Source organism: Sphaerisporangium aureirubrum, from assembly GCF_042658925.1.
GTDB lineage: Bacteria > Actinomycetota > Actinomycetes > Streptosporangiales > Streptosporangiaceae > Sphaerisporangium > Sphaerisporangium aureirubrum.
In genome coordinates, this window is sequence record NZ_JBHSRF010000057.1 from 1 (window position 1) to 55,785 (window position 55,785).

At 72.3% G+C, this 55,785-nt stretch carries 53 protein-coding genes (1 of these 53 only partly in view); 21 read left to right on the forward strand and 32 right to left on the reverse strand.

The genetic code is table 11. The annotated features are described in order from the left end of the window. The first annotated feature begins 58 nt into the window (after positions 1-58). From ACFP1K_RS28725 to ACFP1K_RS28745, 5 genes are all read left to right on the forward strand, one after another. Positions 59-406, forward strand: a complete 348-nt coding sequence (locus ACFP1K_RS28725; protein ID WP_380759035.1) for a YbaB/EbfC family nucleoid-associated protein — start codon at positions 59-61, stop codon at positions 404-406. Positions 407-411: 5 nt separating this feature from the next. Continuing rightward, a complete protein-coding gene (recR, locus tag ACFP1K_RS28730) occupies positions 412-1,011 on the forward strand; it encodes a recombination mediator RecR (RefSeq protein ID WP_380759037.1) in 600 nt (199 codons plus the stop codon). After that, complete coding sequence (locus ACFP1K_RS28735; protein ID WP_380759039.1) at positions 1,004-1,534, forward strand: DUF5063 domain-containing protein; 531 nt, start codon at positions 1,004-1,006, stop codon at positions 1,532-1,534. The genes recR and ACFP1K_RS28735 overlap by 8 nt, the downstream gene beginning before the upstream one ends. Before the next feature lie 90 nt (positions 1,535-1,624). Continuing rightward, positions 1,625-2,902 (forward strand): aspartate kinase, encoded by a 1,278-nt coding sequence (locus ACFP1K_RS28740; protein ID WP_380759042.1) that lies wholly within the window; start codon positions 1,625-1,627, stop codon positions 2,900-2,902. After that, entirely contained in the window at positions 2,899-3,972 is a 1,074-nt protein-coding gene (locus tag ACFP1K_RS28745) for an aspartate-semialdehyde dehydrogenase (RefSeq protein ID WP_380759044.1), read from the forward strand. The genes ACFP1K_RS28740 and ACFP1K_RS28745 overlap by 4 nt, the downstream gene beginning before the upstream one ends. A 3-nt stretch (positions 3,973-3,975) precedes the next feature. Here ACFP1K_RS28745 and ACFP1K_RS28750 read toward each other — a convergent pair whose 3' ends face one another. Beyond that, positions 3,976-4,869, reverse strand: coding sequence for a hypothetical protein (locus ACFP1K_RS28750; RefSeq protein WP_380759046.1), 894 nt, complete (start codon positions 4,867-4,869; stop codon positions 3,976-3,978). A gap of 214 nt (positions 4,870-5,083) precedes the next feature. On the opposite strand from ACFP1K_RS28750, the gene ACFP1K_RS28755 reads away from it, so the two are divergent. The 3 genes from ACFP1K_RS28755 (at position 5,084) to ACFP1K_RS28765 (ending at position 7,292) form a co-directional block, all read left to right on the forward strand. Continuing rightward, positions 5,084-5,761: a TetR/AcrR family transcriptional regulator gene (locus ACFP1K_RS28755; RefSeq protein WP_380759048.1), complete on the forward strand. Its 678-nt coding sequence runs from the start codon at positions 5,084-5,086 to the stop codon at positions 5,759-5,761. A 48-nt stretch (positions 5,762-5,809) separates the two neighbouring features. After that, positions 5,810-6,793: an LLM class F420-dependent oxidoreductase gene (locus tag ACFP1K_RS28760; RefSeq protein ID WP_380759050.1), complete on the forward strand. Its 984-nt coding sequence runs from the start codon at positions 5,810-5,812 to the stop codon at positions 6,791-6,793. Positions 6,794-6,914: 121 nt separating this feature from the next. Beyond that, on the forward strand, positions 6,915-7,292 hold the full coding sequence (locus tag ACFP1K_RS28765; protein WP_380759052.1) for a YkvA family protein: 378 nt from the start codon (positions 6,915-6,917) through the stop codon (positions 7,290-7,292). Between the two features lie 79 nt (positions 7,293-7,371). Here ACFP1K_RS28765 and ACFP1K_RS28770 read toward each other — a convergent pair whose 3' ends face one another. Further along, complete coding sequence (locus tag ACFP1K_RS28770; protein WP_380759054.1) at positions 7,372-8,568, reverse strand: amidohydrolase family protein; 1,197 nt, start codon at positions 8,566-8,568, stop codon at positions 7,372-7,374. Between the two features lie 174 nt (positions 8,569-8,742). Continuing rightward, a complete protein-coding gene (locus tag ACFP1K_RS28775; RefSeq protein ID WP_380759056.1) occupies positions 8,743-9,573 on the reverse strand; it encodes an SURF1 family cytochrome oxidase biogenesis protein in 831 nt (276 codons plus the stop codon). 175 nt (positions 9,574-9,748) lie between these two features. Here ACFP1K_RS28775 and ACFP1K_RS28780 point away from each other — a divergent pair, with 175 nt between their 5' ends. Next, the gene (locus tag ACFP1K_RS28780) at positions 9,749-10,420 is read left to right on the forward strand and encodes a VC0807 family protein (RefSeq protein WP_380759058.1); all 672 of its coding nucleotides are present in this window, start codon (positions 9,749-9,751) and stop codon (positions 10,418-10,420) included. Here the strand turns inward: ACFP1K_RS28780 and ACFP1K_RS28785 are convergent. Beyond that, complete coding sequence (locus tag ACFP1K_RS28785; RefSeq protein WP_380759061.1) at positions 10,417-10,911, reverse strand: winged helix-turn-helix transcriptional regulator; 495 nt, start codon at positions 10,909-10,911, stop codon at positions 10,417-10,419. The two genes, ACFP1K_RS28780 and ACFP1K_RS28785, sit on opposite strands and share 4 nt — an antisense overlap. A gap of 66 nt (positions 10,912-10,977) precedes the next feature. Between ACFP1K_RS28785 and ACFP1K_RS28790 the strand changes: the two genes are divergently transcribed. Both ACFP1K_RS28790 and ACFP1K_RS28795 read left to right on the forward strand, forming a co-directional pair. After that, positions 10,978-11,499 carry a GNAT family N-acetyltransferase gene (locus ACFP1K_RS28790; RefSeq protein WP_380759063.1) on the forward strand — a complete coding sequence of 174 codons (522 nt, stop codon included), beginning with the start codon at positions 10,978-10,980 and terminating at the stop codon, positions 11,497-11,499. A 116-nt stretch (positions 11,500-11,615) separates the two neighbouring features. Next, entirely contained in the window at positions 11,616-12,206 is a 591-nt protein-coding gene (locus ACFP1K_RS28795) for a TetR/AcrR family transcriptional regulator (protein ID WP_380759065.1), read from the forward strand. 12 nt (positions 12,207-12,218) lie between these two features. Here the strand turns inward: ACFP1K_RS28795 and ACFP1K_RS28800 are convergent, their stop codons facing one another. Further along, positions 12,219-12,545 carry a hypothetical protein gene (locus ACFP1K_RS28800; protein ID WP_380759066.1) on the reverse strand — a complete coding sequence of 109 codons (327 nt, stop codon included), beginning with the start codon at positions 12,543-12,545 and terminating at the stop codon, positions 12,219-12,221. A gap of 434 nt (positions 12,546-12,979) precedes the next feature. Further along, on the reverse strand, positions 12,980-16,060 hold the full coding sequence (locus tag ACFP1K_RS28805) for an AfsR/SARP family transcriptional regulator (RefSeq protein WP_380759068.1): 3,081 nt from the start codon (positions 16,058-16,060) through the stop codon (positions 12,980-12,982). A 363-nt stretch (positions 16,061-16,423) separates the two neighbouring features. On the opposite strand from ACFP1K_RS28805, the gene ACFP1K_RS28810 reads away from it, so the two are divergent. After that, on the forward strand, positions 16,424-16,906 hold the full coding sequence (locus ACFP1K_RS28810) for a hypothetical protein (RefSeq protein WP_380759070.1): 483 nt from the start codon (positions 16,424-16,426) through the stop codon (positions 16,904-16,906). A gap of 282 nt (positions 16,907-17,188) precedes the next feature. On the opposite strand, the gene ACFP1K_RS28815 is transcribed toward ACFP1K_RS28810, so the two are convergent. The 13 genes from ACFP1K_RS28815 to ACFP1K_RS28875 form a co-directional block, all read right to left on the reverse strand. Further along, a complete protein-coding gene (locus tag ACFP1K_RS28815; RefSeq protein WP_380759072.1) occupies positions 17,189-17,833 on the reverse strand; it encodes a GNAT family N-acetyltransferase in 645 nt (214 codons plus the stop codon). A 234-nt stretch (positions 17,834-18,067) separates the two neighbouring features. After that, positions 18,068-18,454 (reverse strand): SCO5389 family protein, encoded by a 387-nt coding sequence (locus ACFP1K_RS28820; RefSeq protein WP_380759074.1) that lies wholly within the window; start codon positions 18,452-18,454, stop codon positions 18,068-18,070. A gap of 131 nt (positions 18,455-18,585) precedes the next feature. Continuing rightward, the gene (locus tag ACFP1K_RS28825; RefSeq protein WP_380759076.1) at positions 18,586-19,539 is read right to left on the reverse strand and encodes an ATP-binding protein; all 954 of its coding nucleotides are present in this window, start codon (positions 19,537-19,539) and stop codon (positions 18,586-18,588) included. A 116-nt stretch (positions 19,540-19,655) separates the two neighbouring features. Beyond that, positions 19,656-21,134: a serine/threonine-protein kinase gene (locus ACFP1K_RS28830; protein ID WP_380759078.1), complete on the reverse strand. Its 1,479-nt coding sequence runs from the start codon at positions 21,132-21,134 to the stop codon at positions 19,656-19,658. Between the two features lie 141 nt (positions 21,135-21,275). After that, positions 21,276-23,666: a glycoside hydrolase family 95 protein gene (locus ACFP1K_RS28835; protein WP_380759080.1), complete on the reverse strand. Its 2,391-nt coding sequence runs from the start codon at positions 23,664-23,666 to the stop codon at positions 21,276-21,278. A 91-nt stretch (positions 23,667-23,757) separates the two neighbouring features. Then, entirely contained in the window at positions 23,758-24,933 is a 1,176-nt protein-coding gene (locus ACFP1K_RS28840) for a cytochrome P450 (protein ID WP_380759082.1), read from the reverse strand. Between the two features lie 123 nt (positions 24,934-25,056). Then, entirely contained in the window at positions 25,057-25,980 is a 924-nt protein-coding gene (locus ACFP1K_RS28845; protein WP_380759084.1) for an NAD-dependent epimerase/dehydratase family protein, read from the reverse strand. Then, the gene (locus ACFP1K_RS28850) at positions 25,977-27,548 is read right to left on the reverse strand and encodes a class I adenylate-forming enzyme family protein (protein WP_380759086.1); all 1,572 of its coding nucleotides are present in this window, start codon (positions 27,546-27,548) and stop codon (positions 25,977-25,979) included. The genes ACFP1K_RS28845 and ACFP1K_RS28850 overlap by 4 nt, the downstream gene beginning before the upstream one ends. Continuing rightward, the gene (locus ACFP1K_RS28855) at positions 27,545-28,699 is read right to left on the reverse strand and encodes a cytochrome P450 (protein WP_380759088.1); all 1,155 of its coding nucleotides are present in this window, start codon (positions 28,697-28,699) and stop codon (positions 27,545-27,547) included. The genes ACFP1K_RS28850 and ACFP1K_RS28855 overlap by 4 nt, the downstream gene beginning before the upstream one ends. Before the next feature lie 71 nt (positions 28,700-28,770). After that, a complete protein-coding gene (locus ACFP1K_RS28860) occupies positions 28,771-29,520 on the reverse strand; it encodes a glycosyltransferase (protein WP_380759090.1) in 750 nt (249 codons plus the stop codon). An 11-nt stretch (positions 29,521-29,531) separates the two neighbouring features. Then, complete coding sequence (locus ACFP1K_RS28865) at positions 29,532-30,491, reverse strand: 3-oxoacyl-ACP synthase III family protein (RefSeq protein ID WP_380759093.1); 960 nt, start codon at positions 30,489-30,491, stop codon at positions 29,532-29,534. A gap of 85 nt (positions 30,492-30,576) precedes the next feature. Continuing rightward, entirely contained in the window at positions 30,577-31,413 is an 837-nt protein-coding gene (locus tag ACFP1K_RS28870) for an undecaprenyl-diphosphate phosphatase (RefSeq protein WP_380759096.1), read from the reverse strand. A 69-nt stretch (positions 31,414-31,482) separates the two neighbouring features. Next, complete coding sequence (locus ACFP1K_RS28875) at positions 31,483-32,727, reverse strand: helix-turn-helix domain-containing protein (protein ID WP_380759099.1); 1,245 nt, start codon at positions 32,725-32,727, stop codon at positions 31,483-31,485. Between the two features lie 185 nt (positions 32,728-32,912). On the opposite strand from ACFP1K_RS28875, the gene ACFP1K_RS28880 reads away from it, so the two are divergent. Continuing rightward, positions 32,913-33,191, forward strand: coding sequence for a hypothetical protein (locus ACFP1K_RS28880; RefSeq protein ID WP_380759101.1), 279 nt, complete (start codon positions 32,913-32,915; stop codon positions 33,189-33,191). Between the two features lie 24 nt (positions 33,192-33,215). Here ACFP1K_RS28880 and gndA read toward each other — a convergent pair whose 3' ends face one another. The 6 genes from gndA to ACFP1K_RS28910 form a co-directional block, all read right to left on the reverse strand. Beyond that, positions 33,216-34,649 carry an NADP-dependent phosphogluconate dehydrogenase gene (gene gndA / locus ACFP1K_RS28885; RefSeq protein ID WP_380759103.1) on the reverse strand — a complete coding sequence of 478 codons (1,434 nt, stop codon included), beginning with the start codon at positions 34,647-34,649 and terminating at the stop codon, positions 33,216-33,218. A 96-nt stretch (positions 34,650-34,745) separates the two neighbouring features. Beyond that, positions 34,746-35,414 carry an HAD family hydrolase gene (locus tag ACFP1K_RS28890; protein WP_380759105.1) on the reverse strand — a complete coding sequence of 223 codons (669 nt, stop codon included), beginning with the start codon at positions 35,412-35,414 and terminating at the stop codon, positions 34,746-34,748. Between the two features lie 54 nt (positions 35,415-35,468). Next, a complete protein-coding gene (locus ACFP1K_RS28895; protein WP_380759107.1) occupies positions 35,469-36,902 on the reverse strand; it encodes an LCP family protein in 1,434 nt (477 codons plus the stop codon). Between the two features lie 88 nt (positions 36,903-36,990). Next, positions 36,991-38,340: an acyltransferase family protein gene (locus ACFP1K_RS28900; protein ID WP_380759109.1), complete on the reverse strand. Its 1,350-nt coding sequence runs from the start codon at positions 38,338-38,340 to the stop codon at positions 36,991-36,993. A 128-nt stretch (positions 38,341-38,468) separates the two neighbouring features. Next, complete coding sequence (locus ACFP1K_RS28905; RefSeq protein WP_380759112.1) at positions 38,469-39,491, reverse strand: hemolysin family protein; 1,023 nt, start codon at positions 39,489-39,491, stop codon at positions 38,469-38,471. Between the two features lie 124 nt (positions 39,492-39,615). Next, positions 39,616-40,941 carry a hemolysin family protein gene (locus tag ACFP1K_RS28910; RefSeq protein WP_380759114.1) on the reverse strand — a complete coding sequence of 442 codons (1,326 nt, stop codon included), beginning with the start codon at positions 40,939-40,941 and terminating at the stop codon, positions 39,616-39,618. Positions 40,942-41,404: 463 nt separating this feature from the next. On the opposite strand from ACFP1K_RS28910, the gene ACFP1K_RS28915 reads away from it, so the two are divergent. Continuing rightward, positions 41,405-42,034, forward strand: a complete 630-nt coding sequence (locus tag ACFP1K_RS28915) for an RraA family protein (RefSeq protein ID WP_380759116.1) — start codon at positions 41,405-41,407, stop codon at positions 42,032-42,034. Positions 42,035-42,086: 52 nt separating this feature from the next. Here ACFP1K_RS28915 and ACFP1K_RS28920 read toward each other — a convergent pair whose 3' ends face one another. Continuing rightward, positions 42,087-42,281 carry a CsbD family protein gene (locus ACFP1K_RS28920; protein ID WP_380759118.1) on the reverse strand — a complete coding sequence of 65 codons (195 nt, stop codon included), beginning with the start codon at positions 42,279-42,281 and terminating at the stop codon, positions 42,087-42,089. Positions 42,282-42,543: 262 nt separating this feature from the next. On the opposite strand from ACFP1K_RS28920, the gene ACFP1K_RS28925 reads away from it, so the two are divergent. Both ACFP1K_RS28925 and ACFP1K_RS28930 read left to right on the forward strand, forming a co-directional pair. Further along, positions 42,544-44,415 (forward strand): cytochrome c oxidase assembly protein, encoded by a 1,872-nt coding sequence (locus tag ACFP1K_RS28925; protein ID WP_380759120.1) that lies wholly within the window; start codon positions 42,544-42,546, stop codon positions 44,413-44,415. 69 nt (positions 44,416-44,484) lie between these two features. After that, positions 44,485-45,768, forward strand: a complete 1,284-nt coding sequence (locus ACFP1K_RS28930; RefSeq protein ID WP_380759122.1) for an APC family permease — start codon at positions 44,485-44,487, stop codon at positions 45,766-45,768. Between the two features lie 24 nt (positions 45,769-45,792). Here the strand turns inward: ACFP1K_RS28930 and ACFP1K_RS28935 are convergent, their stop codons facing one another. After that, the gene (locus ACFP1K_RS28935; RefSeq protein WP_380759124.1) at positions 45,793-46,647 is read right to left on the reverse strand and encodes a hypothetical protein; all 855 of its coding nucleotides are present in this window, start codon (positions 46,645-46,647) and stop codon (positions 45,793-45,795) included. A 406-nt stretch (positions 46,648-47,053) separates the two neighbouring features. Here ACFP1K_RS28935 and ACFP1K_RS28940 point away from each other — a divergent pair, with 406 nt between their 5' ends. Both ACFP1K_RS28940 and ACFP1K_RS28945 read left to right on the forward strand, forming a co-directional pair. Next, positions 47,054-47,623 carry an Rv1733c family protein gene (locus tag ACFP1K_RS28940; protein WP_380759126.1) on the forward strand — a complete coding sequence of 190 codons (570 nt, stop codon included), beginning with the start codon at positions 47,054-47,056 and terminating at the stop codon, positions 47,621-47,623. Positions 47,624-47,660: 37 nt separating this feature from the next. After that, a complete protein-coding gene (locus tag ACFP1K_RS28945) occupies positions 47,661-48,536 on the forward strand; it encodes a universal stress protein (RefSeq protein WP_380759128.1) in 876 nt (291 codons plus the stop codon). A 46-nt stretch (positions 48,537-48,582) separates the two neighbouring features. Here ACFP1K_RS28945 and ACFP1K_RS28950 read toward each other — a convergent pair whose 3' ends face one another. Then, positions 48,583-49,641 carry a PP2C family protein-serine/threonine phosphatase gene (locus ACFP1K_RS28950; RefSeq protein WP_380759130.1) on the reverse strand — a complete coding sequence of 353 codons (1,059 nt, stop codon included), beginning with the start codon at positions 49,639-49,641 and terminating at the stop codon, positions 48,583-48,585. Positions 49,642-50,257: 616 nt separating this feature from the next. After that, a complete protein-coding gene (locus tag ACFP1K_RS28955) occupies positions 50,258-50,482 on the reverse strand; it encodes a DUF2277 domain-containing protein (protein ID WP_380759132.1) in 225 nt (74 codons plus the stop codon). Positions 50,483-50,578: 96 nt separating this feature from the next. On the opposite strand from ACFP1K_RS28955, the gene ACFP1K_RS28960 reads away from it, so the two are divergent. From ACFP1K_RS28960 to ACFP1K_RS28970, 3 genes are all read left to right on the forward strand, one after another. Continuing rightward, positions 50,579-50,857, forward strand: coding sequence for a hypothetical protein (locus ACFP1K_RS28960; protein ID WP_380759134.1), 279 nt, complete (start codon positions 50,579-50,581; stop codon positions 50,855-50,857). Between the two features lie 15 nt (positions 50,858-50,872). Then, entirely contained in the window at positions 50,873-51,355 is a 483-nt protein-coding gene (locus ACFP1K_RS28965; RefSeq protein ID WP_380759136.1) for a hypothetical protein, read from the forward strand. Between the two features lie 85 nt (positions 51,356-51,440). Then, the gene (locus tag ACFP1K_RS28970) at positions 51,441-52,655 is read left to right on the forward strand and encodes a hypothetical protein (RefSeq protein ID WP_380759138.1); all 1,215 of its coding nucleotides are present in this window, start codon (positions 51,441-51,443) and stop codon (positions 52,653-52,655) included. A 90-nt stretch (positions 52,656-52,745) separates the two neighbouring features. On the opposite strand, the gene ACFP1K_RS28975 is transcribed toward ACFP1K_RS28970, so the two are convergent. From ACFP1K_RS28975 to ACFP1K_RS28985, 3 genes are all read right to left on the reverse strand, one after another. Further along, complete coding sequence (locus tag ACFP1K_RS28975; RefSeq protein ID WP_380759140.1) at positions 52,746-53,396, reverse strand: hemerythrin domain-containing protein; 651 nt, start codon at positions 53,394-53,396, stop codon at positions 52,746-52,748. Between the two features lie 107 nt (positions 53,397-53,503). Beyond that, positions 53,504-55,420 carry a cellulase family glycosylhydrolase gene (locus ACFP1K_RS28980; protein WP_380759142.1) on the reverse strand — a complete coding sequence of 639 codons (1,917 nt, stop codon included), beginning with the start codon at positions 55,418-55,420 and terminating at the stop codon, positions 53,504-53,506. Positions 55,421-55,722: 302 nt separating this feature from the next. Beyond that, on the reverse strand, positions 55,723-55,785 hold the final stretch of the coding sequence (locus tag ACFP1K_RS28985) for an MFS transporter (protein ID WP_380759144.1). Its footprint extends 1,188 nt past the window's final position; 63 of the gene's 1,251 nt are visible here — the last part of the coding sequence; the start codon falls outside the window, past its right edge — the gene reads right to left on this strand; it ends in the stop codon at positions 55,723-55,725.

The window sequence follows — 55,785 nt, forward strand, 5'->3', positions numbered from 1 at the left end:
GGTGGGGGGGACGCCGTAGGCTCGGGGGACACGCGGAAGTCATGAGGAGCGCACGATCGTGAATCCAGGTGATGTCAACCTCCAGCAGTTGCTGGAGCAGGCGCAGCTCATGCAGCAGCAGCTCGCTACGGCTCAGCAGGAGCTCAATGACGCCCAGGTCGAGGGGTCGGCGGGGGGCGGGCTGGTGGTCGCCACGGTGAACGGCGGGGGGGAACTGCTGGAGCTGAAGATCAGCCCGGCGGTGGTGGATCCGGGTGATCCGCAGGAGACGGCGGACACGATCGCCGATCTGGTGATCGCCGCGGTGCGGGACGCGGTACGGGCGGCGGGCGACCTCCAGCAGGAGAAGCTCGGTCCGCTCGCGCAGGGACTCGGCGGGGGCGGCCTCCAACTGCCGGGGTTCTAGCCGCCATGTATGAAGGTGTGGTCCAGAACCTGATCGACGAGCTCGGGCTGCTGCCCGGCGTCGGTCCGAAGAGCGCGCAGCGGATCGCGTTCCACCTGCTGTCCGCAGATCCGGCCGACGTCAAACGACTCGCGCACGCGCTGCTCGAAGTGAAGGAGAAGGTCCGCTTCTGCCGCGTCTGCGGGAACGTCGCGGCCGAGGAGGAGTGCCGGATCTGCCGGGACGCCCGCCGCGACCCGCACGTCATCTGTGTGGTGGAGGAGTCCAAGGACGTCGTCGCCATCGAGAAGACCAGGGAGTTCCGCGGGCGCTACCACGTGCTCGGCGGGGCGATCAGCCCGATCGAAGGCGTCGGACCTGACGATCTGCGCATCCGCGAGCTGATGATCCGGCTGGCGGACGGCGAGATCACCGAGCTGATCATCGCCACCGACCCCAACCTGGAGGGCGAGGCGACGGCCACCTATCTGGCCAGGCTTGTTAAGCCGATGGGTTTGAAAGTGACACGATTGGCCAGCGGTCTGCCCGTGGGCGGCGATCTCGAGTATGCCGACGAGGTCACTTTGGGCCGCGCTTTCGAAGGACGGAGGCTGCTGGATGTTTGACGAGTGGAGTGCGCTCGCCGATCGGGTCGCGGCACACGCGCAGAACTATCTCGACGGTTTGACCCGGCTGGCGAGCGGCGAGGGTGGTGACGCCATCCTCCCCATGCTGCTCGTCGAGGTGTCCCAGGTCAGTCTGGCCGGCGCGCAGCTCGGCGCGGCCCAGGACGTGATCTTGCAGGGCAACTTCGAGCCGGCCACCGGCCCGGACCCCGATCTCGACGGCGTCCGCACGGCGCTCGCCACCCGCCTCGGCGAGGTGGACGACTACGCCGAGGTGTTCGACCCCTACAAGGACACGGTCGTCACGCCGTACCGCCTGTCGGACGACCTGGCGGCCGTCGCCGCCGATCTTGTGCACGGCCTCGGCCACTACCGCGCCGGGCGTCCGCTCGAAGCCCTGTGGTGGTGGCAGTTCTCCTATTTCAACACCTGGGGCAACCACGCCGGCGCGGCCATGCGGGCCCTGCAGGCGCTGGTCGCGCACACCCGTCTTGACGTGGTGGAGGAGTCCACGATCGCCTGAATCCGTCCACATGGTGGTTATTCGATTCGGCCCTTTCAGCGGCGTCGATAGACTGTGAGCTCCGCAGACTGAACCTTTGGGAGACATCCCGTGGCGCTCGTTGTCCAGAAGTACGGTGGTTCCTCCGTCGCCGACGCCGCCCGCATCAAGCGGGTCGCCCAGCGGATCGTCGCGACGAAAAAAGCCGGCAACGATGTCGTGGTGATCGTTTCGGCGATGGGCGACACGACGGACGAACTGCTCGACCTGGCCCAGCAGGTGACGCCGCTGCCTCCGGGCCGCGAGCTGGACATGCTGCTGACGGCGGGTGAGCGCATCTCCATGGCGCTGCTGGCCATGGCCATCGCCAACCTGGGGCACCAGGCGCGGTCGTTCACCGGTTCCCAGGCCGGTGTGATCACCGACTCCACCCACGGCAAGGCCCGCATCATCGACGTGACGCCGGGGCGCATCGCCGAGTCGGTCCACGACGGGCAGATCGCGATCGTCGCCGGCTTCCAGGGCGTCTCGCAGGACACCAAGGACATCACCACGCTCGGCCGGGGCGGTTCGGACACCACGGCGGTCGCGCTGGCGGCGGCGCTCGGCGCCGACGTCTGCGAGATATACACCGACGTGGACGGCATCTTCACCGCCGATCCGCGCATCGTCGCCGCCGCCCGCCAGATCCCGCGCATCTCCTACGAGGAGGCGATGGAGATGGCCGCGTGCGGCGCCAAGATCCTCCACCTGCGGTGCGTGGAGTACGCGCGGCGCTTCGACCTGCCGATCCATGTCCGCAGCTCGTTCAGCAACAAGGAAGGGACGTGGGTCGTCTCCTCCGATCCCAACACTGAAGGAATCGAGATGGAACAGCCGATCATCTCCGGTGTCGCGCACGACCGGAGCGAGGCGAAGATCACAGTGGTCGGCGTCCCCGACAAGGTGGGAGAGGCCGCGGCCATCTTCCGCACCCTGGCCGATGTCGAGATCAACATCGACATGATCGTGCAGAACATCTCGGCGGCGGCCACCGCCCGCACCGACATCTCGTTCACGCTGCCGTCCGCCGACGGCTCGGTCGCCGTCACGGCGCTCAAGCGCATCCAGGACCAGATCGGGTTCGAGAAGATCCTGTTCGACGACCAGATCGGCAAGGTGTCCCTGGTGGGCGCGGGCATGCGCTCGCACCCCGGGGTCACCGCGAAGTTCTTCGGCGCGCTGGCCGACGCCGGGGTCAACATCGAGATGATCTCCACCTCGGAGATCCGCATCTCGGTCATCGTCGGCCAGAACGAGGTGGACGCCGCGGTCACCGCCGCGCACGCCGCGTTCGACCTCGACGCCGACCAGGTCGAGGCCGTGGTGTACGGGGGGACCGGCCGATGAGCGAGCAGCGTGAGGGCCGTCCCACCCTGGCCGTCGTCGGCGCCACCGGCGCGGTCGGCACGGTGATGCTCGACATCCTGTCCGGCCGTCCCGACGTGTGGGGCGAGATCCGGCTCATCGCCTCGGCCCGTTCGGCGGGCAAGCTGCTGCGGGTGCGGGGCCGTGAGGTCGCCGTGGTCGCGCTGTCCCCCGAGGCGTTCGACGGCGTGGACGTCGCGATGTTCGACGTGCCGGACGAGGTGTCCGCCGAGTGGGCGCCGATCGCCGCGTCCCGGGGCGCGGTGGTCGTGGACAACTCCGGGGCGTTCCGCATGGACCCCGACGTGCCGCTGGTGGTGCCCGAGTGCAACGCCGAGCAGGTGCGCGCGCGGCCGAAGGGCATCATCGCCAACCCCAACTGCACCACGCTGTCGATGATGGCCGCCCTCGGCGCGCTGCACCGGGCGTACGGCCTGCGCGAGCTGGTCGTGGCCTCCTACCAGGCGGTGTCCGGCGCGGGTGTGGTCGGCCCGGCGCGGCTGTACGACGAGATCGAGGCGGTCGCGGGCAACCGCTCGCTCGGCACCGTCGCCGGCGACGTGCGCAAGACCGTGCCCGACCTGCTGGACTCGCCGTTCCCCGCGCCGCTGGCGCTGAACGTCGTGCCCGCGGCCGGGTCGTACAAGGGGGACGGCTGGTTCTCCGAGGAGCTGAAGGTCCGCAACGAGTCCCGCAAGATCCTCGGCATCCCGGACCTCAAGGTGTCGGCGACCTGCGTGCGGGTGCCCGTCGTCACGACGCACTCGCTGGCGGTGCATGCGACCTTCGCCGGGCCGGTGACGGCGGCGGACGCCCGTGCGGTGCTGGAGGCGGCGCCCACCGTGGTCGTGCTGGACGACCCGGAGAACGGCGTGTTCCCGACTCCGGCCGACGTGGTCGGCACCGACCCGACCTACGTCGGCCGCATCCGGCAGGCGCTGGACTTCCCCAACACGCTCGACATGTTCGTCTGCGGCGACAACCTGCGCAAGGGCGCGGCGCTGAACACCGCGGAGATCGCCGAGCTGCTGGCGCCGGAGTTCACGTCCTAGCCGTCAGGTGAACGCGATGTCCCAATGGCTCGGCTCGTTGGCGTACACCGTGTGACCGCTCGGCCGGTACTCGTGGTAGAGCCCGGCGCCGTCCCCCCGGACGGCGCCGGAGCGCTTTCCGCGGATGAACCGGTCGACGCACCTGTTGTGCTCGATGTCGATCTTGTAGCCGCTGCCGTGGCTGCGCGGGCCGTGCGCGTGACCGGTCTCGGTCCCGCCGGTGACCACGATGGGGCAGCCGCTGCGGCGTTTCAGGTCGACGATCCCCCACAGCGTGCCGAGCCGTACCTGATCCAGTGATGTGCATGTGGACCGGTGCCGGTTGACGCAGCGCCCGGAGGAGCGCCATCGGAGACCTGCGTGCCTGAGCCTGTTGGCGGCTTCCTGGTGGGGGAGCCGCAGGTTCTGAAAGAGCGCGTGCTGCCTCCAGAGCACCGGACTGACCCGCCCGGTCACCAGGCCCGCTTTCAGCCTCTCCACGGCCTTCACAGCTCTTGCGGCCGACGTCAAGGATTTAGCTGCTTTCGTAGCCTTGGTCGCTTTCGCTGCCTCGACCTTGGTGGCCTTTCCGGACTTGATGGTTTTGGTGCCCTTAGCCGCTTTGACGGCTTTCAAGGCATTGGTGGTCCCCTTCCTCGGCGTCTTCGCGACGTTCAGCGCAGCCTGTGGCCGGCGGTGGACCTTCGCGGGTTTCCCGCGCCGGATGAGCCGGTGGGCCGGTGAGGCCTCGCGGTGCTCGGCCTTGTGCCAGATGTGCGCCGCCTGGCCCGCCTCCAGTCCGGGTGACGAGTACAGTCCGGCGCGGTCCCGCGCCGACAGATTCCTGGACAGGGCCGAACCGCTGTCGGCCGAGGCGGGCGCCGTGGACGACGCCAGCGCGGTCACCGTGATGTGCACGGCGAGCAGCGCGCTGGCACCAAGCCACGCGGGCCCCCGTGTACCGGGATGCGAACCCATATAGATCCTCTGTTGCACGGGCGCCCTTCCGCCAAGAAGATCTATCCCACCCGCGGAAAGTGCCGACTCCACTGCTCTGTGGGTTTTGGTCGGAATATGGCGGCCACGCTGTGCGTCTGTGACCTTGACCGGCTCTGGGTCGTACAGTGGGCCCGTGGCCGAATCGACGCCGAGAGCGCGTGGGGGAGAGAAGACCCGGCAGGTCATCGTCGAGACGGCCCTTCGCCTGTTCAAGGAACGGGGATACGAGGCGACGACGATGCGCGCCATCGCCGCCGAGGCGGGCGTCTCGGTGGGAAATGCCTACTACTACTTTGCGTCAAAAGAGCAGCTGGTCCAGGCTTACTACGATCTGGCCCAGTGTGAGCACGAGGCCGCCTGCTCCGAGCTGCTCGCCGGCGAACGGGCGTTCGCGGTGCGGCTGCGCGGCGTGCTGCACGCCTGGGTGCGGGTGTCCGAGCCGTACCACGAGTTCGCGGTCAAGTTCTTCAAGCACGCCTCCGAACCGGACAACCCGCTCAGCCCGTTCAGCGGGGAGTCCACCCCGGCCAGGGAGGCGGCGATCCGCGTCTACCGCGAGGTCGTGGAGGGTTCCGGGGACCACAGGATCGACTCCGACCTGCGCGAGGAACTCCCCGAGCTGCTGTGGTTGTCCTGGCTCGGCGTGGTGCTGTTCTGGGTGCACGACGGTTCGCCGGGGTGCGAGCGCACGTACCGGCTGATCGACGTGATGGTCCCGCTGATCGACCGGCTGGTGGGGTTGTCCCACCTGCCCGGCCTGCGCGGGGTGACCAAGGACTTCATCACGGCGGTGCGCGAGCTGCGGGCCTGAACGGACGCGCGTCGGCGCGGGCCCTGTGCGACATACCGTCCGGTTGGTATGGTCGGCGCCAGGAGGTGGACGGTGAACCGCTGGGGTATCACGATCCCGTTCTTCGATCGCGCGATGGCCGATTCCAGGGACCTGGTAGCCGAGCTGCCGGGGCTCGGCTACACCGACGCCTGGTCCGCGGAGGTCAGCGGCACCGACGGGTTCGTGCCGCTGGCGCTGGCCGCCGGCTGGGCCCCCGAGCTGCGGCTCGGCACCGCCATCGTGCCGGTGTCCACCCGGGGCCCCGGCCTGCTCGCCATGTCCGCCGCCACCATGGCCGACGTCGCGCCCGGGCGCTTCGTGCTCGGCATCGGGTCCTCGTCGCCGGCCATCGTGGAGCGCTGGAACGCGGGCACGTTCGTCAAGCCGTACGCCCGCACGCGCGACACCCTGCGCTTCCTGCGCACCGCCATGACCGGCGAGAAGGTCACCGAGCAGTACGAGACCTTCTCGGTCACAGGCTTCCGGCTCGACCGGGCCCCGAAGGTGCCGCCGAAGATCATGCTCGCCGCGCTGCGCCCGCGCATGCTGCACCTCGCCGCGAGCGAGGCCGACGGCGCCATCACCAACTGGCTGTCGCCCGGGGACGTGCGCACGGTGCGGGCCGAGATCGGCGAGGACACCGAGCTGGCCGCCCGCCTGTTCGTCTGCGTCACCGAGGACACCGACCGGGTCATGGACCTCGGCAGGCGCATGCTGGCCGCGTACCTCACGGTGCCGGTGTACGCGGCGTTCCACGAGTGGCTCGGCCGCGGCGAGACGCTGCGGCCCATGCAGGAGGCGTGGGCGGCGGGCGACCGGCGCGCGGCGCTGAAGGCCATCCCGGACGAGGTGGTGAACGACCTGATCGTGCACGGCGACGCGGCCACCTGCCGGGCCCGGATCCGTGAGTACGTGGACAACGGCCTCACCACCCCGGTGCTCGCGCCGATCCCCGCGGGCGAGGTCACCGTGCCCGAGGCGGTGCGCGCCCTCGCGCCCGCCGCGTCCTGACGGCGGCGCAGGAACTCCGGCGCCACGGCCGCGCGTTAACGGAAAGCGCGTGGGGGTAGGGGCGCCGGCGGATCCGGACGCCCTGTCGGGCGCGGGGACGCAAGGACAAGAGGTGGCCACGATGGGCAAGGCTGGACGCGCCGCCGCGACATGGCGGACCTACCGTGACGTGACCCGGCCGGGAGCGCCCGGCCTGATGGCGAGGGTAAGGGCACTGCCGAGGATGATCGGCGGCACCCTGCGCGGGGAGTACGGCGGGCTGAGCAAGCGCAAGCTGGCCATGATGGGCCTCGGCGTCGTGTACATCGTCTCGCCGTTCGACCTCATCCCCGAGTTCCTGCCGCTGATCGGCGTCACCGACGACTTCGGCGCGTTCCTGTGGCTGATGAGCTCCCTGCTCGGCGAGGGCGGGCGCTACGTCGACTGGGAACGGCAGCGGGTACGCGGCGAGGTGCTGCCGGACGACGGCCACCTGCCGCCGGCTCCGCCGCGCCGGTAGAACCTCACACCTGGCGGCGCCGCGCGTCGCGGCGGACGGCCCGCGACGGGCCGACCGGGCACCGGGAAACGCGGCGCGCCTAGATCTCCTCCTGCAGGAGCCAGGCGCGTGAGGGGAGCGGGTGGCCGAACAGCCGGGCCGCGTTGCCGTAGGCGACCCGGGCGATGTCGGCGGGCGGCAGGCTGCCGAGGTTGCGGGCCAGCGTCTGCTGCACGTCGGGCCAGGTGGACTCCGACCGGGGGTAACCGCTCTCCAGCAGCACGTGCTCCAGCCCCACGGCCAGCCGCACCCCGGACAGGGCGTAGTCGTCCAGGGTGCCGAAGAAGAAGTTGCGGCGCAGCACCTCGCTGGGCTTCAGGCCGCCCTCCCAGGTGGCCTCGCCGGCCACGGGGTGGTCCAGCGCGTAGTCGGCGCGGGCCGCGAGCATGGGCACCCAGCCGACGCCGCCCTCGACGATGAGGATGCGCAGCTTGGGGAAGCGCAGCGGCACGCCGGACCACAGCCAGTCGGCGCAGGCGAACATCGCGCTGGCCGGGATCATGGTGGTGATCGCCTCGATGGGGGTGTCCGGCGAGGGCACCGGCGACCAGGACGAGGCGCCGGTGTGCAGGCACACGACCGTGCCGGTCTCCTCGCAGGCCGCGAAGAACGGGTCCCAGTGGCCGGTGTGCACGGACGGCAGCCGCATGCGGGTGGGGAACTCGGGGAAGAGCACCGCCTTGAAGCCGCGGGCGGCGTTGGCCCGGATCTCCTTGGCGGCGACCTCGGGGTCGGCCAGCCAGGGCAGCTGGAGCGCGATGATGCGCTCGGGGTAGGTGCCCGCCCACACGTCGCAGTGCCAGTCGTTCCAGGCGCGGGTGAGGGCCAGGCCGAGGTCCTGGTCGCGGGTGCGGGCGAAGGCCATGCCGGACTGCACGGCGAGCATGCCGGGGAAGTTGACGGCCGCCCAGATGCCGGCGGTGTCCATGTCCTTGATCCGGGCCTCGATGTCGTAGCAGCCGGGGCGCATCTCTTCGAACCGCACGGGGTCCAGCGTCCACTGCTCGCGCGGCAGGCCCGCTCCGGCGTCCAGCCCGGCGCAGGAGTAGGTGGTGCCGTTGTACCGCCAGACCTGGTGGCCGGACTCGGTCTCGATGACCTTGGGGGCCGCCTCGGTGTACTTCTCCGGCAGGCGGTCCTCGAACAGGTCCGGAGGCTCGATCACATGATCGTCCACAGAAATGATCACATAGTCGCGCCGCCTGGGCTCGGGGTCAGGGGGCAGCGATGTGTTCACGAGCAAACCGTATGCCGCACGAATAACACGAGACAAGCTGGGAGGTCTCCGGTTGGTATCCGTTCGCGCGCGGAGCGGCGTCCCGGTGTCAGCGGGTAACTGTCCGGGAACATGACGAATTCCAGACAGGGATTGTCAATGGGCGGCCGGTCGGGTGGCACCGTCCCGCGGCCCTCAGGAACCCGGGGCGGGGCGGGCGGCGGCCGGCGGGGTCACGGCCTCCGCGGCGGGGGTCTGCCCGGACGCCTCCTCGGCGGCATCCCGCAGGTCACGGGCCTCACGGCGGATCAGCATGAACCATCCGCCGATCGCGATCCCGATGAACAGCCACCACTGCACGCCGTACGCGAGGTTGAGCCCGCCGCCTCCGCCGACGTCGGGTTCGGGCACCGGCTCGGGGGCCGTGGCCGCGGCCGGGCGTTGCCTGGTCAGCTCGACGAATCCCCCGAACACCGGATAGGGCAGGCGCCCGGCGATGCCGGGGGTGTCGATCAGCATGATCTGGTTGGCCGGCAGGCCGGGGAGGGTGCCGATGCCGGTGCTGTCCTCGGTCTCGGCCGGGCGTAGCCGGCCGGTGACACTTACCTCACCGGCGGGCGGCGGCGGGACCTCCGGCGGGGTGTCGGCGGTCGGCCCCATCGGCACCCATCCGCGGTTCACGAGCACGGCCGCGCCGCCGGGTGTGACGAGCGGCGTCAGCACGAAATAGCCCGGCATGCCGTTCTGCACCCGGCGCCTGACCAGCAGCTCGTGTGCGGGATCGTAGCTGCCGGTGGTGGTGACGCCCCGGAAGCGCATCTGCTGGGGAACTCCCGCACCCGGCCTGTCCAGCCGTTCCAGGGGCACCGGCGCCGCGGCGAGGTTCGTGGTGGCCAGTTCGCTCGCCGCCGACCGCTCCTCGAACCGCCCGAACTGCCAGCGTCCCAGCAGGATGAAGGCGGGGATCAGCACGAGGACCAGCACGTGGAGTGCCAGCCAGCGGGGCGTGAGGAGGAACCGGTACACGTTCTCAGAGTAGGCAGGCGGGCGGGCGGTCCGTGACGCGGCCACCCGCGGGCCCGGTCCAAGATCTTTGCGAACCGGTCGCGGCGGGCGGGGGCATGCCGTACGGTCGTTGAGGTTTCTCATCCCCGATCACCCCATCGGCATGCCCTTCTGCCTTCCGGGAGCCCCCGCCACGATGACCGTGACCACCCTCGTGCCGGTGTCCGACGCACGGCACGTCGAGTTGCCTCGATTGTCAGCACTGATCCGGCACGCGGTGCCGCGCGTGCTGGAAGGCATGATCTTTCCGGTCGCGGTGTTCTACGCCGGGCTGATGCTCGCCGGGGTCACCGGCGGGCTGGTGATGGCGGTGGCCTGGGTGTACGGCGGGGCCGCGCTGCGGCTGGCGCGCCGTCAGGCCGTGCCGGGCACCGTCCTGCTCGCGATGCTGGCGATCACGGCCAGGGTCGCGCTCGCGCTGGTCACCGGGGACCTGGTGGTCTACTTCCTCCAGCCGACGCTCGGGGTGTTCTGCGCCGGGCTGGCGTTCCTGACCACGGCGGGCGCGCGCCGCCCGCTCATCGAGCGGGTGACCACCGACCTCGTGCCGCTGCCGGACCACCTGGTCGGGCATCCCCGCATGCGGCGGCTCTTCGTGCAGCTGTCGGTGCTGTGGGGGACGGCGCAGTTCGTCAACGGCACCCTGAGCCTGTGGCTGCTGTTCAGCGAGCCGATCCAGACCTACCTGATCGTCCGCACCGCGGCGGTCGCGGCGCTGATGTGCCTGGCGGCCCTCGCCACCCTGCTCGCCTTCCGCCGGGTGCTCCAGGCCGTGCAGCGCGAGGACGCCGCGCCGCCGGCTGCCTAGCCGGCCAGGCGGCGGGCGCCGGGGCCGGGGCAGGGGTTGACCTCGCGGGGCGAGGTCACCTCGTGGCCGTCGGCGCACACCAGGTGGCCGGTGATGGGGGCGCCGCAGTCGCGGTGGGTGAGGAGCACCGGGGGGCCCGCCGAGTCGGCGAGGTACCGGTCGCCCCAGTGCATCAGGCTCACCAGGATCGAATAGAGATCGAGCCCCTTCTGCGTGAGGCGGTACTCGTCGCGGCGGCGGCTGCCGGGCTCGCGGTAGGGGACCTTGCGCAGCAGGCCCTCCTCCACCAGGCGGGCCAGCCGGGCGCTCAGCACCTGGCGGGGGGCGCCGGTGCCCGCCTGCATGTCGGCGAACCTGCGGACCCCGCTGAAGGCCTCGCGCAGCACGAGGAGTGTCCACTTCTCGCCGATGACGGAGAGGGTGCGCTCGATCGAGCAGTTCTCCACTCGGAAGACGTCACGCTCGGGCATGGACGAATCGTAGGTCGTCATCTTCATCCTTCCCAACCCTGCTAAGTCTAGTTGACAGACTCAGGTGCTCTCCGCAAGGCTGAGTCCATGCTTCGAACCCAGGCGCCGAGCCCCCCGGTCTCGCCCGCCGCCGCACCCGCCGTGCCCGCCGTGGAGATCCGGCCGGCGCGGATGGACGACGAGGAACGGGTCGGCGCCTTCGTGGCCGGCCTGTCGCCGCGCACCCTCACCCTGCGGTTCTTCACCGGGTACGGGCGCACCGACCGCAAACTGGTCCGCGCGCTGATCGCCGTCGACGAGCGGCGGGACGTGCTGCTCGCGGTGGACGGCGGCGAGCGCGTGCTCGGGCACGCCATGGGCTACCTGCGGGACGGCTCCACCGAGATCGCGGTCATGGTGGCCGACGAGTGGCAGGGACGCGGCATCGGCTCCCGCCTGGTGCGGGCGCTGCTGCGGCGAGCCGTCGCGCGCGGGGCGCACGAGGTCGGCATGGACGTGATGGGCGACAACCGCCGGGTGCTCGCCATGATCAAGCGGCGCTGGCCCGGCGCCCGGATGCGGATCGAGGCCGCCGTCGTGGAGGTCGCCGCGCCCATCGGCCCCCTCTGAGCCCGCCGCCGTCCGGGGGGGTCGCCGTCGTGCCGGACCGCTCTGGAGGCCGCTATGATGGGGGCGCCTCCAGGCCGGTTTGCAGAACAACGTTCTGTTGAGTCACCATTGACTTCGTGAAGAGCCCGAAGAACAGCCGTGACGGCCGCACCCGCATCATCGAGGGAGCGCTGCGCCGGTTCAGCCAGGATGGCGTCTCCAGCACCACCCTCGCCAGCCTCCGTCAGGAGAGCGGGGTGAGCGTTGGCAGCTTCTACCACCACTTCGCCAGCAAGGAACACGTCTTCGGGGTGCTCTACGCCGAGATCCAGGGCATGTATCAGCGGGCCTTCATCGAGGAACTGCGCAGGCACGAGAGCGCCAGGGACGGCATCGAGGCCATCGTGGCGATGCACATGGCGTGGTGCGGGGAGCACCCGGAACGGGCCCGCATCCTGATCAGCGAACGGCCGCCGCGCCGCGAGGAGCCCGGCGGCCCCGAGGTCGCCGAGGCGCGCCGGGCCTTCTTCCGCGAGGTGTCCGACTGGTGGCGCCCGCACATGAAGGACGGCGTGCTGCGGCCGGTGGCGCCCACGATGTGCTACGTCCTGTGGCTCGGCTCGGCCACCGAGATGTGCCGCCTGTGGTTCTCCGGCGCGCACCAGCCCACCTCGGAGGAGATCCAGGACCTGTGCCAGGCCGCGTGGAACAGCCTGCGCGTGCCCTAGCCCACGCGGGGGTCAGGCCCGCGCGGGCGACCGGCCGGCGGTGAGCCGGTGGAGCCTGGTGTGCACGTGCCAGACGTCCTGGTTCAGAGAGATGTCCAGCCGCAGGTCCTGGCGGTGACGCCGCAGGCCGGGCACCTTGTAGCGGTCCTGGACGTCGAAGCGGCCCCGCCGGGGGTAGCCGAAGCCGAGTGCGTCGGGTAGGACGCGTAAATCGTCCCGGTTGCCGCAGCGGGGGCACGTCCATGCGACCAGATCCATGCCACGGTGGTAGTCGTGGCAGGCGAGGAAGAACTCGTCCGGCCGGAATCGGGACTCGCACGCGAAGCACGGGATCAGCATCGGGATCCGCTCCTAGGAACACAAGGGTGCGGGCTTTACGCTCCTTTGATACTCGTACCCACTTGAACGGCACTTGCGAACCGCTTATAGCCACCCGGCACCCCAGCTAGGTCGCTGACCTGCGCGGCTGGTCCTGTTTATCCCGTGTTGATCCAACGTTGAGCACCAGCCGGAACCCTGGGGACGTGGGCACGGAGCTTGGGGGGTTCGAGGTCCGTGCCACGTCCGGCCGGTCGTCTTCGAGAGGCGGCCCGGCCGCCGCGGGTCGCCTTCCGGTGAGTACCGGGCCCCCTGGCGTCCCGCGGCGGCGGACGGCCGGCCGGGCACTCGTACGGTCCGAACCTGGAACTCCGACGGAACGCGGTGAGCCATAGATGATCAACCATGTATGGATGACACGCATGGACGACGAGCCCGGCTGGGACGTCCAGGACCTAATCGCTGACCTGGTCCAGCTTCAGAAGGGCGCGCAGATCGGCGGCCTCGGGGGAGCCCAGCCGCGTGAAGATGTCCAGGGCGCGCCTGAGGCAGTCGCCGCTCCGCCGGACGCTGCCGGTCCCGGCGAGGGCCCGGCCTAAGACCGTCAGCGAGAGCGCCTCCCCGTACGGATGCCCGATCTCCCTGCTCAGCGTGAGCGCCTGCTCCGCGTGCCGCACCGCGTCCCTGAACCGCTCGGCGGCGATGAAGGTCTCGGCGAGACGGCAGCACACCCGCTGCTCCCACACCTTCTGCCCGCCCGCCCGGAAGAAGTCCAGGCACTCGGCGTGGTGCACCACGGCCTCGGTCAGCCGTCCCACCCGGGTCAGCACGATGCCGAGGTGGTAGCGGGCCCTGGCCATGCCCGCGCCGCTGCCGAGCTCGGTGAACAGGGCGAGGCCGCGCTCGGCGGCCGCGATGGCCGCCTCCGCGTCGCCGAGCAGAAGGTGGTCGCGGGCCGAGTAGCTCGCCACCAGCGCCTCCCCGGCCACCGCGCCGATCTCCCGGTACGCCCGCAGCGCGGCGTCGAACCAGGCGAGCGCGTCCTCGTGCCGCCGGGCCCGCCCGGACACCACGGCGAGCCCGTTGAGGATCTCGCCGGTGACGATGCGGTCGCCCGTGGCCGTCGCCAGCTCCAGGGCGGCCCGGAACTGCTCCTCGGCGTCGGACAGCCGGTTGGCGCCGAACAGCACGCGGCCGAGGACGTACCGGCAGCGCAGTTCGCCGGCCCGGTCGCCGATGAGCTGGGCCGCAGCGAGCACGGCGCCGGTGCGCGCGGCGAACTCCCTGACGTAGGCGCCCGACTCCAGCAGCGGCTCCATGGCCAGCAGCAGGTCGGCGGCGGGCAGCAGCGCCTCGGGCGTCGGGCCGGACTCGGCGGTCTGGCCGATGGCGGCGAACAGGGTCTCCGCCTCCACGGTGAGCCAGGCGATGGCCTCGGCCGCACCGGAGAAGCCCCGGCCGGTGCCGGGGACGGCGACCAGGTGGTCGGCGATGACGCTGCCCTCGTACGCCAGGCGGTGCGCCGCCTGCGCGGAGGCCAGGTAGAAGCCGAGGAGCCTGCGCAGCGCGAGCGCGCCAGCCGCGGGGTCCTCGGTGGTCTCGGCCTGGCGGCGGGCGAACAGCTTCAGCAGGTCGTGGAAGCGGTACCGGCCGCGCGCGGGCGCTTCGAGCAGGCTGACGTCGACCAGGGACTCCAGCATGTCCTCGGTCTCCATCGGGCTGAGGGTGAGCACCCCGGCCGCGGCCAGCACCGAGATGTCCGGGCCGTTCGGCAGCGACAGCAGCCGGAACGCGCGGGCCTGGCCTGGTTCGAGGTGGTTGTACCCGAGGGCGAAGGTCGCCTCCACGGTGAGGTTGCCGATGCGCATCTCGTCCAGGCGGCGGTGCTCGTCGGTGAGCCGCGGCACCAGGGAGGCCACCGTCCACGAGGGACGGGCGGCGAGCCTGGCGGCCACGATGCGCACGGCCAGCGGGAGGAAGCCGCAGATCGCCACGACGTCCATCGCGGCGGCCCGCTCGACCGACACCCGCTCGGGGCCCGCGACCGCGGAGAACAGGCCGAGCGCCTCCTCCGGCTCCATGACCTCCAGGTCCAGCAGGCGGGCCGAGGGCAGGTCGGCGAGTTTGACCCGGCTGGTGATGACGGCGGCGCAGCCCGCGGTGCCGGGCAGCAGGTGCGCGACCTGCGCGGTGTCCCTGGCGTTGTCCAGCAGCACGAGCATGGACCGCTCGGCGAGCAGTGAGCGGAACAGCGCGGCGCGCTCGGCGAGGCCGTCGGGGATGACGTCCACCGGGAGGCCGAGCGCGCGCAGGAATGCGGCGAGCACCGACTCGGGTGCGGTGGGCTCCTCGGTGTAGCCGCGCAGGTCGGCGTAGAGCTGGCCGTCGGGGAACACGTCGTGCAACGAGTGGGCCACGTGCACGGCGAGTGCGGTCTTGCCCACACCTCCTATGCCGGACACCGCCACGACGGGCACGCCCTCGCTGCCGGTGGCGCTGGTCAGCAGGGTGCGCAGGCGGTTGACGGCCTCCTTGCGGCCGGTGAAGTCGCTGACGGCGGCCGGGAGCTGGGCCGGGCGCGGCAGCTCCTGCATGTGGTCGTGCTCGTCGTCCTCGTGGCCGGGGGCGGCGGCGTCGCGCGCGGCGGAGGCGGGGCCGCCCTGCGGACGGCCGGTGCCGCGCTGGCGTTCCTTCGCGTCCTTGCCCTTGTCGTCCCGCGGCGGGGCGTGCGGCCGGGGCGGGGCGGCCCAGCCGAGCGCGGGGTCAGCGGACAGGACGCGCTGTTGCAGCGCCGCCAGCTCGGGGCCGGGGTCGATGCCGAGTTCCTCGACCAGGGCGCGGCGGGTCTCGGAGAACACCGTGAGCGCGTCGGCCTGCCGCCCGCAGCGGTAGTAGGCGAGCATGAGCTGGCCGCGCAGGCGCTCGCGCAGCGGATGCTCGGCGGTGAGGGCGATCAGCTCGGGGATGACGTCGGCGTGCCGCCCGAGGTTGAGGTCCAGCTCCATCAGCGTCTCCACGACGCCGATGCGGCGCTCGATGAGCCTGCCGCGCTGGTTCTCGATGTAGGGCCCGACGGCGCCGGCCAGCGGCTCGCCGCTCCACAGCGTCAGCGCCTCGCGCAGCGTCTCGGCGGCGCCCGACGGGTCGCCCGCGCGGCGCTCGGTCTCCGCGGTGGTGACGCGGCGCTCGAAGACGGCGAGGTCCAGCACGCCCTGGGGAAGGCGCAGCGCGTAGCCACGGCCGACGGAGGTGAGCAGCTCAGGCCGGGTGCGGGGCGAGCGGCCCGGCTCCAGCACGGCCCGCAGCCGGGACACGTAGGTGCGCAGCGCGCCGAGCGCCCGCGGCGGTGCGTCCTGCCCCCAGACCGCGTCGATCATCTCCACCGGGGTGACGGCGCGGCCCTCGCGCAGCAGCAGCATGGCGAGGATGGATCGTTGCAGCGGAGTGCCGAGTTCGAGCTCCATGCCGTCTCGCCACGCCTGCACGGGACCCAGCACGGCGAACCGCAGGCCAGCCTCGCCATCTTGACCAGCCATACTTCTTGTTCTCCAGCCTGCGACCAGTTTGCGTTGAAAATAATAGATCCCCGCAAGCATTCTCCCTATGCGCTCGGCATCTCGTTAATCAGAGCGTTGATTTCTCGTCAATCTCCCGTTGAACTGCGCGGCTCATGCTGAGGGCACGGATCGGGCGCGACCCCCGCGGGGGCGGCCGCGCACACCCGTGGCCGCCGCGCCGGGTCCCCGTCCCCGAATCGGGCCCGGCAGGGTGTCTCAAGCGCCTTGCAGGCGCGGATAAGGCCGCTGTAAGTGGCTTGCAGGCGGTCGGTTCTATCAATGAGACACAGCAAGCCCCGGCAGGCAAGAAAACCGGGGAGCCCTCATCTCAGGAGAACCACCATGAACCGCTCGATCCGCAACATTCTCGGCTTGGCTGCCGCCTCCGCCGTCATCGCCGTCGGCCTCCCCGCCTTCGCCTCCTCGGCCGGCGCGGCCACCGCCCCGGCGAGCAGCACGAGCTACGACTTCGAGGACGACTGGGGCTACTACTACTCCAAGTACTACGACCACGACTCCCGAGCCAAGGCCAAGGGCCAGGTCTGGGAGGACGACCACGGCAAGATCCACGTCTCCGGCAAGGTCTACGACAAGCACTCGCCCTGGTGGCTGTGCGGATACGTGCAGGTCAAGTTCGAGAACGAGGACGGCGACGAGTCGACCTACTGGGCCAGGAAGTGCGGCTCCAACGGCTACCGGGCGTTCCACTTCTACGAGGACGAGGTCGACAGCGTCCAGGTCCGCGTCTGCTACTGGAACGACCACCAGGACAAGAAGAAGTACTGCGGCCGCTGGAACTACATCTACGAAGCCGACGAGGTGTGATCTGCGCGCCGGGCGGTGAGGGACACCTCTCGCCCGGCGGTCTCCGGCAGGTGAGGGCCTGAGCCGAACAGGGCACGGGGTTTCCGGCGGGGGACGAACCGGTGCGTGACGCGCCGGCAGGGCATTCAGGTCACCGATGGGGGACGAACCGGGGGTAACGGGGCCCGGGGGGAAACATCGGGGATTAGGGGATATCGCGGGGGACAACAGGGCCCGCCCGGACGCCGGAAGGCGACCGGGCGGGCCGTGTCGTTCCATGGGTTCATCGAAGGAACGGGGAGCTCACGCCGCTTCCACGAGGCCGAGCCTCGCGTGCATCCGTTCTCGGACCACCGGCCATTCGGAACTCAGGATCGAGTAGTACGCGGTATCTCGGACCGTGTCGTCGGCGCCTCGGCTGTCCGCCCGCCGCACGCCGTCGAGGCGTGCGCCGAGGGCCTCGATGGCGGCCCGGGATCTGATGTTGCGTACGTCGGCCTTCAGGGTGACGCGGTGGACCTGCCAGGTCTCGAAGGCCAGCGAGAGCATCAGGTATTTGCTCTCCCGGTTCACGCCGGTGCCCTGGGCCGAAGCGCCCAGCCAGGTGTAACCGATGTCGGCCACGGACGGGACCTCTCCCACCACGCCACGGGTGCCGGGAGGCCACGGCAGGGGACCCTGCCAGTACTCCAGGTTCATGAGGCGGGTGGATCCGACCACTCGGTCGGTGTGCAGCCACCTGATGGCGAAGGGCAAGGTGCGTCCCTCCGCCTGCTCAGCCAGAGCGGCCGCGACGTACGTGGCCATCTCCTCCCGGCCTGCGGGAACCCGAGTGAAGCCATAGGTGGAGCGGTCTTCACCGGCCGCGGCGACCAGGTCGTCGATCACCGCGGGGCCGAGCGGTTCCAGGCGCACGGAGCGCCCGGACAGGGTGACAAAAGCGGGCATGAGCAAATGATGGTGGGTAGGTCTTTGAACCTGCGCCAAATGCGATGCGACATCTTGGTGAGCGCTGGACGACGGGCCGGTCAGCCCGATGAATCCGCAGGTCAGAGCCGTGATCGCGAGGGGCCGTGCACACGGGGGGAGGGTAAGGCTTCCGTGATCGCGGGGCGGTGACCGCCGTCACCGGGTCCGGGCGCGGTGCCGGACCCGGTGACGGGGTCACGCCGGCCTGACCGGCTAGCAGTCGACCAGGTCGGGCCGCTGGTTGAGGATCTGGGCGCGGGCGGTGACGAACTCCGCGAGCGCCTTCTCGGCCGAGGGATCGAACACGGCGACACGGTGGCAGTTCTGGAAGGCGAGCCGTACGCCGAAGTGGCGCTCCAGGGCGCCGCGCATCGCGTCGCTGGCCAGGCAGCGCAGCAACTGGCCGCGCGCCGCCTCGTCCGGTGGCGGCGTGAGGTTGTCGGCGAACTCGGCCCCGCTCACCTCGCGCCGCCGGACCAGGTCGGTGATCAGCGACCAGGCGTACGGGAGGGAATCGCGGACGCAGGCGACGAACGCCGCGTCATCGACGTCACCCGCGCGCGCCTGGTCGAGGAGCTCGTTGGGAACTGTCAGCGACATGCTTGGTTCTCCTCTCGCAAGGGACGGATCCGACGCTAGGCGCCGCGCCGGTCGCACTGAAGGTGGCGCGAGGGCGACAGTCCTGACCGGCACCCGCCGGTCAGCCCGGTCGCCCGGCGCCACGCCCGGCCTCATGCCACGACGGCGGGACGCTCGCCGTAGACGAAGCCGGGGTCGATCTGGTGGAGAAGGTCCTCGCCGGTGGCGCGGTTGGCCCACGCCCTGGCGTTGCGGGTGTGGAACTCGGCGGTCTGGCGGCCGAACTTGGCCCAGTCCTTCTCCTGGGCCCGCACCCGGGCCAGCAGCACCGACAGCGCCGCGCGGCCGGCGGGTTCGAGGTCGTCGAGGGTGAACCCCCGGCCCTGCTCCATCGCGCGGATCGCCGGGGAGTGCTCCAGGCACACCAGCAGGTCGTCGCCGACCTGCTCGCGCAGGAACGCCACGTCGGCGGCGGAGTGCACCTTGTTGCCGACGACCGCGATGGGCACGTCGAAGTCGCGGGCGTGGTCGCGGTACTGGCGGTAGACGGCGACGCCCTGGCGGGTCGGCTCGGCCACCAGGAACGTCATGTCGAACCGGGTGAACAGCCCCGAGGCGAAGGAGTCGCCGCCCGCGGTCATGTCGACGACGACGTACTCGTCCGGGCCGTCGACCAGGTGGTTCAGGAACAGCTCGACCGCGCCGACCTTGGAGTGGTAGCACGCGACGCCGAGGTCGTCCTCGCTGAAGGGACCGGTGACCATGAGCCGCATGCCCTGCACGGGGACGGCGTGCCGAGCGGAGAAGTAGGGGTCGTCGAGCGTGACCAGCCGCGAGCCCCGGCCGGGCGGGGTGGTCTTGACCATGGACGCGGCGGAGGCCACCCGGGGGTTGTCGCCCCGCAGGTAGTCCTTGATCTCGGGAAGGTGGGCGCCGAGGGGCTCGGGGAGGTCCGCCGGGGCGAGCCCGAGCACCATGCCGAGGTGCTGGTTGATGTCGGCGTCGACGGCCACCACCGGGTCGCCCTGGCGCGCGGTGTGCCTGGCGAAGAGGGACGACAGGGTGGTCTTGCCGCTGCCGCCCTTGCCGACGAAGGCAACTCTCATGTACCCGATCCCATCTGATAACGAAAACCATTGCAAGTACGGTGGCATCATCATGCCACGACCGCGGCGGTTCCACGCGGAGGATCGGGGATTTTTCCCAGGTCAGCGACCGGGTGTCAGGCGGGTGGCTGCGCCGGCCTGTAGTACTTGAAGATCGCCTTCATGGTGGGGGTGAGGTGCCGCCACTCCGAGCGGGTGGTCACCCAGCCGACGACGCTCACGCGGTCGCCGTTCACGATGATGCGTTGCGTCTCGTGGTAGGCGACGCCCTTGACCGCCCAGCCGTGGTACCCCGGGCCGGTCCAGGTGCTCTCCCACTCGGCCGTCACGTCCTTGCCCGGCACCTTCTCCAGCCGGACGCGGCGGTACTTGCGGACCTCGGCGGACAACGCGGTCTCGGTCTCCTGGAGCAGGGCCAGCGGATCCCGCCCCGCGAGGGGGGAGACCGACACGCTGAGGTACGCGGTCCCGGCGGGCTCGGACCAGGTGAAGGTGCCGTCCCGGCTGACCAGCCGCCACCCGCGGGGCACCCCGGCCCTCCAGCCCTCCCCGTCGTGCCACTTCAGCTTCAACCGGCTGGGGGTGGGCGAGGGGGTGACGTTCGGCACGGCGAGCGGCGAGGCGACGTCCGGCGCGGGGGCGGTCGGGACGGGGCCGGCGGTCGCGGCGCTGTCGGGGCGCAGCACGGCCCAGCCGCCGACGGTGCCGGCGAGCACCGCGGCCGCCACCACGCCGGCCAGCATCTTGGCGCGCCCGGTGGCGCGCTGCGGGCGCTCCGGCTCGGGCTCGGGGGACGCGACGGCGTCGAGCAGCCGTTTGGCCTCCTCGGCGCCCATCCGCTTGGCGGGGTCCTTGGCGAGCAGGCCGGTGATGACCGGGCGCAGCTCGGCGGGGGCCTTGGCGAACTCGGCGTCCTTGGTGAGCAGCGTGGCGAGCGGCCCCATGTCGCCGTCGAACGGCGGGCGGCACACCACCATCGCGAAGAGCGTCGCGCCGAGCGACCACAGGTCGCCGGCGGGCGCGGCGGGCGCCCCGGCCTGGCGTTCCGGCGCGAGGAAGCCCGGCGAGCCGACGGTCCCGCTGTGCTGCGCGTGCGGGTCGCTCATGCTGGTCGCGATGCCGAAGTCGCTGAGCACCACCCGGCCGTCGTAGCCGATGAGGATGTTGGCCGGTTTGACGTCCCTGTGCACGACGTCCGCGGCGTGCGCCACGGAGAGCGCGGTGAGCACCTGGGAGGCGATGACGGCGGCGCGGGTCACCGACAGCGGGCCCTCGCCCGCGATGACCCGGTCGAGCGACCGGGACGGGACCATCTCCATGATGATCCAGGGCTGGCCGTCCTCCTCGGCCACGTCGAAGACGGAGACGATGTTCCGATGGTGGAGCTTGGCGGCGGTGCGGGCCTCGCGGGAGGTGCGATGGATCATGTCCAGGCGCTGCCGGGTGCTGAGCTTGGGCGGTACGAGCACTTCCTTGGCCGCCACCGGCCGGTCCAGGAGCGTGTCGTGCCCTTCCCAGACCATGCCCATGCCGCCCTGACCCAGTGCTCGCACCAGACGGTAGCGCTTGACGATCAGTTGGCCAGGAGTGCCCATCGGAAAATGCCCCTTCGCGGGCTTAGCGAAGATATGCAGCAGATCGGAAGTCTCCCATAATCGCCTCGTTAGCGCGCTCCAACCGCACAGGCCCGTGTACGCAACGCGAAGATGCTTCACGGAGCCGGTGCGCGGCGGGACTCAGGCGGGCACGACCACGTAGGTGCGACCGGCGGACGCCGTGAACACGGCGGTGTCGTCGTCACACGGCACGACGGCGACGGCGACCGGCACCGCCGGACCGCCGTACGGCGCGATGCCGGGCGGCGTGTCGCCAGGGAGTGTGGCGGCGGAGGGGGTGGCGGCAAGGGGGACGTCGCGGATCTCGACGCGGCAGCCGCCGAGGAAGGCGAGGTTGCGCACGCGGACCTCGGTGCCCCGGTCCGGGGTGATACGCGCCTCGGTCAGCTCGCCGTCCCGCCAGGTCGCGCCGACCGTGAACCCGCCACGCGCGCGCAGGCCGTCGAACGAGCCGTCCGGCCACGCGGCCGGCAGCGCGGGGAGCACGTCGATCACCCCGCAGTGGCTCTGCAGCAGCATCTCGGCGATCCCGGCGGTCGCGCCGAGGTTGCCGTCGATCTGGAACGGCGGATGGGTGCTCCACAAGTTGGGCAGCGTGGAGTGCAGCAGCTGCCCGGCCAGCAGGCGGTGCGCCCGGTCGCCGTCCAGCAGCCGCGCCCACAGGTTCACCTTCCAGGCGCGGCTCCAGCCGGGGCCGTCGTCGCCCCGCGTCTCCAGCGTCACCCGCGCGGCCTCGCCGAGCCGCGTGCACGGCCTGATCCGCCGCCCGGGGTGCAGCGCGAACAGGTGGGACACGTGGCGGTGGCCCTCACGCGGGTCGGCGAGGTCCTCGCGCCACTCCTGGAGCTGCCCGGCCGCGCCGACGCGCAGGCCCTCGTCCAACTCGGCGAGGGCACGGAGGACGCGGTACCCGGGGTCGGTGCCGAGCAGGTCCGCCGCCTCGGCGGTGTTGGCCAGCAGGTCCCACACGATCTGCTGGGACGCGGCGGCGCCCGCGGTGAACGGCCCGTGCTCGGGCGAGTGGCTGGGCGAGACGACCCAGCCGTCGTCCCGCTCGGCCAGCACGTCGAGCCAGAAGTCCGCCGTCTCGCGCAGCAGCGGGAAGGCGCGGTCGCGCAGGAAGCCGTCGTCGCCGCCGAACAGGTAGTGCTCGTAGACGTGCTGGACCAGCCAGGCCGCGGCCTCGGGGAACCAGAAGGAGGTCGGCCAGTCGTGCACTCCGGTGAAACCGAACGGGTTGGTGTTCTGGTGGACCACCCACCCCGACGCGCCGAACATCTCCTTGGCGGTGCGGCGGCCCGGCGGGCGCAGCGCCTCGACGAAGCGCACCAGCGGCTCGGCGCACTCGTGCAGAGCGGTGACCTCGGCCGGCCAGTAGTTCATCTGCACGTTGATGTTGGTGTGCCAGTCGCAGTTCCACGGCGGGTCCGGGCTGTCGTTCCACAGTCCCTGCAGGTTGGCGGGCAGCGGCGAGTCCGCGCGGGACGCCGCGACGAGAAGGTACCGGCCGTAGGCGAACAGCAGCGTCTCCAGGGCCCGGTCACCCGGCCCGCCCGAGCCGTACGCCGCCACCGCCCGGTCGGTGGGCAGCGCCTCGGCGCCCGCGCCGCCGAGGTCGAGCCGCACCCGGCCGAACAGGCGGCCGTGGTCGGCGGCGTGCTCGGCCCGCAGCGCCGCGAAGCCGCGGGCGGCGGCCCGGTCCACCCATCGAGTGACCTCATCGTGCGGGTGGGGGCCGCGGTAGGCGGGGTGAACCTGCGCGTAGTCGGTGCCCGCCGACGCCACCAGCGTCACGGCGTCCGCGCCGCGCACCGCCACCGCGCCGGGAAGGTCCGTGCGCTCGCCGCCCTCGGCCAGGACCTGGACCTGGCCCTCGAACACCAGCCCGTTGTCGTCCAGCGCCCCGCGGAAGGTCAGCCGCCCGGCGCGCGCCGTGGCCTCCCGTGACGTCCGCACCGTCACGCTCACCCCGCCGGGGCGGTCGGCGGCGAGCCGGACCACGACGACCTGGGCCGGGTTGCTCGCGAAGTGCTCCCTGGTGAACCGCGTCCCGCCGGCGGTGTACTCCACCGAGGCGATCGCGGTGGAGAGGTCGAGCGCGCGGCGGTAGCCGGTGACCTCGCCCGGCGTGTCCACGGTCAGCAGCAGGTCGCCGAGCGGCTGGTAGGCGCCGAAGCCCGGGATGTGCCCGTTCTGCTCGTGGGGGTTGCCGAGCAGGCGGACGGCCTCCTCGGGTTCCAGGCGTCCGTCCTCGGCGATCCGCCGCCTGGCCTCGGCGAGCGCGTCCGGCCGGGGCGAGGGCCAGTCGCCGGAGCGGTACGCGCCCCCGGCGTCCGCGGAGCCGGGGCCGCCGGTCCACAGGGTGCTCTCGTTGAGGGCCAGGCGCTCGTGGCCGAGCCGCCCGAAGACCATCGCCCCGAGCCTGCCGTTGCCGATCGGCAGGGCCAGCCGTTCCCACGAGCCGTGCTCGTCAGGCCCGTCCGCGGGACGGTCGTACCACAGGGTCAGCATCTCTCCCCGCTCAGACTGATGATCGAACCAGATCCTAACGGGGTGAATCAGAATGAGTGATGAAATGAAGTAAGTGTTGGCGTGCCGCCGCTCACCAGGTCACCGGCACTTCGACGAAGCCGCCCGTCAGCCTCCCCGTCCGCCGCCGCAGGCCGTCCAGCGGGGCCGCGAGCTCCAGCCCGGGGAACCGCCGCGGCAGCGTCTCGAACACCGCGCGCAGCTCGACCCTCGCGAGGCTGGCCCCGATGCAGTAGTACCGCGCGTAGCCGAACGCGATGTGCGGGTCCGCCGCCGCCCGCTCGGTGTCGAACACGTCCGGGTCGGCGTAGACGCGCTCGTCGCGGTTGGCGGCCGTGGTGCTGACCACCACGGCGTCGCCGCGCCTGATCGTCGCGCCGCCGAACTCCATGTCCTCCCTGGCGTACCGCACCAGCCCGTGGTCGGACGGCGCCGCCATCCGCAGGATCTCCTCCACCACGGCCGGGGCGCGGGAGGGGTCGGCGGCCAGCGCCTCCCACTGGGCACGGTCGCCCAGCAGGTGGAGCACGCCGAAGTCGATGCGGTTGACCGTGGTCTCGTGCCCGGCGAACAGCAGGGCCGCGCCGAGGTCGGCGATCTGCCCGTGGGTCGCCGAAAGGCCCGCGAGGTCGGAGAACACGTCGTCGGCGGGACGTCGGCGCTTCTCCTCCAGCAGCTCGCCGATGTAGGCGCCGAGCTCGGCCTTGGCGGCCCGGGCCGCGACCGGGTCTAGCACGTTGGTCATGCCGTCGGCCAGCGACTGGAACAGGTCGCGGTCCTGGTACGGCACGCCGAGCAGCTCGCAGATCACCAGCGCGGGCAGCGGGAACGAGAAGTACGCGTGCAGGTCGACCGGCGGCGTCTTGGCGGCCATCTCGTCGAGCAGCCCGTCGACCAGGTCCTGCACGTGGCCGGCGAGGGCCTGCATGCGGCGCGCGGAGAAGGCGGGGACCAGCAGTTTGCGCATCCGCTCGTGGTCGCGGCGCTCGGTCGCGAAGTCGCCGCTCGGCCCGCCGAGCAGCACCGAGCCCGAGACGCGTGCCGCGGTGTCCGGCGCCGGATGCGAGCGGCCGAGCCTCGGGTCGGCGAGCAGGGCGCGCACCTCCTCGTACCCGGTGACCAGCCAGGCCTCGTCCCCGGCCTGGGTGCGGACCCGGGTGATCGGGCCGTCCGCGCGCAGTTGCCGGTACTCGGGCGGTACGTGGAGCGGATGACGCCGGGTGAACGGGAGCTGAGGGAGATCGGACACGGCGCGCGCCCCTTCTCTCGTGCGGGCTTTCTACGACGGTCGCACCGGGCGAACGCGAACGCAACCATGGTGGTCAAGACATGTCATGACTAATAGTGATGATTGGGATTAACAGTGGGTAGTTCACCAGCGTGCCGCCCCGGCGAAGGAGGTCGGCGCCGGGTCGTAGCCCAGCCGTTCGCGTGCCGCCGAGATGTCCAGGGTGCGCTCCACGGCCAGGTGCCCGACGGCGTACCGCGTCAGGGTCGGCGGGTGCGGGCGCCGCGCCGCGCGAAACGCCGCCTCGGCCGCGACCGCCAGCGCCGTCGCGGGCCCGGCGGGCAGGTAGCACGGCCGGGCGTCGATGCCCCGCTCCCGGAGGACGGCGCGCAGCGCGTCGTCGAGGGTCACCGGCTCGGCGTCGGCGATGTTGAACACCCCCGCCGCCACCGGGCCCCCGGCCGCCAGCAGGCACGCCCGCGCCAGGTTGCCCACGGACGTCAGGCTGATCCGCTGCCGCCCGTCCCCCACCGCGAACAGCCGCCGTCCCCGCACCGCGCGCAGCACCCGGGGCAGCAGCACCGGATCCCCCGGCCCGTACACCGCGTGCGGCCTCAGCACCACCGCCGTCCCCCGCACCACCTCTTCGGCCCGCGCCTTGGACGCGCCGTAGGCGTTGACGTACCGGCGGGCCGGGCGCTCGTCCTCCCGCGCCATCACCGTCGGGCGGAACGGGTCGTACACGCTCGCCGTGCTGACGTGCACGAACCGGACGCCCGGGAACGCCCGGCGCACCGCCAGGGTCCCCGCGACGTTGACCCTGACGATCTCCGCCGCCGGCCCCCAGTCCGACACCCCGCCCGCGCAGTGGATCACCGCGTCCACCTCGGGAAGATCGCCGGGCACCGGCCCCGTGACGTCCCACGACCGGTAGAGGCCCGGGGGCCGATCTCCCAGCCTGTCCCGCGACCTGCGCCCGAAGGCGTGCACCTGCCAGCCCCGCTGCGCCGCCGCGCGCCACACGGCCCCGCCGACGAAGCCCGAGGCGCCGGTCACGGCCACCCTCATCGGGCGCCCTCCTCGCGGACGAGGGCGCGCAACCGGTCGCGGTCGAGCTTGGCGGAGCGGCCCGTGCGGGGGAACTCGGGCAGGACGGCGACGCGGTCGGGCAGCGCGCCCGCGTCGACGATGTCGGGGAGGGCGGCGCGCAGCCTGGCGAGGGCGAAGCACGGGCCGGGGACGACGGCCAGCACGACCTCCTCGTCGCCGGTCTCGGGGTCGGGGACGCCGAGGAGGGCGGCCTCGGCCACCTCGGGGAGCGCGGCCACCGCGGGCTCGTACAGGCCCGGGTAGATGTTCACGCCGTCCCGGATGATCATGTCCTTCTTCCTGCCGAGCAGCACCAGCCGTCCCCGGCCGTCCAGCCGCGCCAGGTCGCCGGTCGCCACCTCCGCCATCGGCGGCTCCCCGAGGTACGACCGCGCCAGATGCGGCCCCGAGACGAACAACTCGCCGTCGGCGGCGATCCGGGTGCCCACGCCGGGCAGCGGGCGGCCGAGCAGGTCGCCCTCGGTCACGCTGAGCTTCTCCTCGGCCGAGGCGATCGCGATCGGCAGCGCCTCGGTGGTCGCGTACACCGAGAACACCCGCGCGCCGGGCGCGGCGGCGCGGGCCCGGCGCAGGACGGCGGGCGGCGAGGGGGCCGTGCCGAGCAGCAGGCACCGCAGCGTGCCGGGCAGCGCGGGCGCCACGCGCAGCGCCGCGTCCAGGCGGGCGGGGACGCAGAACGCGTGGGTCGCCGCGCGTTCGGCCAGTTCCTCGGCGAGCGGCCGGGTCCCGGGCAGCGACCACGTGGCCCCCGCCATCAGCGTGGGCAGCCCCAGCATGAGCTGGTCGGTGTGCACGACGTCCCCGGGTACGAGCGGCACGGCGCCGAGGAACAGCGCCGCCCCCTCCGCCAGCGATCCCCGGGTGTGCACCACCCCGCGCGGCATCCCCGTCGTCCCCGACGTGAACGCCACCACGGCCGGCCACTCCTCCTCCCCTCCCGGCGATGCGACGGCGGGGTCCGCGGAGGGCCGCTCCTTCCCGCCTCCGGGCGGTACGGCGGTGGGACGGTCCTCCGGCAGGGGGGCCGCGGGTGCGACCGGTGGCAGGCGGTGGAGGTGGAGGGCGCCCGCGGGGACGCCGGGGAGCCAGGGGCCGGTGGTCAGGTGGCGGACCGGGTGGCCGGGGACCGGGTCGCGCAGGCGGGGAAGGGACAGGCCGCGGCGGCGGGCGAGGCCGCGTAGCGGGCCGCTGAGGGTGTAGGCCACCGAGTCGGCCACCACCCACGCGGGACGGGCGCGGGCCAGGCGCGCCGCGGCGGCGGCCGGGGCCAGGCCCGGGTCGGCGAGCACGAGCATCCCCCCGGCGGCGACGGCGCCGAGCGCGAGCGCCACCGCGTCCGGGCCGGGCCGCACCGCGAACAGCACCGCGTTCCCCGGCCGCAGGCCCGCCATGGCCCGGGAGACCGTCCGGACCCGGCCGGCCAGCTCCCCGTAGGTCAGCACCCGGCCCCGTCCGTCCACCACCGCCCGCTTCTCCGGCCCACGCCCGGCCGCCGTCAGCACTCCGCTCACCACGTCACGGCTCATTGCCTTCTCCTCTCGCCCTCGCCGGATGCCCGGCTCTTTATCCACAGGTGCCGGTAAGCGGGCAGGAGCACGCGCCGGGCGGGGCGGCGGCGCACCACCCGGACGTCGTGGGCGAGCAGGACCTCGGCGACCGCGCGGATCTCCGCCAGGGCGAGCGGGTAGCCGATGCAGAAGTGAGGGCCGGCGCCGAACCACAGGCGGCGCAGTTCGGGCGGATGGCGGCGGGATGGGTCGAACGGGCCGTACGCACGGGTGCAGTTCAGGGTGGCGAGGACGACCCGGTCGCCGGGGCGCACGGCGACCCGGCCGACGCGCGACGGGGCGGCGACCGAGCGCAGCATCACGGGGGTGGGCGTGGTGTAGCGCAGGGCCTCCTCGACGAGGCGGCCGAGGTCGCCGCCCGGCCGGATCCCGCCGTCGTGCAGGAGGGCGACGAGGCGGGGGACGAAGGACGCCACGGTCTCGGTGCCGGTGAGGAAGAAGGCGCCCGCCGCGCCGCGCGCCTCGGCGGCGGACAGACCGAGCGAGCGCATGCGGCCCATGACCGTCGCCTCGTCCCCGGCCTCGTACGCCGCGGCGGCGATGCCGCCGACCCGGTCGAGCACCCGGCGGGCGACCGCGATCTGGCGGGGGCCGAGGCCACGGGAGCGCAGCGACACCATGGACACGACCCGCTCCCCGTCGGCGAACAGGGCGCGGGCGTCCGCGGCGGACACCTCGCCCATCCCGATCACCCGGCAGATCACGGCCCCGGCCATCAGCCGCATCTCGTCCGCCAGGTCGACCGTCTCGCCGCGCCCGAGCCGCGCCGACAGCTCGCCGAGCGGCCCGGCGAGGACCCCCGACACCAGGGACGCCACCGCGTCGGGGGTGAACAGGGGGGCGAGCCTGCGCCGCAGCGCCGTGTGCGCCTCGCCCTCCATGTTGAGCAGCACCGACGGCCCGAGCACCGGGGTCCACAGGTCGCCGGGCGAGCCGGGGCCGTCCTTGCGGAACGCCTGGTCCATGAGCACGGCCCGCGCGGTGGCGGCGTCGCTGACCACCACCCCGATCCCGGGCACCCGCACCACCGGCCCGAGCCGGGCGAGCGCCCGCACCAGCGGGTACGCCAGCGGGTGCGCCGCCAGATGGAGGCGCGTCTCATGATTCACGGGAAACGTCCAGAGGAGACAGGGGGAGACAGGGAGAGACGGGGGAGAGACTGAGGGAGACGGCCGAGGGATCAGCGGATGTCGATGACGTCGGGGTGGTAGTGGTGGTCGGCGTACCAGGCGAGCGTGCCCGCCAGGCCGTACGCGCGCAGGCGCCGCACCGAGCCGTACACCACGACGTCGCGCCGCGTGGCGTACGCCGGGGTGAGCCTGCGCACCCGGTTGACCAGCGCGCGGTCCTCGTGCACCTCCTCGATGGCCGCGCGCGGGAAGCCGCCGGCCCGCTCGTACAGCCCGGCGGTGATGGCCACGGTGGCGCCGGGCATCATGACGTACGGCCCGAGGTAGGCGGGATCGCGGTTGCCCGGCCGGAAGCGGCCGAAGGCGGCGGCCACCCCGACCAGGAACGGGATCAGCCGGCGCTCCCACATCTTGAGCGGGAACTCGTCGGTGCGCGGGCGCAGCAGCCCGCCGACCATCTCCAGGCCGTCGCCGAAGGCCCGCCTGACCTGCCGCACCCAGTCGGGCCGCGGCAGGCAGTCGGCGTCCGTCCTCGCCAGGTGGGTGGCGCCGCGCGCGATGGCGTGCCGCATGCCGGTGTCGGCGGCGGCGCCGGTGCCCTTGCGTGGCTCGGGGATCACCTCGATCGTCATGCGGGAGGTCCCGGCGTAGGCCCGCACGACGTCGCCGGTGCCGTCGGTGCTCGTGTTGTCCACCACGACGAGCGTGAAGCCGGGGTCGTCCTGCGCCTCCAGCGCGCGCAGGGTCGCCTCGATGCCCTTGGCCTCGTTGTAGGCCGGGACGATCACCCACAGGTCCATGGCGCCACCCCTCACAGGTCCGCGAACAGCACGCCGAGACTGATGCCGCCGCCGAGGCCGAGCAACGCCACCCGGTCGCCGGGCCCGGCGCCGCCCGCGTGGAGCTGGAGCGGCAGGCTGGCCGAGGCGCAGTTGCCGTGCTCGGGCAGCGTCACCACCAGGCGGTCGCGCGGGATGCCGAGGATCCGCACCAGCGCGTCCAGGTAGGGCACCGCGACCTGATGAACGGCCACCAGCGAGAAGTCCTCCCAGGTCAGGCCGGTGCGCTTCAGGGCGTCCAGGAAGATCTCCGGGCCGGCCAGCTCGAACGCCTCCCGCAGCCGCCGCCCGTCACCGCGGAAATAGGAATGCTCGGGGTCGCGCGGGTGGGCGGAGCCGCCGCCGGGCAGGGTGCCGATCGCCCAGGCGGTGGAGTCGGCGCGGAAGTCGCGGTAGAAGATGCCGCGCCCGGGGTCGGCGGTGACCAGCACGGCGGCCCCGGCGTCGGACAGGGTGTAGCCCGCGAAGGCTTCGATGAACTGGGCCCGGCCGGACACGCGCCAGCGCACGGCCCGGGAGGGCACCTCACCGGTGCAGACGAGGACGGTGCGGTGCGCGCCGGTGCGGATCAGCGCCTCCGCCACCTGGACGCCGTTCAGCAGGCTGTTGCAGGCGTTCTTGACGTCGAACACCGGGCAGGACAGGCCGAGCCTGGCCGCGACCATGTGGGCGGTGGCCGGTTCCACCATGTCCTGGGACGCCGACGCGAAGATGAGCAGGTCGGCGTCCCGGTGGTCGAGGCCGCGCGCCGCGGCGGCGGCGAGGTCGGACGCCTGCTCGTCCGGCTCGGCGAGGTGCCGCCGCCGGATGCCCGTCAGGCGCTCGACGATGCCGCGGCGCGGGACGTAGCCGTCGATCCGCGCCTCCACCTCGGCACTGGTCAGCGTGCGTTCGGGCAGGTAGGTAGAGACAGCTGAGATGCGGGCCCACATGGCGCCCCCCGTGATGACCTGACGAATCCCCCTGTGCCGGGAAATCTACCTAAATAAGCAGATCAGCGGGCGGTGCAGACGAAGGTCACCCGGCCGGGATCCAGCCGAGGCCGACCGCCGCGACGATCACGATGCCGAGGGCCACCCGGTAGACGATGAACGGCGTGAAACGGTGGGTGCTGATGTAGCGCAGGAACCAGGCGATGGCCGCGTAACCGACTGCGAACGACACGATGGTGGCGAGGATGGTCGGGCCCCAGGCGGGGGCCGCCCCGTCGCCGATCTCGAACAGCTCCAGCAGGCCGGACATCAGCACCGCGGGGATGGCGAGCAGGAAGGAGTACTCCGCCGCCTCCTCGCGCCGGTAGCCGAGCAGCAGGCCGGCCCCGGTCGTGCCGCCGGAGCGGGACACCCCGGGGATCAGGGCCAGCGACTGCGCCAGGCCGTAGGTCACGGCGTGCGGCAGGTTGAGGTTCTTGTCCAGGGTGAGCTCGTTGCGGGCCATGCGGTCGGCCACGGCGAGCAGCAGGCCGAAGACGATCAGGCAGGCGCCCACCAGGCGCAGGTCCCGCACGGTGGTCTCGATCTGGTCCTTGAAGGTGAGGCCGAGCACCGCGATCGGCACGCTGCCCGCGATGACGTACCACCCCATGCGGGCCGCCGGGAACTCACGCAGCTCCGGGGTCCACAGCGAGCGGGTCCAGGTGGAGATGATGTCCCAGATGCGCTTGCGGAAGTAGATCAGTACCGCGGTCTCGGTGCCGAGCTGGATGACGGCGGTGAACGCGGCGCCCGGGTCTTCCCAGCCGAAGAACGCGGAGACCACGCGGATGTGCGCGCTGGACGAGATGGGCAGGAACTCGGTCAGTCCCTGCACGAGGCCGAGCACGAGCGCCTCAAACCAGCCGATCAATGAACACACCTTCCGGGAACGTGCGGATACGGCGCCGCGGCGCGGCGGCAGGGCGAGGCTATCGAAAGCGGGGGCGGGTCAGGCGCGGATGCCGGACGACAGCTCGCGGGCGAGATCGATCATGCCGCACTCGAGCACGCCCGCGATCATCATGTGCAGGTCTTTGGTGACGCGCATGGACCGCACGTCGGCGGCCAGCCAGACCGCGCGCCTGGCCTGGTCGGCGGCGCCCTCCCGGTCGCCCTCCCGCGCGCGCAGCACCGCGAGGCGGGTCTGGCAGCGCAGGCCGGTGCGGGTGCGGGTGGGGCCGAAGCGGTCCACGGCGGACGTCAGCCGTTCCCTGGCCCGCCGGTCGTCGCCGAGCTGGAACAGCGCGAGGCCGATGGCGCTGTCGTGGTGGCCGGGTGAGACGGTGATGTGGCGCGCCCACGCGGGCACCGCGTCGTGCGCGGGGACGGGCTCGCCGCGGGCCAGGGCCTCTTCGGCGAGGGCGATGTGGCGCAGCCCGGCGACGCGGTCCCCGGCCGTCGCGCAGTGGCGGGCCGCCACGGCATGGACGTTCGCGCGTTCCGCGCTGGAGACGCGTTCGTCGCCGAGGGCCAGGCGCAGGATCTCGACGCCGTCCCGGGGGCGGCCGAGGTCGGCGCAGACCACCGAGAGGTCGAGCATGGCGTGCGCGCGAAGGTCGCGGTCGGCGCCGCGGGCCGCCGAGTCGAGGGCGAAGGTGAGCAGACGCGTCGCCTGCTCCAGCTGGCCCTGGTCGTAGGTCGCCCAGCCGAGCCGGTCGGCGAGCAACCCGATGGCCGAGCCGAGCCGCTCCCGGGTGGGGGTGGCCATCGGCTGGTCACGCAGCATGACGGCCCATTCGAGGGTGCCGCGCGCCATCGCCACCGCCGCGCCGCCACCCTTGGATAGGTCCATCCGCATGGCGAGGTCGGCCGCGGCCTCGACCGCCTCGACCTCGGAGAGGCCCACACGGGAAGGCGGGCGTGCGGACAGGCCGTCGAGCAGGCGGGAGAGCGGCTCGCCGCCCGCGACCCCCACCGAGGCGGCCGCGATGACCGAGAGTAGGCCCCGTCGCTTCATGTCATCGACGGTACCCATTTCGGCGGTGTCGGCATCGGGGGTTTCCGGCATGCCGGCGGGATCGGGCAGCGCGCCAACGGCCTGCTCGTAGCGGTGAAGCAGTGCCGGTGTCACCTCGCGGGTACCTCGTTCGACCCTGCTGAGATGACCTGCGGAGACGCCGATGCGCTCCCCGAGCTGTCCCAGGCTGAGACCCGCGCGTTTGCGGGCCGCGCGCAGCTCGGCGCCGCTCGTCATGCTCACTCCTTGTGTTGCGGCAATGACGGTGCGGCAGCAATCTATGGTGACAGCCCGTCATCAGGCACTCACACTGACCGTAGCGCGGATGCCACTCGCGCGGCCTGATGACGCACAAATGGCAGGCGCGTGAACGGCGATCCGCCTGCCTCATGTGCCTGGACGTGTAATGAGGTCTGATCCCGATGCGCGAACCACCGGCTGCCACCGACCGCCATCACCTCTTATCCGCACGCCTCAACGAACTGAACCAACTGGACGAGACCCTGGTGGAGATCATCCCGCCGGCTCTGTCCGGTTGGTGCGTGTTCCGGTCCGACGCGGGGCGTTACTGGGCGACCAGAAAGAGTTTCGGCGATGCCGATGAGGCCGCCGGCGTCTGGCGCACGGTGGACGCGGACGACCCGGAGGCCCTCGCCCGGCTGATCGCCGAGCAGGAGCACCGGGCCGGTCCCGCGTCCTGAGCCGCGCGTCCGCGTCCGCACCGCTCAGGCGTCGGTGCGGATCTCCGGGCGGTCCGGCAGCTCCCACTGGGTGTGGTAGACGCCCTCGCGGTCGACCCTGCGGTAGGTGTGGGCGCCGAAGAAGTCACGCTGGCCCTGCACCAGGGCGGCGGGCAGGCGTTCGGCCCGCAGCGCGTCGTAGTACGACAGCGCGCTCGCGAAGCCGGGCACCGGGATGCCCGCCCGGGTCGCGGCGACCACCACGTCCCGCCAGGAGTCCTGCGCCGCGCCCACCTCGGCCGCGAAGTTGGCGTCCGACAACAGGGTGGCCGCCCGCGCGTCCGTCTCGTAGGCGGCGCGGATGCGGTCCAGGAAGCGGGCGCGGATGATGCAGCCGCCCCGCCAGATGGTGGCCATCGCGCCGAGGTCGATGTCCCAGCCGTACTCGGCGCTGCCCGCCTGGATCTGGTTGAAGCCCTGTGCGTACGCGACGACCTTGGACGCGTACAGCGCCTGCTCCACGTCGTCGGCGAAGGACGACCCGAGCTCGGCCCCGGACGGGCCGGACAGCCCGCGGGCCACCGCGCGCATGTCGGCGTGGCCGGAGATGGACCGCGCGAACACCGCCTCGGCGATGCCGGTGACCGGCACCCCGAGGTCGAGCGCGGTCTGCACCGTCCAGCGGCCGGTGCCCTTCTGCTCGGCCTGGTCGACCACGACGTCGACGAACGGCTCGCCGGTGGCGTGGTCGGTGTGCGACAGCACCTCGGCGGTGATGTCGATGAGGTACGAGTCGAGACGGCCGGTGTTCCAGGTGCGGAAGACCTCGGCGATCTGCGGGGGCGTCAGGTTGGCGCCGGTGCGCAGCAGGTCGTAGGACTCCGCGATGAGCTGCATGTCGGCGTACTCGATGCCGTTGTGCACCATCTTGACGAAGTGGCCCGCGCCGTCGGGCCCGACGTAGGCGCAGCAGGGCACGCCGTCAACCTTGGCGGCGATGTCCTCCAGGATCGGGCCGAGCGACTCGTACGCCTCGCGCGTTCCGCCGGGCATGATGCTCGGGCCCTCCAGGGCGCCCTGCTCGCCGCCGGAGATGCCCGCGCCGACGAAGTGGATGCCGCGATCGCGCAGCGCCGTCTCGCGCCGCCGGGTGTCCAGGTAGTGCGCGTTGCCGCCGTCCACCAGGATGTCGCCCGGTTCGAGCAGCGGGGCGAACTCCTCGATCACCGCGTCGGTGGCCGGGCCGGCCTGCACCATGATCACCATCTTGCGCGGACGGGCCAGTGACGCGACGAACGCCTCGGCGGACCCTGCGGGCAGGAACTCTCCCTCGTGGCCGAACTCCTCCATCAGCGCCTTGGTCTTGGCCTCGGTCCGGTTGTGCACGGCGACCGCGTATCCGTGGCGCGCGAAGTTGCGCGCCAGGTTGCGTCCCATGACTCCGAGCCCAGTGACACCGATGACCGCCTGCTGTGCCATATCCGATCACCCTCCCTTTGATCCGGCAGTACGCCCCGGACCACGGTCCGGTTCATGTCCACCAGCCAACGCTACGCGGAGGGTGTTACCACTTGGTCAACCGGTGAGGAGCCTGGCGAGGGGGCTCTGGTCCAGGTGCTGGAGTAGCTCGGCGCAGTCCTTGTACACCGCGCGGGCGCCCGCGTCCGTGAGCGAGCCGGTGTCGATGCCGCCCGACCGCAGTGCGACGCACTCGACCCCGGCGCCCCGGGCGGCCAGGGCGTCCCAGACGCTGTCCCCGACGAAGACCGCCTGGTCGGCGGACACGCCGGCCTTGTCCAGGGCGTGGCGGACCGGCTCGGGGTCGGGCTTGGAGTGCTCGACGTCCTGCGCGTGCACCACGGCCGTCACCGCGTCCTCCGCGCCGGTGATGCCGATCAGCCGCTCGGCGTCGTCCTTGTGCGCGCTCGTGGACACCACGACCCGCAGCCCGGCGTCGGAGAGCCTGCGCATCAGTTCTCCCGAGCCGCGCACCGGCCGTACCTCGTCGAGACGGGGCTTGTACAGCGCGGCGTGCGTGTCGGAGATCGCCTGAGCGTCCTCGTCGCTGACGGACGGGAGCAGGTAGTCGATCAGCGCGCGGTCCGCCCGGCCGATGGCGCCGTGGATGTCGACCATGAGGACGTCGTGTCCCCTGCGCCGGAACCCCTCCCACCACGCGACCACGTGCAGGTAGTTCGTGTCGACCAGCGTGCCGTCCAGGTCGAAGATCACACCGTGTCGCATCGCTCACCGTCCTCGATGTCTTCCCGCACCTGCAAGTACCCTCGGTGATGGGGCCTAGTCCGCCGAGCAGGAGTCCTGTGTGGCGTCGATGCCCTTGAGGTCCTGCTGGGAGACCGGGGCGGGCTTCACGCCCTGCCAGTCGTCGCCGATCACGAGCACCAGCCGGGGGGTCGTGGTGTCGGTCACCTCGGCGTAGTGGGACGTGACCAGGTCGCGGGCCAGCGTGGGGGCCCTGGTCCTGCCGTTCGCCGAGAATCTGATCTGCGTCCTCGGGTACGGCTTGATGGGCGCGTCGCCGACCTTGACGACGCTGTAGCCGCGCTGCTCCAGGGCCGCGGCGACCTGGGCGGCGAGGCCGCCGCGGGTGGTGCCGTTGCGCACCACCACCTCGATCTTGGACTTGGGCACGTCGCCCTGGCGGCCCGTCTGGATGTGCGAGCCCTTGATCTTGGTGTCGGTGGCCACCAGACGGAACAGCTGCTTGGCCTGGGGCTGCACCCACTCCACCCGGCCCGGCTGGGTCAGGGAGTAGCGCCACGGGGTGGTGACGAAGCGGATGTTGCCCGCGGTGAGCCCCTGGGCGCCTGCCGCCAGGTCCTTCAGCACGCCGACGGTGAGGCCGGGGTCGGTCGTCACCGACCTGGTGGCCGCGTCCAGGAAGCCGAACAGCTTGCCCGGGTCGGTGAGGGTGGCGCCGCTCATGGCCTTCTTGACCATGGAGGCGATGAACATCTGCTGCCGCTGGATGCGGCCGATGTCCGAGCCGTCGCCGAGGCTGTAGCGGGCCCTGACGTACCCGAGCGCCTGCTCGCCCTTGACCGTCTGGCGGCCCGCCGCGAGCCGCAGCATGGCCTTGGGGTCGTCGATGGGCTTGGGGACGCAGATCTCGACGCCGCCGAGGGCGTTGACCATGCTCTTGAAGCCGGTGAAGTCGACCTTGGCGAAGTGGTCGATGTGGATGCCGGTGAGCGACTCGACGGTCTTCCAGGTGCAGGCGATGCCGCCGAAGTTGAACGACTCGTTGATCATGCCGACGTGGGCGCGCTGGCCCGGCAGGCCTTTGCGCGCGGGGCAGGTGGGCAGCGCGACCAGTGAGTCGCGCGGGAAGCTGATCAGCAGCGCGTTGTCCCTGTCGGGGGACAGGTGGGCCAGGATAATCGTGTCGGTGCGCTCGCCGTACTCGCGGTGGCCGTACTTGATGTTGGCGCCCGCGCGGGTGTCGGAGCCCACCACCAGGATGTTCAGCGCCTTGCTGATCTTGGCGGGGCGGTTGCCGAGGTCCGCCGCCGGCACGTCGTCGTGCTTGATGTTGCCGCTGAGCTTGACGTAGGCGCCCACCAGCGTGGCGGAGACCGCGACGGCGACGCCGAGAGCCGCCGCGACCAGGCACCACACCCACGCGAGCCAGGGGCGCCTGCCCCGGCCGGGTGGCCGTCCGGTGTCGCCCGCGGGCTCGACCGGGCGCACATCGACAAGCCCGCCGTTCATGATCCCCACGAGAGGCCAGGGCTGTGGCCCGTGGCCACCCGCCGACTTCAGGCGCCGGATCCACCCGTCCGGCAAACCGTGGGCAAGTCTAGCGAGGGGCCCGATCCCGGGAATCGCGGGTCGCGGTATTCACAGGAAAGTGGCCATTTTTCGCGTTGCCGCCGGAGGTCCCGTCTGTCCTCCTCGTCCCGCCGCTCGCCCGAGCCAGGCGGCGGCCGACGCGCTGACCCGGGATCTCGACGTAGCGATGGCCGAGGGCGGCGGCGCCGATCACGGCGGCGAACAGCAGCGCCTCCCAGCCGAGCCGCATCGGCAGGGACAGGCCGGTGGCGTCCGAGGTGAGGCGCCTGATCACCTGGACCACCAGCGGGTGCAGCAGGTAGACGGAGTAGCTGACCAGCCCGAGCCAGGCCAGGGCGGGGGCGACCGCGCGGTGACGCAGGGCGAGACCCGCCGCGAAGGTGAGCCAGGCCGCCACGACCGCCGTCGACCAGCCCCAGACGAACTCCTGCCGCGCCGCCTCCGTCATCCCCCAGCCGGGGCCGTGCCAGACCGCCGCGGCCACCGACAGCAGGGGGACCAGCGCGATGACCCACCGCGCCGCGCCCCGGGTGCCGGAGCGCTCCATCCGGTAGAGGGCGGTGCCCGCGAACATGGTCGCGAGGATGGCCAGGCTCTGCCAGGCGCCGATCCGGCTGTTGAGCACCACAAGGACCAGGCCGAGCGCGGCGATCACGACGGCGCCGCGCCGCCGCAGCGTCTCGTCCCCGCTGACCACGGCGGCGAGCCCCGCGACCAGCGCGACGGCGGCCACGGCCACCACCGGCGTGCCGAGGGTGCGGGAGAGCAGGCCGGCGGGCACGAGGGCCCCGGCGGCCACGGCGCAGCCGGCGAGCGTGACCGACGTCCCCGTGCTGGCGCGGTGCACGCCGAAGACGAACATCGCGGTGACCAGCAGGTAGAACACCATCTCGTAGGAGAGGGTCCAGAAGACGTTGACCACGCTGTTGACCTGCAGCAGGTCCTGGAGCATGGTCACGTGCGCCAGCGTGGTGGACAGCGGCTCGGCCTGGGCGTCGGGAGGCAGGCGGGAGTACACCTCGGCGAGCGCGAACACGACGCCGAGCACGGCCACCACCCCCCACAGCGGGTACAGGCGGAAGAACCGGTTGATCCAGAAGCCCCGGACGTCGCCGCGGCGTTCCAGCGAGACCGGGATGACGTAGCCGCTGACCAGGAAGAACACCAGCACGCCGTACTGCCCGAAGTTGAACCACGGGCTGACCGCGTTCCGGACCTCCGGCAGGAGGGCGTCCAGGGAGTGCTCGAACACGACGATGAGGGCGGCGATGCCGCGCAGCGCGTCGAGCCAGGCCTGCCGGGGGGCTCGCGCAGGTGGCGAGGGGGACGGAGGGGACGGACGGGTCAGGACGTGCATTTTGCTCGCCCTACCCGAAGATGCTCCTCTTTCACCACTGGAGCCACCATAGGGGCCTCAATGTGGTGAAAACTAACTGACCACCAGCCGTTGTGGTAAACCTCACAGTGGACGAATCGGGGCCCCGGTCAGCCCGGCGACTCCTGCCTGGCCTGGTGCAGCAGGCCGGTGAGCACGTCCTCCAGCGTCACCACCCCGAGCACCGCGCCGTCCTCGCCGGTGATCGCGGCGAGCTGGGCGCGCCGCTTGCGCATCAGCGCCAGCATCTCGGCCAACGTGGTCCTGCGGTGCGCGTGCGGCAGCTCCCGGGCGGGCAGCGGGCGGTCGGGCGCGTGGCCGTTCAGCGCGTCGAGCACGTGCAGGTAGCCGCACAGCGACCCCGGCGCGTCGCGGTGCACGGGGAAGCGCGAGTGGCCGTACTTGCCGGCGTTCTCCTGCAGCTCGGCGGCCGTGGTCGTGGCGGGCAGGCTGACCACCTCGCCGATCGGCACCATGACCGACGCCACCGGGCGCGCGTGCAGGGCGAGGGTGGCGATCATGCGGTCGTGCTCGTCCTGGTCCAGCAGGCGGTGCCTGCGCGACTCCTGGATCAGGGCCGGCATCTCGTCGGGGGTGTAGACGGTGCGGACCTCCTCGGCGCGGGGGATGCGGAGTAATCGGAGGACGGCCGAGGACAGGGCGTCGATCACGACCAGCAGCGGGCGGATGGCGCGGGCGGTCAGGCGCAGCGACGGCACCAGCCACATCGCCGCGCGGTCGGGCCCGGCGAGCGCGAGGTTCTTCGGCACCATCTCGCCGATGATGACGTGCCCGGAGACCACGACGACCAGGGCGAGCGCGAACGCGAAGGGGTGGACCAGCCCGTGCGGCACGCCCGCCACGGCGAACAGCGGCTCCAGGGCGTGCGCCAGCACCGGCTCGCCGACGGCGCCGAGCGCCAGCGAGGCCAGGGTGACGCCGAGCTGCGCCGCCGCCAGCATCAGCGGCACCGAGTCCATGGCCGCCAGCACGGAGTCCGCCCGGCGCGACCCGGCCCTGGCCAGCGGTTCGATCTGCGTGCGGCGCACCGAGATCAGCGCGAACTCCGCGCCCACGAAGAAGCCGTTCAGCGCGAGCAGCGCCACGATCATGAGGGCGTCCCACGGGGTCATCGGGCCACCACCCTCCGGACGGGGGACGCCGGGCCGGGACCGGAGGGGCCGGGTTCAGGGGGTTCGTCGGGATCCGGATCGGCCGGATCGTTGGTATCGGCGGGGTCGGCTGGGTCGGGGGTCGTCAACTGGGCTCCTTCTCGCCACCCGGTGCGGTGAGGGTCATGCGTTCGATCCTGTGCCGTCGCATGGTGTCGGCGCGCAGCGTCCATCCGTCCACCTCGACGGCGTCCCCCGGCTGCGGCAGGCGGCCGAGGCGGCTGATCAGCAGCCCGGCCAGCGTCTCGTACGGCCCCTCCGGCATCTGGAAGCCGGTGCGCTCCTCGGCCTCGTGTGCGCGCAGCATCGCCGGGACGGCCACCGAGGCGCCCGCGGCCAGCAGCCGGGCCACCGGGCCCTCCGAGCCCTCCTCGGGCAGGTCGTACTCGTCGGCGATGTCCCCGACCAGCTCCTCGACGAGGTCCTCCACCGTGACGATGCCCGCGAAGCCGCCGTACTCGTCCACCACCACCGCCATCTCGGCACGGGCCGTGAAGAGCCGCTCCTGCAGGGCCGCCAGGTCGAGCGACTCGGGCACCAGCACGGGTGGCCGGCGGATCCGGGAGACGGGGGTGGACGGACGGTCGGCCTCGGGCACCGCGAACGCGTCGACCACCGAGGCCACGCCGACGATGTCGTCCAGCTCGCCGCCGGTGACCGGCAGGCGCAGGTGTCGCTCGCGGCGGGCCAGGACCAGGAACTCGGCCACGGTGCGGGTGTCCGCGACGGTCACGCAGTCGGGGCGCGGCGTCATCGCCTCGGCGGCGCTGCGGTCGCCGAAGCGCAGCGCCCGGCGCAGCATGGCGGCGGTGCCGGTGGGCAGGGTGCCGGCCTCGACCGACAGGCTCATCAGCATGCTGAGCTCGTCGGGCGATCGGGCGGAGGCCAGCTCGTCCTGGGGCTCGGCGCCGAACGCGCGGACGACGGCGTTCGCGATGGCGTTGCAGGCCTTGATCAGCGGCGCGAACACGGCGGAGAAGATCCGCTGCGGCGGCGTGGACAGCCGCGCGACGGCCATCGGGCGGGACAGCCCGGCGTTCTTCGGGACCAGCTCGCCGAGCACCATCTGGCTCACCGTGGCGACGAACAGGGCGAGCATCGCGGACACGCTCTCTGCGTACCGGCCGGGCAGGATCGCCAGCGCGGGCCGCAGCAGGTGGGCCAGGGCCGGTTCGGCGATGACGCCGAGCAGCAGCGAGGTGACCGTGATGCCGAGCTGCGCGCCGGAGAGCTGGAACGACAGGCGCCGCAGCGCCGTCTGGATGCCCTGGGCGCCCCGGTCGCCCGCCAGGGCGAGCCGGTTGATCTCACCGCGCTCCACGGTGACCAGTGAGAACTCGGCGGCGACGAACACGCCGTTGGCCAGGATCAGCGCCAGCGCTGCCAGGAGGAACAACAGATCGACGATCACCGTGGCGCCTTCCCGCGGGCCCGCCCTGATCGGGCCGCGCGACTGTGCGGTGTCTTCGCCGGAACCGTACCGGGACGGCACCGCGCCGGGGAATGGCGCTCCCGGTACCCCGGCGTGGAATCTTCAATCCACCTGGTGCGGGGCGGGCGGGCGAGGGGCGCGCGGGGCGGGTGGTGAGGGTGCGCGCGATCTTTTACGCCGGCGGCGTGAACCGTTATTCGTTGTCTATGTACGCGCCGGGCGGGTTACCCCATCGTGGTAGGCAAGTTCGAACCCCGCCGGCACTGTTTCCACCCCTGGCGCCTTTCGCCCGGGGCCTTCCGTCCCGTGACGTCCGACCGCCTCCCAAGCCCGGGACTTGCCTGGAACCGGCATGGTGAACCGGTGCCCCGAGAAGCGATTCCCGCCTGCGCGCGGCCACAGAAAGAATCCGCAGTATCTCCCCTAAGAGGTGATCCGATCCGTGGTTCCGCCCACCACCGCGATCGCGGACGTACTTCAATTACGCGGGCAGACAGGCTGGCTCAGCCCGCCGCTGCGCCGTGTCCACAGCCCCGTCGGCTTGATCGGCCGCGCCAGGACCGTACTGCTCGCGCCCGGTCCCGGCGAGGATGACCTGGAGTCCCTGCACGCCGTCCTCGACGACGACCTGTGCGACCGTGTCCTGGTGCTGGCCGGGGCGCGGGCCGCCGCCGGCGCCGTCTGGGGCGAGATCCACACCCGTGCGGCCCTGTCCCGCCATCTCACCGCCCTGGTGGTGGAAGGCGGCGTGCGCGACCTCAACGCCTTCCGCGACCTCGATCTGCCGGCCTGGGCCCTCTACGAGGCCACCGCGGGTCCTGGCCCCGGCGTGCACGTGGCCGCCGTCGGCGAACCCGTGGACGTGGCCGGCGTGCGCGTCACCGAGGACACCCTGATCGTCATGGACACCGCCGGCGTCATCGCGCTCCCCACCCCTGACGTCCTCGACGACTCCTACGTCTACGCCGAGGCCGAGGAAGACGTCATCACCGCCCTGCGGGAGGGCAACTCCCTGACGGAAGCCCACCGCCACAAGGCCCAGATAATCGCCAAACTCCGCCATTCCCCCTGAGCCCCGACCCGGCGGAGGCCCCCGACGCCGGGGGCCTCCGGGGGGATGAGGATCAGTTCTTGAAGGTCTTCTTGACGTTCTTGGCGGCGTCCTTCACGCTCTCGCCGGCGGCCTTCATGCGGCCCGACGCCTCATCGGAACGGCCTTCCGCGCGCATGTCCTCGTCGTCCATGGCCTCGCCCACGCGCTTCTTGGCCTTGCCCTTGATCTGTTCGGCCTTGTTGGAGATCTTGTCGTCCGCCCCCATGACGGTTCCCTTCGTCGCGATGGATCGCTTCCCTACTGCACCTCTCCGACAGATGAGGCAATAAACGCAGTTCCGGCCCCTCTGGTGTGTCAAGTCCTGCTATAACCCGTAAAGCGTCAGATGGCGGCGGGTGCTGAAAGTTTCGCCGTCCGCACGGACGTCATGAGGGTCATTGCCGTCCGTCCACCTGGCCACTCGCCCCGACCGGTCCCGCGCGGACATACTCGACCAGGGCGGCGACCTGGAACGGGAAGGCAGGAGAATGACCATCCCTCCACAGCGGCGACCGGCGGTGTACGCACTGATGATCGCCGGGGCGGGGCTCGTGCTGCTGCTCGCCCTGTGGTTCGGGGGAGGCTGGCCGGGGACCGAGATCCCCGGGCTGCCCACGCCGGGCACGCTGACCACCCTCGGGCTGCCGGTGCTGCGGGTGGTGCACGACATCTGCGCCGCCGTGACGATCGGCGTGCTGCTGGCGGCGGTGGCGTTCGGCGGCGAACCCGGCGAGCGCCGCAGGGTCACCAGGGCCGCGGCGCCGTGGGCGCTCGGCTGGGCGGCGACCGCCGTGCTGACGCTGCTTCTCACCCTCTCCGACCTGCTCGGCCTGCCGGTCGGGGAGGCCCTGGACTCCGGGTTCCTGCCGACGTTCGGCCTGGACGTCCCGCAGGGGCAGGCGTTCCTCATCGTCGCCGTGGCGGCGCTGCTGGTCGCGGGTGCCTCCCTGCTCCCGGTCGGCCAGGCCGGCCGGGCGGTGCTGCTGGTCGTGGCGGTGCTCGCCGTGCTGCCGCCCGCGTACGTCGGCCACTCGGCCTCGGCGGCCGACCACAACATCGCCGTCTCCAGCCTGATGCTGCACATCGCCGCGATGGCCCTGTGGGTGGGCGGCCTGTTCGCCCTGGTGGCCCGCCGGGGCGGCGGCGACCTCGGCACCGCGGCGCACCGGTTCAGCGCACTCGCGCTGTGCTGCTTCGTCGCGGTCGGCTTCTCCGGCCTGCTCAACGCCTGGGTGCGCCTCGGTTCGATCTCGTCGTTCTGGGACTCCCGCTACGGCCTGCTGGTGCTCGGCAAACTGGCGGCGCTGGCCGTCCTCGGCTGGTTCGGCTACCGGCACCGCACGCGCACGCTCGCCGCGCTCGGCACCGCCGCCCGGCCGTTCCTGCGGCTGGCGACCGGCGAGATCGCCGTGATGGCCGGGACGCTCGCCCTGGCCGTCGCGCTGTCCCGCACGCCGCCGCCGCGCACCGATGAGGTGCACGGCCAGCACGAGCTGCTCGGCTACGTGCTGCCGCCGCTCGCGCCCGGCCGCCTGCTCGCCGAGGTGCGGCCCGACCCGATCGCGATCCTCGCCGTGCTGGGTGTCGCGGCGGCCTACCTGCTCGGTGTGCGGCGGCTGGCGCGGCAGGGGGAGGCCTGGCCGCCCGCCCGCACCGTGGCCGCGCTCGCCGGGCTGCTCGTGGTGCTGTACGGCGCCGCCGGAGGGCTCGCGGCGTACGGGCCCGCCGTGTTCTCGGTGCACGCGGCGCAGTACGCGCTGCTGGGCACGGTCGGCCCCGCCCTTTTCGTGCTCGGTGCCCCCCTGGCGCCGCTCCGGGCCGCCGCGCCGCTCTTCGGGCGCCTGCTGAGCGGCCCAGGGGCGGCCAGGGCGGCGCACCCGCTGGTGGCGACGGCGGTCTACGCCGTGCCCTACCTGGTGCTGTACGTCACCGGTGTGTTCGAGGCCGCCCAGTCGAGCCTCGCGGTGCGCCTGGCGGCCCAGCTCGTCGTGGTGCTCACCGCCGCGTGGTTCTTCCTCGTGGCGTTCGGCGTCGACCCGCTTCCCGCGCGGAACGGCTCGGAGGTCCGGACGCTGATGGTCACCGGCGCCCTGGCCACCCAGGCGTGGGTCGCCCTGGTGTTGTTCACCGGCCCGATCCAGGGCCAGGAGTGGTACGCCGCCCTCGCCCTCCCCTGGGCCCCGGACCGCTTCGCCGACCAGGGCACCGGCGTGCTGACCGGCCCCGCCCTGGCCGCGGCCGCCATCCTGGTCCTGTACGGCCTGCTGTCCCTGGGGCGCCGCCGCGCCGGCCCCGGCCTCCCGGACCCGGACCCGGATACGGCCGCCCAGCCCGCCACCCAGGACAGTGGCGCCGCCTGACGGCCCGCGGTCCCGCCGGTTCCCCGTACCGGCGGCGGGGCGCCGGGCGGGGCATGTCACGATCGGGCCATGACCTCGGCACCGCACACCGGACCTCCGGAGCGGCTGGCCCGCCGGCTCGGCACCGGGGACGCCGTGGTGATCGGGCTCGGGGCCATGGTGGGTGCCGGCGTGTTCGTCGTGTACGCGCCCGCCGCGGCCGTCGCGGGGCCGGGGCTGCTGGTGGCGCTGGCCGTGGCGGCGGTCGTCGCCTACTGCAACGCGACCTCCTCGGCGCGTCTGGCGGCGCGCCACCCCCACTCCGGCGGCACCTACGTCTACGGCCGCGCGCGGCTCGGGGACTTCTGGGGCCACCTCGCGGGGTGGAGCTTCGTGGCGGGCAAGACCGCGAGCTGCGCCGCGATGGCGCTGGCCGTCGGGGCGTACCTGTGGCCCGCGCAGCGTCACCTGGTCGCGGTGCTCACCGTGGTAGCACTCACCGCGATGAACTACACCGGGGTCCGCAAGGCGGCCTGGCTCACCCGCCTGATCGTCGCGGTCGTGGTGGTGGTGCTCCTCGCGGCCGTGGCGGTATGCCTGGGGGCCGGGTGGCCCGCGCTCGACCGGCTGGCCCCGCCGGCGGAGCTATCCGTCCTGGACGTGGCCCGCGCCGCCGGGCTGCTCTTCTTCGCCTTCGCCGGGTACGCCCGCATCGCCACGCTCGGCGAGGAGGTGCGGGACCCGGCGCGCACCATCCCCCGGGCCGTCCCGCTGGCGCTCGGCCTGGCGTTGCTGCTGTACGCGGCCGTGGCCGTGGCGCTGCTGTCGGTTCTCGGCCCGGACCGGCTGGCGCGGTCCGCCGCGCCGGTCGCGGACGCGGTGCGCGCGGCCGGCGCGCTCTCCCTGGAGCCGCTGGTGCGGTTCGGCGCGGTGGCCGCCGCGCTCGGCGCGCTGCTCGCCCTCATCCTCGGCGTCTCGCGGACCGTCCTCGCCATGGCCAGGGACGGGCACCTGCCCCGCGGGCTGGACGCCGTGCACCCGAGGTACGGCGTGCCGCACCGCGCCGAGCTGGCCGTCGGGGCGGTGGTGGCGGTGGTCGCCGGGCTGGCCGACGTCCGAGGCGCCATCGGCTTCTCGTCGTTCGGCGTGCTCGTCTACTACGCGGTGGCCAACGCCTCGGCGTGGACCCTGACCGCCGCCGAGGGCCGCCCGCCGAGGCTCGTCCCGGTCGCCGGGCTGGCGGGCTGCCTGCTGCTGGCCGCCGCCCTGCCGCCGTCCTCGGTGCTCGGCGGCGGCGCGGCGGTGCTCGCCGGCGCTGTCCTGTGGGCCGTACGCCGGTGGCGGGGGAACGTCCGGCGGGACCGGCCGGGCTGAGCGTGCCGGCCGGCCCGTGGAGCGTCAGAACAGCCAGTCGAGGAGGCCGTTGGGGCGCTCCTTGGTGGGGCTCGGCGCCGGCGGCTTGGTGGTCGGCGGCGGCGGGGGCGGCGTGGGGCTGGAGGTGGGGGTCGGCTCGTCCTCGATCCGGGGCTGCTCGTCGTCGTCCTGGCGGGGCTCGCTGGTGCGCGGCGTCGGCTTGGGCGACTGCGGGCGGGTGCGGGTGGGCGTCGGCTCGGTGGTCGGCTCGGGAGCGTTCTGCGAGCGCACGCCGGTCGGCACCGCGGCGGGCGTCTCACCCGGAGTGGTGGGGCTCCCCTCGGGGGTGATCTCGGGGTCGACGGCGGGCGGCGTCGCGGGGTCGGGCACCGTGCTGTCCGAGGCGGCCGGTATGGGCTGCGCGGTGGCGCAGTCGGCGGGCGCGGCGCAACCGGCCTCGGGGGTCGGGCTCGCCGAGGAGGACACGATCCATCCACCGGCGACGGCGAGCACCACCACGGCGATCATGGCGAGGATGAGCCGGCTGTTCTGGCTGCGGCCCTCCTCCTCGGCCCCCTCCTCGCCCCGCCATCCCGAGCCGAGGAAACCTCGGCGCTCCTCGGGCGGGTTCCCGGGGTCGTCGTGGTCCGGCCAGCCTTCGGCGCGGGAGCCTTCGGGGTCCGGGGGATCCAGGGGGCCGGGGGGGTCCAGGGGGCGGACGTCGGCGGGGACGATCTCGGTGGCCCCGGACACAGAGGGCGGGCCGGGCTCCTGGCCGTCGTGCCATCCGTCGGACAGCACGTCACCGGACGGGGCCGCCTCGTCCCGCCACTCGATCCCGAGTGGTCCTGTCTGGTTGGTCGGATCCTCGTCGTACCTCGGCGTGCCGTCGCGGTCCATATCGATCCTCCGTGTTCTCCGTGGCCGCTTGACCGTCACCGCGTGACGCAGACTCGGCGCCGCGAGATTTTGGGCCGCGCATCTTTGTAGCAGCTTCGACTCCGCCTTGTCCGGAAACTTCACAGTTTGCGTGAACGATCGCAATGTTAACAAGAGTCACTTCTGCACCATCCGTCCCACAGAGGTCTGGCGGCGGACCCCCTGTCGCCATGACGCGCCGGGAGTCGTACGTTGGTGGTGAGCCCGTCACGGTGCGTGGGAAAGCCCTAGTGGCGGGCAGGGCCGAACGTCCCTCCGCCGGACGTCGCGACGGCCTGCCCGCGGGCGGGCCGGGACGGGAGGCCGGAGGGGGAGACCCCACGGGAGGTGCGAGATGGGATCCTGCGCCAACTGGGCGGTGAGGTGTGTGCGCCGCTACCGATTCGACCGCAACCCGCTACGCCGGCGGTCGGACCGTATCGAAGCGGTCGCCGTGCTGATCACCATGCTGGTCCTGCTCGCCTGCCTGTGGCCCGCTCTCGCGGTCGCCGGCACCGTGTACCGGCAGGGGGTCGCGCTGGAGCACGCCGACCCGCAGGTACGGCATCCCGTGATGGCCGTGCTGCTGGAGAACGCCGCCAGCACCACCACCGTCACCGCGCAGGGCACCGCCGTGGAGGTCAAGGCGAAGGTGCGCTGGCAGGGGCCGGACGGACGGCAGCACGTCGCCGTGCGCCCCGTGCCCGCCGAGGCCCGCTCCGGCTCCACGCTGCGGATCTGGGTCGACGAGTCGGGCGACCCGGTGGCGCCTCCGCGCCGGCACACCCAGACGGTCACCGACGCGGCCGTGGCCGGCTTCGGGGTGATGGTGGCGGCCTCGGGGGTACTGTTCGTGATCCTCAGCCTGGTCCGCTGGTTGCTCGACCGGCGCAGGTACGCGGACTGGGACACCGCGTGGACGTCCGCCGAGCAGCGCTGGCGGCCGAGGAAGCAGTGATCCGCGTGCCACCCGGGACCGAGAGGAGTGACGCCGCATGAACGCACACGTCGTGGTGGGGGCCGACGGCTCGCCTCCGGCGATGGAGGCGGTGCGCCTGGCCGCCGACGACGCGGTGCGGCGCGGCTGCGGCCTGCGGATCGTCCACGTGACCGAGGCGTGGGTGGCGGGCGTGCCCCTGGCCACGGCGCCGGGGCTCGGGGACACGCTGGCCGAGCAGTCCCGCGAGGTGCTCGCCGCCGCGGCCGCCGTGGCGCGGTCCCAGGCGCCCGGCCTGCCGGTCGAGACGGTGGCGCTGGTCGGCCTGATCAAGAGCGAGCTGCAGCGTCAGGCCAGGGACGCCCAGGAACTGGTGATCGGCACCCGGGGGCTCGGCGGCTTCATGGGCCTGATGCTCGGCTCGGTGTCGATGGGCCTCGCCGGGCACGCCGAATGCCCCGTGGTCGTGGCCGGGCACGTGCGCGACAGGGTGTACCGGCGCGTCGTCGTCGGCCATGACGCGGCGCCCGACTCGGAGGCGGCGCTGGAGTACGCGTTCGAGGAGGCGGTGCGGCGCGACGCGCGGCTGCACGCGATCTACGCCTGGCAGGTGTCGGCCTTCCTGCCGACGTTCCAGACCTACACCCCCGAGGCGGAGTCGGCCTTCGACTGGGGCCAACAGGCCGCCGAGGAGCAGCTGGCCCCGTGGCGGGAGAAGTACCCGCAGGTGGAGGTGCGCGAGACGGCGGTGTGCGCGCACCCGGTGGAGGCCCTGGCCGAGGCGTCCACGACCGCGGACCTGGTGGTGGTGGGCTCCCGTGGCCGCGGCGCCCTCGGGTCCGCCGTCCTCGGCTCGGTCGTGCACGGCGTCCTGCACCACACCCACTGCCCGGTCGCGGTGGTCCGCCCGCACCCGCCCGCCGGCGACGCGTGAGCCACGGGGAGTTCCGCGCCCGGTCGCTGGATGCTCCACGCGGGGGTCAGCCTTCGCGGAAGCGCAGGAGGAGCATCGCGGCGTCGTCGTGCAGAGGGGCGTCGACGTGGGCCACCAGGTCTAGGCGGAGGGCTTCCAGGGCCGCCTCGGGGTCGTCGTCCTTGAGGAGGAAGGCACGTTCGGTCAGGGGGTAGAAGCGGCCCGTCCGGTCGCGTGCCTCGATGACCCCGTCGGTGTACAGCAGGATCTGGTCGCCCGTCCCGAAGTCGATCTGGTGCGGGATCGGCCCCTCCACCTCCAGCACCGCGAGCCCGAGCGGCGGCGCGGTCTCCACCGGCTCGGCGAGCTCGATGGCGCCGTCGGCGCGCAGGACCAGCGGCGGCGGGTGGCCGTAGTTCAGCAAAGTGAGCTTCCCGCCGGGGCCCGCCTCGACCAGGATGGCCGTGACGAACTCCTCGCCGGACAGCCGCCGGTTGAGGGCCTTCTCCAGCCGCCCGCTCACGCCGCGCAGGTCGGGCTCGTCGTGCGCGGCCTCACGGAACGCGCCGAGCACGAGCGCCGCGCTCTCGACGGCGGCCAGTCCCTTGCCCTGGACGTCGCCCACGATGGCGCGCACCCCGCCGGGGCCGATCACGACCTCGTACAGGTCGCCGCCGATGCGGGCCTCCGCCGTCGCCGAGGTGTAGGACACGGCGGCCCGCAGGTGGCCGGCCCGCCGGGGCACCGGCCGCAGCAGCACCCGCTGCGCCACCTCGGCCACCGAGCGCACGCTGGCGAGCTCGCGCTCGCGGCGCTGCCGCCCGACGGTGGCGAGGATGCTCGCCGCGGTCACCCCCGCGATGGAGATCAGGCTCATGTCGCTGCGCCGGTCGCCGAGCATGCCGTCGTACACCGACAGGAACAGGGAGAGGGACAGCGCCACCGCGCCGATGGTCACGGTGCGCCGGACGTCGCCGACCAGGCTGGCGAACGCGGGCCCCACGGCCAGCAGCGGGAGGTATCCGAGATCCGGGCCGGTCAGCGCGTCGAGCGCGGCGACCAGGAACAGCGCGGCGAAGGGCAGCGCGGCCATCAGCCGCTGGGTTCTGCGGTTGACCTGGGTCATGGACCCTCCGCGCGCGCGTCGCTCGGCTCGTGATCCGCGCCGGCCGCGGTTGGGGGCCTCCACGGATCGGGTCGAATCCCGATGGGTAAGCGGACTTCCCAGCGTTCCGCGGCCACTGTAACAAGTGGTGCGGTCCGCGGACAGCGCGATGGCCGGGCGTTTTCCGGATCGGCCGGGCGGCGGTCCGGGTAAGTGGTCATCGGGGTGGAATGGCGGCGTGTTACGCCCGGGGGTGACGATGGTATTCGGCGCGCACGGCGGCGGTACGCCGGGCCGCCCGGCTGCCCTTTGGGAACCGGCGTTATTGAATAATAGGATAAGTCGGACAATTCCTTGGGTACGCGAACAAGCACTCGACGACCTCACCACACGAACGAGATGGGACGCCGCTCCGGCGTCCGAAAGTCCCCATGAGCCTGCCCTGGCGTCATTCGGGCCGGGGGATCTCTGAAAGGCTCATGAATCGAACCTTACTCTGGGATGGGGGCGGCGGTATGCGTTCGAAAGAGGTCGGGGAATTTCCTTTGAAGGTGATTCTGTGATCGGTATTGATAATCTTATAAGCCGATGTACATCGATTGGCTGCGGACCGATATTTCCCCGTTCCGGTGGCAGGTCACGCCTGATGGCGCGGCACCCGCCGGAGATCCAGCTCGTCGAGCAGGGCCTGCGTGGCGGCGGCCACGGTGGCCACCGCCCGGTCGAACGCCTCGGCGTTGCGCGCCGACGGGGCGCGGAAGCCGGAGATCTTGCGGACGTACTGCAGCGCGGCGGCGCGGACGTCCTCGTCGGTGACGTCGGCGACGAATGGCTCACGAAGGGTTTTGATGCTCCTGCACATGACATGGACGCTATGTCATGGCACCGACAGTCGCCCGGCATCGTCAGGTGACACAAAGTCCACGCCAAGCCGCGTTACCGGGCACGGCGCCGGGGGATGGCTCGGATATCCGCCGAGTTCCCGGAGGTCGCCATGCTGAAGGACGCCATCGCCACGGCCGCAACCGCCCGTCCGCACGTGGACGTGCCGGTGCTCGGGCGGGTGACCCTCCCCAGCGTCGACCGGCTCGCCTTCTACGGGGCGCTCGGCACGCTGGTGGCCCTGCAGTTGGTCGAATGGCCGGTGGCGTTGATCATCGGGATCGGTCACTACCTCGCCGAGCAACACTTCTCCGGCGTCCTGCGTGGCATCGGGGAGGCGGCCGAGACGGCGTAGCGGGAGGTGACGAGCGTGGGGAAGCAGAGAGCGTGCGGCCTGGTGATGGCCGGCCTGCTCGCCGGCGCGGCGGGGACCACCGCCCTCAACGTGGTCACCTACCTCGACCAGGCCGTGCGCGGCCGACCCGCAAGCACGCTGCCCGACCAGGTGGCCGAGCGCTTCGCCGGGATGGCGGGGGTGCCCCTCGGCGACGAGGAGAAGGCTCCCGGCCGCGCGCAGGGCCTCGGCGGCCTGCTCGGCATCGCCACCGGCCTCGCCGTGGGAGCCGCCTACGGCGGACTGCGCGCGGCCGTGCCCCGTCCTCCGCTCCTGCCCGCCGCGGCCGGCCTCGGCGCCGTGGTCCTCGTGGTGGGTGCCGTGCCGATGACGGCCATGGGCCTCACCGACCCGCGCACGTGGGGGCTGGTGGGCTGGCTGTCCGACCTGGTGCCCCACCTGGCGTACGGCCTGGTCACCGCCTTCGCGTTCGAGGTGATGACACGCCGGGAGCGCTGAGGCGCGCGGCGGCGGCGGGTTGCCGTCCGGTGATGGCGGGTATTTAGCCGACAAACCTGCCTAAACCGGACAAAGAGGGCAGCCTATGACGTTCAATCCGTTGGAACAACAGGGCATCCCGCTGGAGCGGCAGTTCCGCAGCTGGCGGGAGCTGAACGTGCCGCAGCTCGACCCCGACCACGCCGATCCGTACGCGCGCTGCCGGGTCATCGCCATGAACGGCATCGAGATCGAAGCGATCATGTTCAGCCACCACTTCACCCGGCGCTGCCCGGATCTTGAGGTGCGGCGGCAGCTGGCGGAGGTCCGGGCCATCGAGGCGCAGCAGCAGAAGGCCGTCAACTGGCTCCTGCCGGGGCTCGCGTCGGTGCTGGAGACCACCATCGCCTACGAGCAGGTGGCCGTCGACCTGACCGCGTGGGTGGCGCGGATGGAGCCCGACCCCTACATCAAGCAGGCGTTCGAGTTCGGGCTGCTGGAGGACTTCGACCATCTCTACAGGTACGCCAACCTGTACGAGCTGATCGAGCACCGCAAGGCCGAGAAGATCGTCGACGCGCTCACCGAGGTCATGCCGGGGCGGCCCACGCCGCTGCACCACCGGCATCCCGTCGACAACGTCCGCGACCACTACGACAAGGAGACGGTGGACCCGGCGTCACGGCTGCACGCTCTCACGATCATGGCGGCCGAGCAGCAGACCATGAACTTCTACATGAACGTCGGGCCGGAGTACATGGAGCCGATCGCCCGCCAGCTCTACCAGGAGATCGGGCTGATCGAGGAGGAGCACGTCACGCACTACGAGACGCTGGTGGACCCGGCCGAGACCTGGTGGGAGCAGCTCGTCCACCACGAGTACAACGAGTGCTACATGTACCACTCGTTCATGGAGACCGAGTCCGATCCCCGGCTGCGTGCCCTGTGGGAGCTGCACCTCGCCATGGAGCTGGAGCACCTGCGCATCGCCTGCGATCTGATGCGGCGGCACGACAACAGCAGGGAACCCGAGCAGATCCTGGCCCCCGCCCTGCCGGCGCCGGTCACCTTCGAGCCGAACAAGGAGTACGTCCGCGAGCTCCTCGCCACCCAGATCGACCTCACCACGCTCGGCACCGGATACGTGCGGGAGGCGCACGAGCGCTTCCAGCGGTACCAGGAGGGCATCCGCGGCGGTGAGCCCCTGCCGAGCGACCAGGTGCTCGAAGAGGCCCGCCACAAGTTCGGCAGGGACTACAGGGTCGAGACCGAGGGCCCGCACCCCGTGCCGGGCATGCGGAGCACACCCGCCCCCGGTTGAGCGCCCCCGCCGTCCGGGATCCTCGCCGGCGAAGGTCGTGCGCACCCTTCCCGAGGTGCGCACGACCGGTGCCGCGTGTGGGAGGAAGGGTCAGGGTTTGGATTCCCTGCCCCTGCCTCCCTTGCTTGCCTTGCCGCTCTTCTTCTCGCCGGCCGGGCCCTTGGCCTTGGCCATCGTCTGGCGGATCGCGTCCCGTGCCCGGTCCATGATCGCGGCGGCCGGGCCGACCAGGAGGTTCATGGTGGCCGACTCGACCCCCGGGTGGGGGTGGGTCGGGGCCATGGCCTCCGCGGCCTTGACGCCGAGCGCCATGGTGCGGCGCTCGATGTCGCTGGTGTCCCGGACGAGCTGGGCGAACTCGTACCGCTCCTCCGCCCGGGCGTGCTCCATGACCGATGTCCGCAGTTTCTCCAGGTTGGAGGCGAAGGACGGGTCGTCCGTCCCGCGCTCCTCCATCATGGCCAGCATCTGCTTGGCCTCGTGCTCCTCTCGCAAACGTTCGTCGACGATCGCGTCCCCGCCGTCCAGCGTGCGCCGGGCGTAGGGGTGCACGATCTCCTCCTCCGCCGTCTCGTGGATGGCGAGTAGCCGCACCAGCCGCTCGAAGGTCTCCGCACGCGCGCCACCGGTCGCCCGCTCCACTTCGGCGAACAGGTCCCGGATCATGGCGTGCTGACGGAGCAGCAGTCCCACCACGTCGTTCTCGTCGAGTAGTTCCGGCATTGTCTTGCTGTCTGCCATGGCATTCCTCCTAATGGGGGCAAATCCCCCGAGGTACGCCGAGCGGAACTGGCTCGATCCTCCTGATCGGGTAAGGAATGCCGCCGCGCGGCCGGTGCGGCCCGCGCTCACGAGGCGGTGCAGGTGAAGTTGGACGGCAGCGAGGTGCTGTCCGGGCGGCTGCCCTGGAATCCGAACGAGGCGGTCTGGCCGGCGCCGACCGTGCCGTTGTACCCGACGTTGCGCGCGGTCAGGGTCTGCCCGCTGACGGACAGGGTGGCGTTCCACGAGCCGGTGACCGTGTGCCCGGACGGCAGCGTGGCGGTCACCGTCCAGCCGCTGATGGACGAGGTCCTGGTGTTGGTGACGACCACCTGCATCACGTACCCGTTGCCCCACTGGCTCTGCGCGGTGCCGGTGGCCGTGCAGCCGCCGCCGGTGCCGCCGCCCGTGGTGGTGAACACGACCGTCCCGGAGTTGGCGGACAGGTTTCCGGCGCCGTCGCGGGCTCGGACGTAGACGCGGTACTGGAGGCCGGCGGTGAGGCCGGTCAGGCTGATGGAGTTGGTCGTGCTCTGCCCGAGCAGCGTGCCCCCGTCCTGGTAGACGTTGTAGCCCGCGAGGCCCGAGCCGCCGGTGTCGGTGGACGCCGTCCAGGTCAGGTTGGCGCTCGTGGTGGTCACGTTGGACGCCGCCGGGGTGCCCGGCGTGCTCGGCGGGGTCGTGTCCGTGCCACCGCCGCCGGTGGTGGTGAAGGTGACGAGCGACGAGTTGCCGGAGAGGTTCCCGGCGCCGTCACGGGCGCGGACGTAGACCTGGTACTGGGTGCTCGCGGTCAGCCCGGTCAGCGTGATGGAGTTCGTGGTGCTCTGTCCGAGCTGCGGGTCGGTCGTGCCCTGCTCGCGGTAGACGTTGTAGCCCGCGAGGCCCGAGCCGCCGGTGTCGGTGGACGCGGTCCAGGTGAGGGTCGCGCCCGAGGAGGTGACACTGGACGCCGCCGGGGTGCCCGGCGTGCTCGGCGGGGTCGTGTCGGTGGGGGAGCCGCCGAAGATGGTGGCCTCGCGCGCGGTCGACCTGATGCCGTTGGTGCCGTTGAAGATGCGGGTGCCCCACGAGGTCAGGCTGCTCGCGTTGAAGTTGTTGGTCATGTCCAGGTAGGCGACGTCGCTGCTGTTGCCGCTCCAGGACCAGCCGATGTAGCCCAGGCCGCGCGACTGCGCCTGCGCCATGATGGTGTCCTCGTCGGGGTTGCCGTCCGAGTGGTTGTGCCCGAACTCCCCGACCACCAGCGGCAGGCCCGCGGTGCGGAAGGCGTCCATGTAGCTGGTGATCTCGGCGGCCGTGTCGAAGACGCCGTACATGTGGATGGAGAACACCGTGTTGCCCTGCGGGTCGGCGGCGGCGACGGTGCGCGCGTTGTCGCGCATGGTGAACTGCCAGTCCTGGCCCCAGTTGGGCGCGTCGACCATCAGCATGTGCTGGAAGCCGGCGTTGCGCAGGCGGGTGATCGCGGCGGTGGTGGCCTGGGTCCAGCCGGGGGTGACGGCGTTGTTGCCGATCGGCTCGTTGCCGATGTTGACGATGACGTAGTTCTCCTGGCCGGTCAGCGCGCTCTGCACGCTGAGCCAGTAGCTGGCCGCCGCGTCCAGGGTGACGGCGCCGCTCTGCTCGCCGTAGCCGGTGGTGTCGTGGTTCTCCAGGATGCAGATCAGCTTGTTCGCCTTGCACTGCGCGACCACGTTGGCGACGTCGGTGGCGTTGTTGGCGGGGGTCCAGCGTCCGCCGCTCAGCACCACGCGCACGGCGTTGGCGCCGAGCGACTTGATGCCGGCGAGCGAGGTGGAGAGCCGGTCCTGGTACCAGACGTGCGCGTGGCTGGCGCCTCGGATGATGAAGTTGCTGCCGTTGGCCTCGGTGAGGTTCGTGCCGCTCACGCGGAGCCCGACCGCGGCACCGGCGGGCGGCGCGGCGACGAGCATGGCACCGAGCAAGGCGGTCAGCATGGACAGGACCGCCGCCTGTGCCAGCCTTGGTCTACTTCGCATGTCAGGCCTTTCTCTGGGTAGATTAACCGGTTAAGCTCTCAGCCGGGGTTAGGCGGAAGCCTCATTGGGAGCGCTCCCATATTGGGTGTGTTTCGACGGCGTGTACAGCGTGTGTCAAGGAGCTCCCGGACGGCTCCGTGCCCGCGTCCGTCCGGGAGCACGGCGCGACATCGAGAGACAGGGCCGGAGCGGCGCGGTCCCGCCGCCCGGCCCGCCGCCGCCCGGCCCGGGATCTGCTGAAAGTTTCAAGAAACCGCACGTCCAGGCCCTGTGGCCCGGACGTGCGGTACGACGCGGAGAGGTCAGGCGGGTGCGCCGGGGGCGGGTGCGGACGGGCGGATCGCCAGGGTGAGGAGGGCCGCCAC

Excerpts from the sequence above, each read along its gene's own strand:
- recR (WP_380759037.1), top strand. The coding sequence starts at position 412 with ATGTATGAAGGTGTGGTCCAGAACCTGATCGACGAGCTCGGGCTGCTG.
- ACFP1K_RS28735 (WP_380759039.1), top strand. The coding sequence starts at position 1,004 with ATGTTTGACGAGTGGAGTGCGCTCGCCGATCGGGTCGCGGCACACGCG.
- ACFP1K_RS28745 (WP_380759044.1), top strand. The coding sequence starts at position 2,899 with ATGAGCGAGCAGCGTGAGGGCCGTCCCACCCTGGCCGTCGTCGGCGCC.
- ACFP1K_RS28760 (WP_380759050.1), top strand. The coding sequence starts at position 5,810 with ATGGTCGGCGCCAGGAGGTGGACGGTGAACCGCTGGGGTATCACGATC.
- ACFP1K_RS28765 (WP_380759052.1), top strand. The coding sequence starts at position 6,915 with ATGGGCAAGGCTGGACGCGCCGCCGCGACATGGCGGACCTACCGTGAC.
- ACFP1K_RS28780 (WP_380759058.1), top strand. The coding sequence starts at position 9,749 with ATGACCGTGACCACCCTCGTGCCGGTGTCCGACGCACGGCACGTCGAG.
- ACFP1K_RS28785 (WP_380759061.1), bottom strand. The coding sequence starts at position 10,911 with ATGACGACCTACGATTCGTCCATGCCCGAGCGTGACGTCTTCCGAGTG.
- ACFP1K_RS28790 (WP_380759063.1), top strand. The coding sequence starts at position 10,978 with ATGCTTCGAACCCAGGCGCCGAGCCCCCCGGTCTCGCCCGCCGCCGCA.
- ACFP1K_RS28800 (WP_380759066.1), bottom strand. The coding sequence starts at position 12,545 with ATGCTGATCCCGTGCTTCGCGTGCGAGTCCCGATTCCGGCCGGACGAG.
- ACFP1K_RS28805 (WP_380759068.1), bottom strand. The coding sequence starts at position 16,060 with ATGGCTGGTCAAGATGGCGAGGCTGGCCTGCGGTTCGCCGTGCTGGGT.
- ACFP1K_RS28810 (WP_380759070.1), top strand. The coding sequence starts at position 16,424 with ATGAACCGCTCGATCCGCAACATTCTCGGCTTGGCTGCCGCCTCCGCC.
- ACFP1K_RS28815 (WP_380759072.1), bottom strand. The coding sequence starts at position 17,833 with ATGCCCGCTTTTGTCACCCTGTCCGGGCGCTCCGTGCGCCTGGAACCG.
- ACFP1K_RS28820 (WP_380759074.1), bottom strand. The coding sequence starts at position 18,454 with ATGTCGCTGACAGTTCCCAACGAGCTCCTCGACCAGGCGCGCGCGGGT.
- ACFP1K_RS28825 (WP_380759076.1), bottom strand. The coding sequence starts at position 19,539 with ATGAGAGTTGCCTTCGTCGGCAAGGGCGGCAGCGGCAAGACCACCCTG.
- ACFP1K_RS28830 (WP_380759078.1), bottom strand. The coding sequence starts at position 21,134 with ATGGGCACTCCTGGCCAACTGATCGTCAAGCGCTACCGTCTGGTGCGA.
- ACFP1K_RS28835 (WP_380759080.1), bottom strand. The coding sequence starts at position 23,666 with ATGCTGACCCTGTGGTACGACCGTCCCGCGGACGGGCCTGACGAGCAC.
- ACFP1K_RS28845 (WP_380759084.1), bottom strand. The coding sequence starts at position 25,980 with ATGAGGGTGGCCGTGACCGGCGCCTCGGGCTTCGTCGGCGGGGCCGTG.
- ACFP1K_RS28850 (WP_380759086.1), bottom strand. The coding sequence starts at position 27,548 with ATGAGCCGTGACGTGGTGAGCGGAGTGCTGACGGCGGCCGGGCGTGGG.
- ACFP1K_RS28860 (WP_380759090.1), bottom strand. The coding sequence starts at position 29,520 with ATGGACCTGTGGGTGATCGTCCCGGCCTACAACGAGGCCAAGGGCATC.
- ACFP1K_RS28865 (WP_380759093.1), bottom strand. The coding sequence starts at position 30,491 with ATGTGGGCCCGCATCTCAGCTGTCTCTACCTACCTGCCCGAACGCACG.
- ACFP1K_RS28875 (WP_380759099.1), bottom strand. The coding sequence starts at position 32,727 with ATGACGAGCGGCGCCGAGCTGCGCGCGGCCCGCAAACGCGCGGGTCTC.
- ACFP1K_RS28880 (WP_380759101.1), top strand. The coding sequence starts at position 32,913 with ATGCGCGAACCACCGGCTGCCACCGACCGCCATCACCTCTTATCCGCA.
- gndA (WP_380759103.1), bottom strand. The coding sequence starts at position 34,649 with ATGGCACAGCAGGCGGTCATCGGTGTCACTGGGCTCGGAGTCATGGGA.
- ACFP1K_RS28890 (WP_380759105.1), bottom strand. The coding sequence starts at position 35,414 with ATGCGACACGGTGTGATCTTCGACCTGGACGGCACGCTGGTCGACACG.
- ACFP1K_RS28895 (WP_380759107.1), bottom strand. The coding sequence starts at position 36,902 with ATGAACGGCGGGCTTGTCGATGTGCGCCCGGTCGAGCCCGCGGGCGAC.
- ACFP1K_RS28900 (WP_380759109.1), bottom strand. The coding sequence starts at position 38,340 with ATGCACGTCCTGACCCGTCCGTCCCCTCCGTCCCCCTCGCCACCTGCG.
- ACFP1K_RS28905 (WP_380759112.1), bottom strand. The coding sequence starts at position 39,491 with ATGACCCCGTGGGACGCCCTCATGATCGTGGCGCTGCTCGCGCTGAAC.
- ACFP1K_RS28920 (WP_380759118.1), bottom strand. The coding sequence starts at position 42,281 with ATGGGGGCGGACGACAAGATCTCCAACAAGGCCGAACAGATCAAGGGC.
- ACFP1K_RS28925 (WP_380759120.1), top strand. The coding sequence starts at position 42,544 with ATGACCATCCCTCCACAGCGGCGACCGGCGGTGTACGCACTGATGATC.
- ACFP1K_RS28930 (WP_380759122.1), top strand. The coding sequence starts at position 44,485 with ATGACCTCGGCACCGCACACCGGACCTCCGGAGCGGCTGGCCCGCCGG.
- ACFP1K_RS28935 (WP_380759124.1), bottom strand. The coding sequence starts at position 46,647 with ATGGACCGCGACGGCACGCCGAGGTACGACGAGGATCCGACCAACCAG.
- ACFP1K_RS28945 (WP_380759128.1), top strand. The coding sequence starts at position 47,661 with ATGAACGCACACGTCGTGGTGGGGGCCGACGGCTCGCCTCCGGCGATG.
- ACFP1K_RS28950 (WP_380759130.1), bottom strand. The coding sequence starts at position 49,641 with ATGACCCAGGTCAACCGCAGAACCCAGCGGCTGATGGCCGCGCTGCCC.
- ACFP1K_RS28955 (WP_380759132.1), bottom strand. The coding sequence starts at position 50,482 with ATGTGCAGGAGCATCAAAACCCTTCGTGAGCCATTCGTCGCCGACGTC.
- ACFP1K_RS28960 (WP_380759134.1), top strand. The coding sequence starts at position 50,579 with ATGGCTCGGATATCCGCCGAGTTCCCGGAGGTCGCCATGCTGAAGGAC.
- ACFP1K_RS28970 (WP_380759138.1), top strand. The coding sequence starts at position 51,441 with ATGACGTTCAATCCGTTGGAACAACAGGGCATCCCGCTGGAGCGGCAG.
- ACFP1K_RS28975 (WP_380759140.1), bottom strand. The coding sequence starts at position 53,396 with ATGGCAGACAGCAAGACAATGCCGGAACTACTCGACGAGAACGACGTG.
- ACFP1K_RS28980 (WP_380759142.1), bottom strand. The coding sequence starts at position 55,420 with ATGCGAAGTAGACCAAGGCTGGCACAGGCGGCGGTCCTGTCCATGCTG.